A 57,671-nucleotide genomic window follows, 5' to 3' on the forward strand; every position below is an offset into this window, starting at 1 on the left:
CTTCATCATCAGGAAGGCCATCCACTTTAGAAATGAAGTTCACGACATCCATGCGGAAGCCGTCGATGCCCTTATCCAGCCACCATTTCATCATGCTGTAAACATCATCGCGAAGCTTAGGGTTTTCCCAGTTGAGGTCAGGCTGTTTTTTTGAAAAAAGATGAAGGAAGTATTCGCCCGTTTCTTCATCATACTCCCAGGCAGAGCCTCCAAAGTTGGAGCCCCAGTTATTCGGTTCCTTGCCATCTTTCGGCTTCCGCCATATGTAGTAGTCACGGTATGGGTTGTCTTTTGACTTGCGTGATTCAACAAACCACTTATGCTCATCTGAACTGTGGTTCACCACGAGGTCCATAATCAGCTTCATGCCGCGGTCATGCATCTCCTGTAAAAGACGATCCCAGTCGTCCATTGTTCCGAATTCATCCATGATGTCCTTGTAATCGCTGATATCATAGCCGTTATCATCATTGGGGGATTTATAGACAGGGGAAAGCCAGATGACATCGATCCCAAGTTCTTTCAGATAATCCAGTTTGGAGATGATTCCCGGGATGTCCCCGATTCCGTCTCCGTTCGAGTCCATAAAGCTGCGAGGATAGATTTGATAAACGACGCTTTCTTTCCACCATTGTTTTTCCATTTTTCTCATCTCCTGTTCTTCATAGTGATAGTATGTATTGTTTAGTGGTTTTTAGTATCTAGTTACTCTGGCGATTGCTTTGTGAAATTAGACGCCACGACTAAAAATTAGCTGTTTTAAAAGTACTAATAAATTGAAAGATAAAGAACTTAACCATTTTTAATGCAGGTTGATTGAAGCGGAAGAGGGGAGACCTCCTGCGGGATTAGCGGGCAGGTGAGACCCCGCAGGCAAAGCCGAGGAGGCTCACCGCACGCCCCGCGGAGTCGCACCTCTGCAGCGGAAATCAACAACCTCATGAAAAGGTGAGGAATACGACTGTCTCCAATCTCTTTATAAAAACAAAAGAGAAGAGCCGGCGCTGAGGTTGATTCAGCACCGATTCTTCTTCATGAAAATGTCTTACTTTTTTTAGAAAACTTGGAAAGCACTAGCGTTAATACGAATGGCACAATCAGTGAGACCAGCATGCCGATAGCAAAGATAAGCCATTGGTCTGATGGGATTGAGAAGAACGCAGGGATACCGCCGACACCGATAGATGGTGCAAGAACAGATCCGACTGTAATGATCAGACCGGCGATCGCTGAACCGATGATGGCTGCGATGAATGGGTATTTGTAACGAAGGTTAACCCCGAACATCGCCGGCTCTGTGATACCAAGCCAAGCAGATACACCAGAAGATACTGCAAGACCTTTTACTTTTTCGTTATGTTTTTCAACAATGATCATCGCAAAGGCTGCTGCACCTTGAGCTACGTTGGATAGGGCAACCATCGGCCATAGGAATGTTCCGCCGATGGAACCGATCAACTGAAGGTCAACGGCAAGGAAAGTGTGGTGCATACCTGTGATGACAAGTGGTGCATAAAGACCACCGTAGATCAGTCCGCCGATTGCCGGGACTGCATCAAAGATTGCTGTAACGCCGTCCACTAACCATCCACCTAATGTGAAAGTGATAGGACCGATGACAGTGAAAGCCAAGAAACCTGTGACTAGCAATGCGATTGGAGCAACCGTAAGCAACTGGAACGCATCCGGAATTCGTTTGCGAAGCCAGATTTCAATTTTAGCAAGTACCCATGATGCAACTAGAATAGGAAGGACTTGTCCTTGATAACCTACTTTTTCAACCGTCAACCCAAGAAGGTTCCATGTCGGAATTTCTCCTTCTTGCTGTGCTGAACCATAACCCCAAGCATTCAGGAGGTCAGGATGCACGAGCATCAATCCAAGAACCATACCGAACAGCGGACTTCCGCCGAATCGGGTGAGGGCACTCCAACCAATCAATCCAGGAAGGAATACGAAGGCCGTGTTGGCGATCAAGTTAATGATGGAAGCGATGTCCGCCCATTGCGGAAAAGCTTCAACAACACTCTCTTCCATGAAGATGCCGCCTTGAGTAAGGATGTTGTTGATACCCATCAATAGACCTGCTGTTACGATTGCCGGCAGTATTGGGATGAAGATATCCGCAAGTGTTTTAACTGCACGTTGAAGCGGATTCATTTTATCTGCGGCAGCATTCTTTACATCATCCTTGGATGCTTCCTGCACACCAGTTTCTTCAGCAAGAATTTTGTAGACTTTGTCAACCGTTCCTTGTCCGATAACGATTTGGAACTGACCGTTGGTTGAGAAGGAACCTCTGACTAGATCGATTTCCTCCAAACGTTCTTTGTCGACCAGGCCTTCATCATTCAATACAAGGCGAAGCCGGGTCACACAGTGCGTGGCAGTATTGATGTTCTCTTTACCGCCGATCGCTTCAATTATTTCGCGTACAGACTCTCTGTTCACGCTCATGCTTGTACCCTCCCATGCGGGGCTTGTTTCCCCTTATTTTTAAGCTATTATTTTCTAAAAAATGTTGTGTTCGTAAATCTTGTCTTTCTGCAGCGTATGAAAAAAATAATGTCTATTACTATTGTGTGAAAAATGGACTAATCTATCCACTTTTCAAATATTCCCCTGTGGCTGCGGTTTAAAACAAAATAACGCTTACAAATAACCGCTTACATTTCAAAGAAAAATAACAACTCGATGTATATACAAGTTATGAGTTTATTGTATTCCTGTATATACAAGTTGTCAACACTTTCGTGACAGTCACGCCCCGGTTTTTGTCGAATGCATTGTTGCCAATAGTAAAAAAGCCTGTGAAAACCCTTCATTAAAAGGGTTTTCACAGGCATTAGTTTTTAATAATTTCCAATTGTAATCGACATTTTTCGGGGCATGACTGTCACGAAGAAGGTATCCTGAGCATTTAAATTCTCTTCACAGATATCGCGTTCCGCATTTTTTTTAACGCATCTTGTCCTTCTTTATCCCGCTTCAGCATGATGCTGACGTACAGGGCGTCGAAAATGGACAGCTGGGCAATCCGGGAAGAGAGGGCCTCAGATCGATAGTCGGTTTCTTCTGAAACGGTATATAAGGAAATATCGGCTTTTTCGCTCAGCGGCGATTTGGCAAAGTTGGTGATCGCAATGGTTTTCGCTCCGCTCTCTTTTAACACCTTCATAACCTGCAGCATGTCTTTCGTCGAGCCTGAATGAGAGATAAGGACCGCGCAGTCTTTTTCCGTCATTTGCGAAGCGGTCATTAGCTGAATATGGCTGTCGGTCGAAGCGTGGACCCTTAAGCCGGTACGGATGAATTTATGGTACGCGTCCATTGCGACAATACCGGAGCCGCCGCTCCCAAAGAACTCGATGTGATCAGCGGAGAGCATCGTTTTGACTGCTTCCTGAAATTGATTTTCTTTTAATACCATCAACGTATCTTCAATTGTTTTCATATTAGAACGAAATACTTTGGAGGCGATGGTTTGCGGTGTGTCATTTACTTCAATGTTTTCATGGATATCTCTCATTGGTGTCACAATTTCTGCTGCCAGTGCAATTTTCATGGACTGATAGCCTTTGAAGCCGATTCTTTTACAGAAACGGAAAACGGTGGAATCGGCCACACCGAGTGTATCAGCAAGTCCATTAATGGTGGAATGTATAATATCGGTCGGATTGTTCAAGATATAATTGGCAATTTTTTTCTCTGTCTCACTGAATTGGGAGTAATGTGACCGGATGCTCGCCAAACAGTGCTGGTGTTCGTTCTTCATGTCTCCACTCTCCTGAAAGGGTTTTCATGATTACATTATACTAGAAAACAGATAAAGAAAAAATATTTTTCTGAAATCGCTTGCAAAAAGAAAATATTTTTTATAATAGGGGTATCAAGAAAATAATTTTCACAAAAATTTTCAACTGAGGTGTTACAAATGCAAATCGGCATGATTGGGTTAGGAAAGATGGGGTATCAGTTGTCACTGAACCTTTCAGATCATAAACATAATGTTGTTGCTTTTGACTTAAACGAAGAAGCGATGAAAAAAATTTCTGGAGAAGGTGTTGCTACAGCTTCTACGATTGAAGAACTTGTTGGTAAATTAGAAAAACCAAGAACCATCTGGATGATGGTGCCGGCAGGAGATGCGACAGAATCGGTCTTTGGCCAATTGCTTCCTTTCCTTGAAGAAGGAGACCGTGTCATTGACGGCGGAAATGCTCATTACAAAGATTCATTGAGAAGAGACGAGCTTTCTGCTGAAAAAGGAGTATACTTCTTCGACTGCGGAACGAGCGGCGGAGTGGATGGTGCCCGTCATGGTGCATGCACAATGATCGGCGGAAATGCAGAAGTATTTAAAGAAATCGAACCAATCTTCTCTGATATTTCTGTTGAAAATGGTTACCTTTACGCAGGCAAAGCCGGAAGCGGCCACTTCTTGAAAATGGTCCACAACGGCGTCGAGTATGGAATGATGCAGGCAATTGCCGAAGGGTTCGATATTCTGGAAAAAAGCCCATTCGATTATGAGTACGAAAAGGTTGCCCGCGTTTGGAACAACGGTTCAGTTATCCGCTCATGGCTGATGGAACTGACAGAAAACGCGTTCTCTAAAGATGAGAAACTGGAAGGCATCAAAGGTGTTATGCACTCTTCAGGTGAAGGAAAGTGGACGGTTGAAACGGCCCTTGATCTGCAGACGGCAGCTCCAGTTATCGCGCTGTCACTAATGATGCGCTACCGTTCTTTGGAAGATGACACGTTCACAGGCAAAGTGGTTGCCGCTCTACGAAATGAATTTGGCGGACATGCTGTGGAGAAGAGTGAGAAGTAACAAGCTTAATTACAATGGTGCCAGGTACAAAACGAGCTTCTTGTACCTGGCACCATATAAAAAACAAAATAGCAAGCGTTTTCAAACTAGTAATCTATTACTCTTATAACGAAAGGCTGGTATGCACCATGTCAGATTCAATGTTGATTCTCGTTGCGGTAGCTGGTATTTTTCTTCTATTATTCTTGGTGATTAAAACCAAGCTTCATGCTTTTGTAGCTTTATTGCTTGTCAGTTTGATTGTTGGTATCGCGGCGGGAATGCCTCTTAATGAAGTTACCGCCTCCATCCAAAGCGGTATGGGCGGGACCCTCGGATTCGTCGCAGTCGTTGTTGGTTTAGGTGCGATGTTCGGCCGTATGCTTGAAGTGTCCGGCGGTGCTGAGCGTCTGGCGCAGACGATGATCAAGAAGTTTGGACAGGACAAAGCCCAGTGGGGACTGGGTATCACAGGTTTCCTTGTAGCAATCCCGGTATTCTTTGATGTTGGTTTCATCATTTTAGTTCCGATCGTGTACGGTTTGGCTAAGAAAACTGGCAAGTCGCTTCTATACTATGGTATTCCATTGCTTGCGGGTCTTGCAGTTACGCACAGCTTCATCCCGCCGACACCGGGTCCGATCGCGGTTGCAGATTTGATTGGCGCGGATCTTGGCTGGGTTATCCTGTTCGGTTTCCTTGCTGGTATTCCATCCATGATTATCGCGGGACCTCTTTTTGCAAAATATATTTCTAAAAAGATTCATGTAGTTGTACCTGATTACATGAACGCTGAAGAGAAAGAGTATGACAAGGATCTTCCAAGCTTTGCGCTTATCGCATCTCTTATCTTCATTCCATTAGGATTAATTCTTTTGAACACGGTTTCAGGCGTTCTTTTAGAAGAAGGAAATACAATTCGCGAAATCTTGACATTCCTTGGACATCCGTTTGTTGCATTGACAATTGCGACATTGATGACATTCACATTCCTTGGAACAAAACGCGGATACTCCCGCCAGGAAGTAGCAGAGATTGCTACAAAAGCTCTTGAACCTGCGGGAATTATCATTCTTGTAACAGGTGCCGGTGGAGTATTCAAGCAAGTCCTGATAGACTCTGGTGTAGGTGATGTTCTTGGTGAAATGATGGCTGGATCTGCGCTTCCGCCGTTAGTCTTGGCGTTCTTGATTGCGACAGTGGTTCGTGTGGCTCAGGGTTCTGCAACAGTATCAATGGTTACAGCAGCAGGGCTTATGTCTCCGCTGATTGCGACACTTGGACTGGAAGGGCCGATTCTTGGCTTGATGGTTATCGCGATTGCTGCCGGTTCGACCGTCTTCTCCCATGTTAACGATTCAGGCTTCTGGCTTGTGAACCGTTACTTCGGGTTGGATGTAAAAGACACCTTGAAAACATGGACCGTGATGGAGACGCTGATCGGTTTCGTTGGATTCGGAGTGGCGATTATTCTATCATTCTTTGTAGCATAATATAATCTATTAAGGTAAAAGGAAGGGCGAGCGATCGCCTCTTCCTTTTCTGCGTACGGGAGGATTTTTAACATGACAAATTATTATATTGGCGTCGATATAGGGACTACGAGCACAAAAGCGGTGGTTTTTGATGGAAAAGGGAAGGCAGTCAGCCGCTTCGGCGTCGAGTATCCGCTGCACACTCCGGTTCCCGGTACAGCCGAGCAGAATCCGGAAGAGATTTTTCAAGCTGTATTGACGGTCATCAAAGAAAGTATGGTAACAGGCGGTGTCAGCGGAGAGGACATCCGTTTTGTTTCCTTTAGTTCTGCGATGCACAGCTTGATCGTGGTGGACGGGGAAGGGCAGCCTTTGACAAATTCCATCACCTGGGCAGACAACCGCAGTGCCGCCTGGGCGGATACCATTAAAAATGAAATGAGCGGACACGAAATCTATTTACGTACAGGTACGCCGATCCATCCAATGTCACCTCTTGTCAAACTGGCCTGGTTAAAAGACGATCAGCCGGAGCTTTTGGCAGCAGGTAACAAGATGATTGGGATCAAAGAGTTTGTTTTTCACCGCCTGTTCGGCGAGTATGTTGTCGATTACTCAATCGCCTCTGCCATGGGAATGTTCCATCTGGAGAATCTCGATTGGGACAAAGAGGCACTGGAAATCGCGGGAGTTACCCCGAATCAGCTTTCCAAGCCGGTGCCGACGACACATCCGCTCTCAGGGTTGAAGGCAGAATTCGCAAAAATGATGGGGCTCCCTGAAGACGTGCCATTCATAGTCGGAGCAAGTGACGGTGTTTTATCCAATCTTGGAGTCAACGCAATTGAGCCGGGCGTTGTGGCCGTGACCATCGGAACAAGCGGAGCGATCCGTGCTGTCACCGATCGTCCGGTTACCGATCCGAAAGGCCGGATTTTCTGTTATGCGCTAACGGAAAACCATTGGGTGATTGGAGGACCGGTTAATAATGGAGGCATGATCTTCCGCTGGCTTCGTGACGAATTGGCGTGGGCGGAAGTTGAAGTAGCAAAACGCCTTGGCAAAGATCCGTATGAAGTGCTGACGGATATTGCTGATAAAATACCTGCTGGGTCGAACGGACTGCTTTTCCACCCTTATATGGCCGGTGAAAGGGCTCCCCTTTGGAATGCCAATGCCCGTGGATCATTCTTCGGACTTGGCATGCATCACAAGAAGGAGCACATGGTCAGGGCAGTTCTGGAAGGGATCGTCATGAACCTTTACAGCGTGCTTCTTGCTCTGGAAGAACTGATCGGGACGCCGACGAAAATTCAGGCAACGGGTGGATTCGCGCGTTCAACCTTGTGGAGACAGATGCTTGCCGACATTTTCGAAGGAGAAGTCAGCGTGCCGGAAAGCTTCGAAAGCTCCTGCCTTGGTGCAGTCGTGCTCGGAATGTACGGCCAGGGAGAAGTGGATTCGTTGAACGTCGTCGGCGAAATGGTCGGATCCGTCCATTCTCACCAGCCGAACAGCGAAGCATCTGATATCTATCGCGAGCTAATGCCAATTTTCATCCGAATTCCCAGGCTGCTCGAAAGCGAATACGAAGCCATCAGCGAATTTCAGCGAAAACACTCATAAACCATAGGGACTGTCTCTTTAGTGTACCACCGCGCTGAAAGGGATAGTCCCTATTCGTGCTTTAAAGCGTTGAAGCGTTTGCGCGAAAAAGTTTAAGAAATTTCGTAAATCTTATGTAAATTCTGTGAAAGTTGTCGAAATAATTAGTAAGACATTTTCGTATAGGGTCCTCTTGTGAAGGAGGACGTCTATTTCGCACTAATACTAGTTCTATTTTCACAGTCTTAATTACATAAGTGAGGGGTCGGGAGATGAAGAAACTGGGGAGTATATTTAAACGAAAGCCTAAGAGCGGGGGAGAAAAACCCAAGAGAGCAAAAAAAGAAACGAAATCCAGTGTTTGGAAAAACATGAAGATCGGCCAGAAATACATAGGTGCATTAAGTGTAACCATTGTTCTCTTTCTAATTTCATCTATTATTATTTTTATGGAGTTCAATAAGATCCAAAGTAGTATGGAAAAAGTCGATGAGAGCAACGTCCGTTCCGTTCAGCTGACGGAAATGGGAAGTATCTTCAGGGACAAGGCATTGCTGCTTCAGCGATATCCGAATGAGAAAAGCGCTCAGATCGTGGAGGATTTCAACAGCCAGGCTGAAAACTTCAGCGCCCTTGAAAAAGAAATATCTTCCCAAATGAATACGAAACAGGAACAACAGTTATTCAGCTTCATATCCGAAAGCGACAAGGAGCTTAATACCTTATTCCTAAATGAAGTTGTTCCAAGCGTAGACAATAACTCAACGGTATTGCTGGATACCACTTTGAAAAAAGCCGGAATCATCGCTCCAAATTCTGTCAAGAAACTGGATGAGCTGCGGACAATCGTAATGGCTGACAAGGACGCCGCACTGCAGGATGCATATGATGGAATCGGCGGAAGTAAAATCATCATGATTGCAGCCATCATCATCTCGGCGGTATTAGGGATTGCCATTCTTTTAATTATCAACCGCATGATTTCAAGCAGCTTGAACCGTGTCGTTAAGACAGCGAATTTAATCTCCGAAGGAAAGCTGAACGCGGACGAGCTTACTTATTTAGGAAAAGATGAGGTAGGCCAGCTCAGCTTGGCGATCAACAATATGAAAAATAACCTGGCTTCCATGGTCAGGGATATGCGAAAAGTATCCGAAACAGTTACAGAGCAAAGCTCCATCCTGTCTCAGTCTTCTCTTGAGGTAAGGGAAGGAAGCTCACAAATCGCTGTAACGATGCAGGATCTTTCAGCGGGAACAGATCAACAGGCCAACTCTGCTTCTGAACTGAATGAAATGATGATGAGTTTTACAAAAGCCGTTGAAGAATCCAACCGCTTCGGACAGGAAGTCAGCGAATCTTCCAAGGTGGTTCTTTCAAAAGCGGAAGAGGGCTCATTGCTGATGTCCCAATCGGTAGAGCAGATGAAGAAAATCTACACTGTAGTAGAAACTTCTGTTGAAAAAGTAGAGACGCTTAAAACCCGCTCCAACGAGATTTCAAGTCTGGTCAATGTTATCCAGGGCATCGCCGACCAGACGAATCTGCTGGCGCTTAACGCAGCAATCGAAGCGGCGCGTGCCGGAGAAAGCGGAAAAGGGTTCGCGGTTGTAGCCGAGGAAGTAAGGAAGCTTGCCGTCCAAGTTTCAAAATCCCTTGAAGGAATCTCAAAAGTGGTTCACGGCATCCAAAGTGAATCCAATACGATTGCCGCTTCACTGAATGACGGTTACACAGAAGTGAGAAGCGGAACGGAAAGCATCGAAAAAACGAAGGACAGCCTGACAGCCCTTGGCGGCCAGATTTCATCCATGGTCCACAACATCGACCGGATTTCTCACAACCTGGTTGAAATCAACAGCAAAGGCTCAGAAATGAATGAATCCATCGAAAACATAGCGTCCATTTCAGAAGAATCCGCTGCAGGCGTTGAAGAAACATCAGCAACCGTGCAGCAGTCCACAAGCGTCATGGAAGAGGTTGCGCGTAACGCCGAAAGCCTCAATGACCTCGCAGATAAGCTTGATGTACTGATCCGTAAATTTGAAGTTTAATAGTTCTGATAGGAAAATCCGGTGAGGGAAACCTTGCCGGATTTTCTTGATTTTCTTGGTGACAGTCACCACCCGAATATTGTTGGTTTTTGTCGAGAGAGAGGCAAGAGAAGTGGAAATCATACCCATGAGTAAAAAAGGCGGTCATTTAATTTTGAATATTGTATGATAAAAAGAGTTATTTTCTAATTATAAAGAGTTATAGCTTAAAAATGAATTCTAACAGAGCGTTCTGAATATAGGAGCTAAGAATTAGAGGGAGGAAACCCAAATTTCTCCAGTGAGATGTGTACCCTCAAGAGCATTATAACTTCATGAGTTGTAGTTTTTAGCGGGAGATATGTATTCAGAAGCGAGTTGTGGATACATGAGTTATGATTTTGAGCGGTAGATATGTATCCAGGAGAGCGTTGTGGATACATGAGTTGAGGTTTTCCGAGGGAGATATGTACCCAGCCGAGCGTTGTGGATACATGAGTTGTGGTAATGCGAGGAAGATATGTATCCAGCCGAGCGATGTGGATACATGAGTTGAGGTAATGAGCGGTAGATACGTATCCAGCCGAGCATTGTGGATACAAGAGTTGGGTTTATGCGAGGGAGATATGTACCCAGCCGGTAGTTGTGGATACATGAGATGAGGTTTTCCGAGGGAGATATGTACCCAGCCGAGCGATGTGGATACATGAGTTGTGATTTTGAGCGAGAGATATGTATCCAGCAGAGCGATGTGGATACATGAGTTGAGGTTAAGAGCGGGAGATATGTATCCAGCCGAGCGATGTGGATACATGAGTTGAGGTAATGAGCGGTAGATATGTATCCACACGAGTTGAGGTTAAGAGCGAGAGATATGTACCCAGCCGATCGTGGTGGATACATGAGTTGTGGTTTTGAGCGAGAGATATGTATCCAGCAAAGCGATGTGGATACATGAGTTGTAGTTTTTCGAGGAAGATATGTATCCAGCCGAGCGTTGTGGATACATGAAATAGAACTTATATCGAAATACCTGTATCCAGCAGAAGTTTGTGGGTACAAAAGTTAGACTTACGAATTAGACGAGTCACTAATTATTCAATAGAGATAGGATTACTATTGTCATTGAGAGAAAGAAGGAATTCATATGGCAAGACTGTACGCTGCCCTCATCACCTTAAGCTTGATCTGGGGCCTTTCATTTGTGTTTATCAAAGTCATTGTCGACCCTGCAGGTGTCTGGGGAACAACTTTCCTGAGATGCCTGGCGGGTCTGTTAATATTACTGCCGCTTTTTATAAGAAATCGAAGGAAAAAGCAGAAGGTGCCGCTGCCGATCGGAAAGCTGGCCATTGTCGGGCTCATCAACGCAGGGCTTCCCTGGTCGCTGATTGCCTGGAGTGAAACCCAGATCAACAGCAACACGGCGTCTATCCTTAATGCCACCACTCCATTATGGACGGCGCTCATCGGGTTCGCTCTCTTTTCGGTTGTTCTAACAGGCTTCCAATGGATCGGGATAGTAGTTGGATTCGTTGGCATCATGGTGCTGATGGATTTCCAGGTTGCCGGGTTATTCACCTCCAATTTTATCGGAATTGGCACGATGCTTCTGGCTACGATTTGTTATGGCTTTGCCGGACAGTACACCAGACGGGCTTTGCAAGGAGTGAGCATGGTGGCGATTTCCACTTTTCAGCTGCTTGTCGGAATGGCAGCCGGGCTTGTTGGAATGCTGTTCACCAGGGGCATCGAATGGGGAGCGCTCCTAGATATGGAAATTCTCTTATCTATTATCGGATTGGGCTGTTTTGGTTCAGGAGTCGCGGCCCTTCTCTTTTTCTATGTGTTAACAAAAGGAAGTCCGGAATTTGCTTCGACGGTCACCTATTTGATTCCAGCTTCCGCGATGGTATGGGGGTTCGTCCTGCTGGGAGAACCCATTACGTCAAACCTCATCCTTGGATTGATCATCATTTTTGCGGGAGTATTCCTGTCATCACGCAAAGGAAAGAAAAGGGACCGTTCAGCCGGGAAAACCTCTGTACAACAATGATTTCGACCTCTTAATCAAACGTTTGATTAAGAAATCCTTTAGTACTTTACTCCATAAAAAGGGACAGTCCCCTATTGTGCTTTAACGCGCGAAAGGGGACTGTCCCTCACGGGTGTTGATTAACCACAATATGTAAAATAAACGGTTTCATTAGACAGAAAAAACCACTCTCCTTTAGAATGATTGTTACCGCTAACAACACAAAAAGGAGAGTGGTTTCATTGACTAACTTTAACAAACTTTCTGAGATTCTTCAAACTTTTATTACGGATGAGGAAGTAGCCGACCTTTGTGAGAAGTGGGGGTATGAAGACACAGCCAGGAAGTTATCTGCCCACGATTTGATACGATTTTTTGTTATATCCTCTTCGAAAAAATGGGAAAGTTTTCGAGATGCCGAGACCAAATTGCCAAAGGAAAAAAGTCTGCCTTCCGTTGATCACTCCACCCTCGCTAAGAAAGCTCAAAATGTTCCTTATCAGATTCTCCAAGAATTATTCTCCCGATTAGTAAAACGCTTGGGGCGTGGAGCTCGTCGTGCACTCCTTAAACCCTACAAGCTATTCGCGGTTGATTCCACAACGATTACATTCCAACACCCGGATATGAGCTGGGCAGGTTACACCCGTACCCGCCACGCTATTCGTCTCCACACCAAATTTGATGTTGAGGAAGGGCAGCCTACTCAGGTGGTCTCGACAACTGGCCGGGATCACGATGTCATGGTGGCCCCAAGACTTTATAAAGACCTAGAATCTCTATCCATTATTACGGGAGACAGAGGATATGCAAGGACCAGTGACTTTCAGTATTTACATGAACGTAACCAGTTTTTTGTCATACGAGTTGTTAAATTCTTTTCTCTTTCTGAAGAGTTGGAACACAGTGTCCCTCTTGATGCGGGAGGCAAGGTAAAAGTGGATCAAACAGCTTTTATCGGGAAAGGTACAAGGAAAACAAAGAGTCGATTCCGATTGGTAACGTTCACAGACAACGAAGGCAATGAAATAAGAGTAGCGACAAATCTAATGATGATGTCACCAGAAGACATCGCTTATATTTATAAGCTTCGCTGGCAAATCGAGTTGTTCTTCCGCTGGGTAAAAGGAAACCTGGACCTCTCTAACCTTTTTGGAAATTCTCCGAACGCTGTCTATAGCCAGGTTTACGGGACTCTTATCAGCTACTTTTTATTACGCTGGATTTACAATGAAACAAAAGAAGAATGGGAAATCCTGCATTCATACACTTTTATAGAATTCACACGTCGCTATATAGCGCACACCTTACCAATGGAGGTGAGGTGTGCCATTAAATCACTGTTTGGAAAATGGGGGAGTCTGTGTGTATCTACTGGAAAAATATAGCTAATCAACACCCGTGGACTGTCCCTTTTACTGCTTTAAAGCAATAGTACAACCCTCTGTTAAATTACTGTTAAAGCTGAGTTCTCTTTTTGTAAATGAGCTCGCAAGCCTTAAATTATTTTATATAATCAAAAAGTCCTATATAAAAAAGCAGTAATTACAGGAGGAGAAATGAGGAAATTCTGGCGAAACATAAAAATCGGTGATAAATACATCATTACTGTGTCCATTACGACTCTCTTATTTTTAGCTTCAGCCCTTATTATCTTTTTACAATTCAACTCTATGGAAAATAATATCCAGCAAATGGATGAGAAAAGCAATCGGGCAGCGATTATGACGGAAATGGGAAGTCTTTACCGTTCTAAGACCATCCGCTTCCTGGATTATGCCAGAGACCCGGATTCCAGCCTGATTGAAGAGTATGAAGAACGGGAGAAAGAATTCAATCAACTTGAAGAGCAGATATCAGGGGAAATGAAAAGCGCTGAGGAGAAGCAGCTTTTTCATGAAGTGACCAAAAGCGATAAGGAACTGAATGCCCTTTTTTATGAGGAGCTCATTCCCGCAGTGAATTCTGAAAAGACGATTGCCATTAATGCGGTGCTGAAGAAAATAGACATCCAAAGGCAATACTCACTCGAGAAACTGCAGCTTTTAAAAGAGACAGCTGAAGAGAGTAAAGAAAAAGCCATTTCCATGACTTTTGCAAACATTGGAACCAGCAAAAAAATTCTGTTCCTTTCTGTGGCCGTTTCCATTTTTACAGGTATAACGCTCACACTTCTGATCAATCGTTTTGTTTCCAAAAGTTTAAGAAAAGTAGTGGAAGCATCCAATACAATTGCAGAAGGAAACCTTCAGGCCGTTGATCTTAGCTATCAAGGAAGGGATGAGATTGGGCAGCTGGGCATTTCCGTCAATTCTATGAAAAACAGCCTGCGGTCAATGGCGTCTGATATCCGGAGAGTTTCCCACACTGTCACTGAAAAAAGCAATGATTTATCTCATTTTTCTTCTGAAGTAAAGGAAGGCAGCAAACAGGTGGCGGCCACGATGAACGAGCTTTCTGGCGGCGTGGACGGACAGGTGCTGTCAACCAATGATCTGAGTGAAAGAATGCTGATGCTATCTCAAGCAATCGGGGAAACGAATGAATTAGGAAAAAGGGTCAGCAGTGCCTCGGATAGAGTGGCAGAACAATCAACTCAAGGCTATGAACTCATGGCTGAATCCGTTCAGCAAATGAAAACCATCTACCGGGGAGTTCGAGCTTCTGTGGAAAAATTGGATTCTCTTAATATTAAAACAGAACAAATCTCACACTTCGTCAAAGTCATTCAGGGCATATCCGAACAAACCAATCTTCTTGCACTGAATGCAGCCATTGAAGCAGCAAGAGCTGGAGAAAGCGGAAGAGGCTTTGCTGTCGTGGCAGCAGAAGTGAGAAGGCTTGCTGAAGAAGTTTCTCAATCTTTGGTTGAAATCACTCATATTGTAGATGGAATTCAACAAGAAACGAAAGAGATTGTGTCATCTCTTCATCAGGATTATCAACAGGTAAGAAGCGGAACCAAGACGGTTGAAAAAACTCAGGAAAACTTCGCGGATCTTGGCAAATCCATTACCGCGATGGATGAAAATATCAGGGTTATAACGAAAAACCTTATGACCGTCACAGAACAAAATTTTCAAATGAAGGAAGCGATAGAATACATATCCTCCATTTCTGAAGAATCAGCGGCCGGGATTGAAGAAACAGCTGCAACAGTACAACAATCTTCTATAGTCATGGAAGATGTGAACAGAAACGCAGAAGAACTGTCCAAATTGGCGAAAGAACTGGAGGACAGAGTACAAAAATTTAAAATCTAATAGAAGATCGAAGGGATGGGCCTGGGAATTGAAGGCTCTCTTTTTGTATTCTCTTCACCGCTTCACCGTGCGAAAGGGGAATGTCCCTTTTACTGCTTTAGAGCGGTAAAGAGGTTTTTTAAAGATAGTAATGCAATCCATTCCCTTTTCATATAAAATGAATTTTATACATAGGTTGAAGGAAGACAAGTTATCGGCATGGCCGATAAAATAAAAGTTAAGGCAGGTAATTTAATGAAAACTGCAATTGTTACGGATAGTACCGCCTACATCCCCAAAGAATTGCGTGACCGATATAATATTAACATGATCCCGCTGAGTGTGATTCTCGGCGGCGAAACATACCGCGAAGAAATTGATATTTCAGCAAGCGACTTTTATGAAGAAGTCAGGAACGAAGAAAAGCTGCCGACCACTTCACAGCCTTCGCTTGGAAGTTTTGTCGAGCTGTACGAAGACCTGGCGAAAGATTATGATGCCGTCATTTCCATACATCTTTCAAGCGGCATCAGCGGAACGTACCAAGGTGCAATCCAGGCAGGCGATATGGTTGAAGGGATAAAAGTTTATCCGTTCGATTCAGAAATCAGCTGTATGATTCAAGGATTTTACCCGATCTATGCTTCCCAGCTGGCAGCGGAAGGAATGCCCGCGGAAAATATCATAGAAAAGCTGAATGAAATGAAGACCACCGTTCACGCCTATTTCATGGTCGACGACTTGGCACACCTGCAGCGCGGTGGAAGGTTATCTGCTGCACAGGCCATCATCGGCAGCCTGCTGCAAGTCAAACCGCTGCTTCATTTCCAGGACAAAGTCATCGTGCCATTCGAAAAGATCCGCACACGCAAAAAGGCGATGAAAAGAATCGTTGACATGCTTGGAAAAGAAGTCGAAAAAGGCTATCCCTTGCAGGCTGTCATCATCCATGCAAACCGAGAAGAAGAAGCGCACCAATGGAAGGACGAGCTGCAGCAGCAGTACCCTGACGTTGAGTTCTCTATCAGCTACTTCGGCCCCGTCATCGGAACCCACCTTGGAGAAGGGTCAATGGGGATGGGCTGGTCTAGAAGGATGTAACCTAAAAAGAAGCGTTGCGATTATGCAATGCTTCTTTTTAGATTAATCCATTATGTATACCTCATCAGCCTTTACGCCTCTTTACCTCCTCAAAGATAAAAACAATCAAAAAGATAATTAGACTTATTCCTGTAACAAGCAATCCGTAAGTCATAGCCCCAATTCCTGCCCAGCCCCGTGAATAATTTGTTCCAAGAATCAGCATTCCGGACCCAATTCCAAACACCATTATGGGAATTAGATATCCACTATTCCTTTCAATTAATGTTCGTCCTTTTGTGGCTAACCAAATCAATGAAACTGCCAAATATATAATGGTTACGATTGTTTGGCCTGTCACCATGATCCTCTCCTTGCTGCCCGTTATTATCACTTAAACTTCTGTTATATTTTTAGACAATACTCTAATAATATTGTGGATGTAAAAAAAGAAGGATTTCCGCTCCAGGCGTGCGACTCCGCGGGGCGGACGTTGAGCCTCCTCGGCTTTGCCTGCGGGATCTCACCTGTCCCGCTGGTCCCGCAGGAGGTCGCACGCCATCCGCTCCAATCCCCTTACATAAATGGTAACATGGTGAAACCGTAATTAAGAACAATAACTTTTAAAAAAGGTCTATAAATAAGAGTAATTTAGCCATTCAATTTTAGACGATTATAAGAGGATAGTAGTTTCAATATTATCAATAACTTCTGGCTTAACACATAATGTTGTTAGGACTATGTAGAATTGCAGGAATCTCTCTCACAGAAGAGAATAATAAAAGAGAAAGGAGTGATCCCCTTGAGATTTCACTATGATAATGAAGTATTAACACCCGAATCCCTCGCAAAGAACAAACCTTCTCAACGGATATCTAAATTGCCCGAAAATCTACCAAAACCGCCGACTAACCAATCTTTCACATTCAACTCCGAGCTTCAATCCCTCTTAGAAGGAAAAGCCCTACTCCCAGACGAAATTCCCCACAAAATCGAAGAAATCCATAACCACTACAAAAACGGCCACATCTCTTATTCAAAAGGAATCCATCTTGTAAAAACCAGACCACAATGCAATCGCTGCGGCAACCAGGATCAATCCCTATTCGCCAGCTTTCCCTGCTCCCGCTGCAAAGAGGAGTGCACCTACTGCCGGAAATGCATCATGATGGGAAGGGTCTCCCAGTGCACCCCGCTTATCGAGTGGACAGGACCCTCTCAGCACACCACCATCGACTCTCTTCAATGGAAAGGAACCCTTTCACAAGGACAGCAAACCGCATCAGACCAAGTGGTGAAATCCATAGAAACAAACACAGACCTCCTGGTATGGGCGGTATGCGGCGCTGGTAAAACAGAAGTGCTGTTCCACGGCATCCACCATGCATTAAAACAAGGAAAAAGAGTCTGCATCGCCACACCAAGAACCGATGTTATCCTCGAACTCGCACCACGCCTGCAAAAAGTGTTTCCCGGAGCGAATTCCATCGCCCTCTATGGAGGAAGCGAAGACCGGCACAAGTATTCCCAGCTCGTCCTCGCAACCACCCACCAGCTCTACCGGTATAAAGAAGCCTTCGACACCATAATAGTCGATGAAGTCGATGCCTTTCCTTACTCCTTCGATAAAACCCTGCAATTCGCTGTCGGAAAAGCACGAAAACAACCGTCATCCCTCATCTACCTTACCGCCACTCCAAATAAGACTCTCCAAAGAGAATGCCGCCAGGGAAAAAGAAACCACGTCACTATCCCGGCAAGATACCACAGACACCCGCTTCCCGTACCGGCACTAAAATGGGGAGGCAACTGGAAAGCCACACTGAAAAAAGGACACCTCGCAACTCCTATCAAACTCTGGACAGAAAACAGAATCAAAACAAACAAAAAATCGCTCATCTTCCTGCCATCGGTCAAAGCAATGGAAAAAGCACTTCCTCTTTTTCAAAAGATACACCCCGATATCCTGTCAGTACACGCAGAAGACCCCGAGCGAAAAGAAAAAGTACAACAAATGAGAGACGGTGAGATTCCGATTCTGCTGACCACTACCATTCTGGAAAGAGGAGTGACCATCCCGAATATCGATGTCGCCGTCATGGGAGCCGAAGAAGAAATCTTCACAGAAAGCGCACTCGTCCAAATCGCCGGCCGTGTCGGCAGAAGCGCACAGCACCCAACCGGTGACATCACGTTCTTTCACTATGGAAAAACCCATTCCATGATTAAATCAGTACAGCATATAAAAGAAATGAACCGACAAGGAACAAAAAGGGGGCTGTTAGACGGATGAATACCCATTGCCTCGACTGCCACAGCGAAATCGATTACCCCGTATCATGGAATTCGTTTTTGTTCACACCAAAAGAACGCTGGCTCTGCGGAAAATGTGAGTCACAGCTTCAATTCATAACCGGAGAGAGATGCGGCATCTGCTCCCGTCCGCTCTCTCTTTTAGAACCTCAACACATAAAAGAAGGCACCTGCCTGGACTGCCTGAGGTGGGAGCAGGATCCCAAATGGGCAGAGAGCCTAACGAAAAACACCTCGCTTTTCCTCTATAATGAATACCTAAAAGGATACCTGGCAAAATTCAAATACCGCGGCGACTATATCCTGGCAAAAGCATTCTCGGCAAGCATCGGAGAAGCCGCCTCAACAATGAACACCAATTTAATCGTCCCAATCCCGCTAAGCGCCGAACGTCTCCAAGAACGAGGCTTCAACCAGGCAGAAGCACTGGCAAGCGTAGCCGGCCTCCAAACCCAGCACCTGCTCATCCGCGAACACTCCGAAAAACAATCCAAAAAATCCCGGCAGGAACGTATCCACAGCGAAACTGTTTTCGCCCTGTCTCCCGATCAACCCGACATCACCAACCAATCCATCCTCCTCATCGACGACATCTACACCACAGGCGCCACCCTCCGCCACGCTGCACAATGCTTAAAACGGGCCGGGGCAAAGCAAGTGTGCTCCCTGACTCTCGCAAGGGGCTGATAAAGCTAAACAGTCCCGCCGCCCTGCCGATATAAAGAAAAGAGAGCAACTACGAGAGGTGAAAGTGCTATGTCAGAACTATTGAACTGTCCGGAATGCAATGGACTTTATGTGAAAAATATGTTCAAGGATACATGCGATAAATGCTATAGAGAAGAAGAGAAAAAGTTTGAAGAGGTCTATGCGTTCCTAAGAAAGCGTGAAAACCGCGCAGCTTCAATCGAACGTGTAGTAGAAGTCACTGGGGTTAGAGAGAAATTAATTCATAAATGGGTACGAAAGAAACGATTACAGCCGGCTCATTTTCCTAATATGGGTTATCCATGCGATAATTGCGGGAAGATTATACCGAAGGCGAAGCTTTGTGACCACTGTACAAGTAATCTGACACAGGATTTAAAGAAGCTTGCTGCCGAGGATGCATTCCAAGAAAAGAAAAAGGTACAAGAGCACTCTACCTACTATTCAAAATAGGAAGAAACACCCACAGTGTAAACGCTAAACAAATACCGGCTCCGTCCGATATAATGAATAGAAGACTCGAGCGGAAAACAGAAAGCGAGGGATGCCTAATGAAAATAAACAATATAAATAATTCAGGAATCAACCCTTATAAGCGCCAGATGAATAAAGTCGATCAAGCAGCTAAAACAAACCTTCAAAAAGCTGACAAGATTGAAATCTCTTCTGCTGCCAAGGAAATGCAGGGAACATCTAAACTTGTGAAAGAAAGACAAGCGAAGGTGGAGGAACTGAAAATCAGTGTCGAAAACGGCAACTACAAACCAGACCCGCAAAAGATTGCTAAAGGGCTGATCAATTTTTACAAAAATTAATGAAGAGGAGAGAGTGCCATGCAAGCAGAACAGCTTTTAAGCACATTAGAAAAGATATACACCTTACACCGCAGCCTGTATGACCTCTCCTTGGAAAAAACAGACTTCATCAAAAAGGGCGATACGGAAGCCTTAAATGATTTTATAAAAAAGAACAAAATCATATTTCGGCAATCAACACACTGGAGATTCAGCGCCAGAAGCTTGCGGCGGCATTTCTTCTGCAAAAAGGAATCCACACGGAGTCCCCAAGCCTGGCACAGGTCATTGAATACGCTGAAGAAGCTCAACAAAAAGAGTTCAGCGAAAAGAAGAGAGAACTTCTGGACTTGACAGTGAAACTGAAAGAACAAAATGAACTGAACCAAAAGCTTGTCTATCAATCTCTTCAGTTTGTCAACATGAACCTGTCCATGCTGCAGCCGCAGTCCGATCAGACCAACTACAGCCGTCCTGCCGGGAACAAAGGACAGGCTGCCGGAAAACCCATGTTTGATTCCAAAGCATAATGAGAGAAAAAGATTTGAAACGGAGGCCACACCATGCGTTCCACTTTTATGGGGCTTGAGACCGCCAAGCGGGGGATGTACACCCAGCAGGGGGCTCTGCACACTACAGGACATAATATTTCCAACGCCAATACACCGGGATTCACACGCCAGAGAGTAAACTTCGAGCAAACCGAACCTTATCCTTCACCTGCCATCAACCGACCGCAAATCCCGGGTCAGATGGGAACAGGGGTAGAAGCTGGTTCTATTCAGCGTGTCCGCGAAAAGTTCCTGGATGTACAGTACCGCGGAGAAAACAACAAACTGGGATATTGGGATACTAAAATGGAAGCGATGAAGAAGATGGAAGAAGTCATGAACGAACCATCGGATTCCGGCTTGTCCAAAACGATGGATATGTTCTGGCAGTCGCTTCAAGATCTCGCCGTCAACCCAACCAATTCCGGTGCGCGTTCTGTTGTGCGCCAGCGTGGTGTCGCAGTGGCTGAAACCTTCAACTATGTTTCTTCATCTCTATCAAGCATCAGGACAGATTTGAAAAACGAGATAGATGTGACAGAAAACCAAATCAACTCGATGACAAGGCAAATTGATAATCTCAACAAAAGAATCGGAGATGTCGAACCGCACGGCTATCTCCCGAATGATTTATACGATGAACGCGATCGCTTAATTGATGAGCTTTCAAAGATTGTCGATATCCAGGTTACATACAAATCCAGCGGCGGCGGATCTCTTGATATTGCAGATGGACAGGCGACTGTAAAACTGATGAGTGAAAACGGCTCCTCATCTGCTGTCCTCGTCGGAGCGGGCGGTGCCAATACCCTTAAACTGGAAGCGGAAGGCCCGAATGGAACTATCAGTAAAGTGAAGGTAGGCACAATGGAAGTCAGTCCGGAAAAATTCACTTCTCAAGGGAAACTGAAAGGTCTAATGGAAATGTACGGTTATCAGGATTCCTCACAAGGTGAGACAAAAGGCGTCTATACAGATATGCTTTCCGAACTGGACAATCTTGCTTACACTTTCGCAAAAGAATTTAACGAAATTCATGCTGACGGAATGGGAATCAACGAAATTGAAGAGGAAGAAAACGTGAAGAATGTTTTCTTTGTAGATCCGAAGCAAGGCACGAACGGTGAGCCTCTAGCAAATGAAGAAGACCCTCTGACAAACCATCTCGGTGCAAGGGAAGGCTTTGCCAGCAGAATCGGAATCTCAAAAGTCGTCCAGAATGACCTTGACCATATTGCTTCTGCGGACGGAACAGACCCTGCTAACGCAACTGCCGGTGACTCTTCTGTTGTGTTAAAACTTGCAGATGTAATCAACACCGCCTTTGAATATAAAACAGGAAGCGGCGAGAAAGCAGACTTCCGCAACTACTACGAAGGTGTCATCGGTGAAATGGCCGTTACTTCACAGGAAGCAGTCCGCCTCACCCAAAACAGCGACACTCTCAGGCAGGCAGTAGAAGAAAGAAGAATGTCTGTCAGCGGCGTTTCGCTGGATGAAGAAATGACCAACATGATCAAGTTCCAGCATGCTTACAACGCCTCGGCAAGGATGATCACAATGCAGGACGAAATGCTCGACAAAATCATCAACGGTATGGGAACCGTAGGAAGATAAGGATGGTGAACTAACATGCGTGTCACACAAAGTATGCTGACCTCTAACTCTATGAGAAATATGAGCTCATCCTATAACAGGATGGGCAAGCTGCAGGACCAGCTCGCAACAGGAAAAAAAATCACAAATCCGTCTGACGACCCGGTCGTTGCGATGAAAGGGATGTTTTACCGCTCCAACCTCACAGGGATTGAGCAGTACAAACGAAACCTATCCGAGCTGTACCTCTGGATGGAAAACTCGGAAGCCGGCATCGATCAAGCGAATCAAGGCTTGCAGCGTGTCCGGGAATTGACGATTCAAGGTAAAAATGACTCACTGAGCCCAGAAGACCGAAAAGCGGTTGCCAAAGAGATCGAGCAAATCAAGCAAGACCTTGTGAGTACAGCTGATACTCAAGTTGCAGGACGTTACATCTTCCACGGAACGGATGTCAGCAGGTCACCAATTGCTGACAAAGGAACTGGAGGCGAAACCGCTCCTCAGGTAGCAACCAATCTTGCCGACGGTGCTATCGATAGCTACCATATTGAAGTCTCACGCGGTGTATCTCTAAAAGCAAACGTGAACCCGAACAATGTGTTCAGCCAGGACATGTTTGATACAGTACACAATATTCAAAAGGCTTTGGAGAGCGGTGACACTTCAACCCTAGATGAGGAACTTGGAAATCTGGATGGGGTTATGGACAATCTTTCTGCTGAACGTTCTGAACTGGGGGCGCGATACAACCGACTGGAAATGGTGGATGACCGCCTGATGCAGCAGGAAATCACCGCAAGCCGAGTCTTGTCCGACAATGAAGACGCAGACATCGAGCGGGTAATCACTGATCTGAAAACCCAGGAAAGTGTCCACAGAGCAGCACTTGGAGTCGGTGCAAGAATTATCCAGCCTACATTAATGGATTTCTTAAGATAAATCACGCTGAGGGACTGACCCTTTAAGGTGTACTGTCACCTTGGGATCAGTCCTTTTTATTTTGGAGGTGAAGTTATGAACTTTCCGCAAATCCGCTTGCAGTCCTCACCCGCAAGCATTACTATCCAAACTACCCCAGGCAGAATGGAAATTCAACAGCCTCCGGCAGAGCTTGATATCCAGCAGCCAAAAGCTATAATGGACATAGAAACGACACCCGGCAGATTAACGATCGACCAAACAGAAGCATGGGCAGACATGAATATCAAAAGTGTGTTTCGAATGGCAGCAGAAAATGCTCAGGAAGGCCAGCAGACTGCACTGGAAGCAACAGGATCAGCCGCCCAGGATGGCGACGAACTGATGATGATTGAAAACGGCGGTGGAGCGATTGCCTCCCAAGCCAAACGAAACGGAGAACCGCCGATATATGAGTTTAATATTGGCTGGATACCCAGACATGGAAGCGTCAAGATTCAATACGACCCAGCTTCCGTAAAAATTAATGCCCATCCTCAAGAAGTTATTAATAATACAAGAATTCAAAAACCAGTTATTGAATTTGAGCGTTCCCAGGTAGAGGTCAACTTGAAACAGCATCAAACATTGGATATAGATTTTGACGGATTAAAATTTGTCGGCATCAATTACGAACAAGAAATCTAATAGAAGGATTGTGAGATATGAAGATTTTAACGAAGTATCATGGCGATATAAACATAAGCCAAGAAGATATATGGAATTTTGAAGGAGGAATTCCTGGCTTTCTGGAAGAAAAACAATTCGTGCTCCTGCCTCTGCCACAAATAGATGGTTTTTCAGTTTTACAATCTATTAAAACTGGAGAACTTGGCTTTGTTGTCAGTGACCCTTTTCAATTTTTCACAGACTATGACTTTACAATAAGTAACTCCACCCTGGAACTTCTTAATTTGAAGGAAGAAAAGAATGTGAAGGTCCTGTCCATCTTAACTGTAAAAGATCCTATAACAGAAACAACGGCAAACCTGCAGGCTCCATTGATTTTAAATACAGAAAATTATAAAGGAAAGCAAGTCATCCTTAATGAAACAGATTACAAAACAAAGCATTTCATCTTCACAACAAAACAACCGGTGAAGGGGTGAGACGATGCTTGTACTGACAAGGAAAACTGGAGAAGCCATTAAAATAGGTGATGACATCGAAATTACTGTACTTAATATGAAGGGCGATCAAATCAAGCTAGGCATTGAAGCTCCCAAACATATCGACATCCACCGAAAAGAAATCTACCTTTCTATCCAGGAGGAAAACGCAGAAGCATCACTAGGTGTCGACAACCTACTTTCACTTCTTTCAAAAAAACAATAAAAATATTTTCAAAAACTATTAAAACCAGACTCCTCCTGACGATATAAACAATGTAAAGAGAAAGAAAGGGCGGCCGACCTTTTACTCTCTAAAACAAAGTAGTTCACAAGGATGTGGACTCTATATTCAAGGAGGAAATTATACAATGAGAATTAATCATAATATTGCGGCGTTGAACACATATCGTCAGTTGAACGGTGCTAATGAAGGCGCATCAAAATCAATGGAAAAATTGTCTTCGGGACTACGAATCAATCGTGCAGGAGACGATGCAGCAGGTCTTGCGATATCTGAAAAAATGCGAGGTCAGATTCGTGGTTTAGATCAAGCATCTCGAAATGCTCAAGATGGTATTTCTTTTATTCAAACAGCTGAAGGTGCTTTAAATGAAACTCACGATATTTTACAACGTATGCGTGAGTTAGCAGTCCAATCTTCAAACGATACTAACACCGATGCAGATCGTGATGAACTTCAAAAGGAAGTTGACCAGCTAGCTGGAGAAATCACGCGTATTTCTAATAACACAGAATTTAATACAAAATCACTTTTAAATGGTGCTGTGAGTGATAATGGTGAAAAATCTGCAGTGTTTCAAATCGGTGCAAATAATGGTCAAAACCTATCTTTAGAAATTAAAGCTATGGATGCAAAATCTTTAGGTGTTACGCGAGATACAACCGAAGCAACAGCAACGGTGAAAAGTGGTGCAGATATTGGCAGTGTGACAATTGGGGATACGGTAGGATCGAAAGTAATAGATTCAGCTAATATTACTTTTGATTATGCGTCCACAACTGATCAAGCTGCAAAGATAACCGCTACTGGCTCGTTTACCTCTGCAGACTTAGCTGCTCTTTCCGATGGTGATAACGAAATTGTTATTTCAGTAGATGGTACTGATTATACTCTAAATGAAACTGCTTTAAAAGCATGGGATAATGCTTCTGGACATGATGCTATTGGAGATACTGTTGCGTTTTTAGGAAATGCAGTAGATGGTTCGGGAAATAAACTTAGCACAGTAGCTACTATCTCAGATAATGGATCAGGGAAACTTACCATTGAAGACAAAACAATTGATGGTGGTACAGTAAGTATTGCGATTAACGGTGCAAGTGCGTCAACAGTAGAAGGAGTATTTGGTTTTGATAGTACTGAAACTTCTACAGGGACTACGGCTGGAAAGGCAATTACTGTATCTGATGGATCAGCTTCCAAAACATTCTCGATTACTGATGAAACTGCTACAACATTTTCTACAGGTAGTGATTCAGACTGGGGTGGTTTGTCAATAAGTATGACAAGTGGGGCGGATTTATCTGATTTAGATCAATCAGGAGATGGACTCACTATGTCAGTAACAACTAATACTTCTACCTCAGCTACCTTTAATAGTGGTTCAAAGACAGCAGATGCAAGTGTTGCTGGAGGTATAGATATTTCTTCTCAATCTGCAGCTGATTCCGCTATTACTGAGATAAATGAAGCTATTGAAACTGTATCAGCAGAACGATCAAAATTAGGTGCTTACCAAAACCGCCTAGAGCACACAATCAACAACTTAGGAACATCTTCTGAAAACCTAACTGCTGCGGAATCACGTATCCGTGACGTAGATTATGCTCTAGCTGCCTAAACAGCAACGAGCACAGTCGTCCTGGCTGGTAACGGTCAGAGATCATTATCGGGTGAATTGCTGGAAACCCCTGAAGCTTTTCTTGCCACAACGCAACTGGAAACAGTAGACGTGAGGGCTTGAAAAAAGAAAAGATTGGGCAATCAGCAGCCAAGCTCCTGTCTCGAAAGAGTGGAGAAGGTTCAACGACTAGGATAGACCATCTAAGGCGAAAGCTATGGTGATGAAATCCGTAGGTAAAACAATGTACATCAGCATTGTGAATCCGAAGTGCCCGGCCCCTACCAATCTGGAGGGTGAAGATATAGTCTGGTCATTTATGAAAGTAAATGTTCGCACGATGGCGAAAGAAATGATGAACCAAACAAAAGAAAGTATCCTTGCTCAAGCTTCTCAAGCTATGCTTGCAAAAGCGAACCAAAACCCACAAGGTGTACTTCAACTTCTTCGTTAATTACTATGAAGTTTCTGGAGACTCTAGTTTCACTAGGGTCTCTTTTTCTATTAATGAAGCTCCAAAATAAAGCATAGGCTGGCAAGTATACTGAAGTTTAACCCAGTTTCCTTCTTAAGCCTATCCAATAATAAATGGTTCTGACTAATGCGAAATTGATAGGGGTTTGTCTATTTACTATATTCAAAGAAAAGAGCACTATTTTATTGATGCATTTCCTTTAACTTTGTTAACGACCTTAAAGCTTTATAAAATTGGAAGGCAGGAGAAATCGATATCTCCTGTGGTGAGTAAATAGTTTATCTCTTTGCACCTACCGATAGAGGCAGTTCGCAAGATTTTTTTTTCTTATCATGGAGCTGTATGAATCAGAAAAATAATACTGGAAACACCGTGGGAATTCTCCAGCCTCTACTGAAACTTTACCATCAAAGAAATCCAGAAGCGCTAATTTTCTTTCCGAAAATTTGTTTTATGAATTTTAAAGACCGCCTCCATAAGGCTTGCTTTTTTGTTATAATTCAAGACAGTTTGGTTAGTGTATAAACTCTATCATGTAAGATATCATGGTTCATCTTAATGGATCACTCTATATTAATGAGTCCCATGGATTATTGATGCCCATATTAGAGTTATGTATATTGCCGGAAGTCTAAATATTAGGAAGTGAAAAAATGTCATCCCAAGAAAAAGATCAATTAGGCCAGTTCATACCCTTGCATTACCATTATCAAATGCTGTCTGATCGTGATAGAGTCCAGGCATTTAAGATGGCAATTGAACGAATTGTAAAACCTGAACATAGAGTTGTTGAGTTCGGAAGCGGCACAGGGGTATTATCTTTTTTCGCAGCAAAACAAGGTGCGAAGGTTCAATCTATTGAATTCAACCCAGCCCTAGTAGAAAGAAGTAGAGCTTTGATTAAACAAAACGGGATGGGAGATCGTGTAGAGGTGATCGAGGCTGATGCTTCCCAATGGGTTCCGTCAGAGCCAGTCGATGTCGTTGTTTGTGAAATGTTACATAGTGCTCTTTTGCGTGAAAAACAGGTCGAGGTAATTGAAGCCTTTCGAAAAAATCACAAAGAAAAATTTGGCGAAATTCCTATCATGATTCCTTCAGCAACCTTGCTTGGTGTCCAGCCAGTATTGCAGGAATATTCCTTCGAAGGTTATTATGCACCGGTGCCGCTCTTTCAATCTCCATATATTATTTCACCGGAGACCCAGGATGTACATAACCCTGAGGTGTATCACATTATTGATTATGATCATGCCGAAGTGGAAGCCTATTCTTGTCATACATCTTTTTCCTTTCAACAAGAGGCTGAGTTTAATGCTTTCCGGTTCATTACAAAGAACCTGCTGGCAAGTGATCCGCATGGGAAGGATATGGTTGATTGGCATAATCAATATCTGATTCTTCCTGCTGAAAGGAACATATCGGTTAATGCAGGACAAATAATTTCAATCTCCTTTTCGTACACCCCTGGTGATTCAATTGAAGCATTATCTCAATCTCTTAAGGTTTCTGTTCAATAAGAGACCTTTAAGCAGTCCTGCTCAATCTCACGAGCATTCTTGCAAAACAAATCCAATTGATGTTTGTACTTTAGCTTCCTCGTAATGTTTAATGAACTTCAAGAGACTCCAATTCAATGGGGTCTCTTTGTTGTTCACGAAAAGCTGCACTAAACGCTCTCTTCAACTAAACAATTCTGTTTCTCAAGCCGATATAACCCATATAACCCATAGGAGGATCAGAACATGATCGAAAAAGTGACAGGTGGAACATCGGCTTTTCAATCAATATCTACTCATCAAAGCAAGGAAGTAAAGGAATTAGAAGCTATAGAAAGAGTGCAGGATGAACGGCAAGATTCTACTACACAAGAGCCTGTCACAAAAGAAAAGGTAGAAGAAGTCGTAAGTGGAGTGAATGAATTCCTGAATGCCTCTGACACTTCAATTCAATTCCAATTTCACGAAAAATTAAAAGAATACTATGTAACAATTGTCGATAATAACTCAAAAGAAATCGTCCGTGAAATTCCCGCAAAGAAGATGCTGGATATGTATGCGGCGATGACTGAATTTATAGGATTAATGGTAGACAAAAAGATTTAGAGATGAGGTGGCACTGTGAGTGACATGAGAATAGGCGGTTTGGCGACGGGAATGGATACGGACCAAATCGTAAAAGATTTGATGAAGGCGGAGAAATTGCCTTTGGATAAAATGGAACAAAAGAAAACCTATATGGAATGGCAGCGTGATGATTACCGGGAGATCAATAAAGAGTTGTTTGATTTCAGTAACTCGATTTTTGATGGAGTTATGAAGCAGAGTACGTTTACTCAGAAGACAGTAAATATCTCTAACCCTGATGCGGTATCCATAAGGAACATCAATTCTACTTCTGATTTTTCAGGAACCTTAAATGTCGAAAGCCTGGCGACCGCTGCCAGGATGATTAGCAGTCAGGGCCTCAAGGATAAGGACGGAGCTGACCTCGATACCACTAAGACGTTAAGTGAGCTGTTCGGTACGGCAGACGGAGAAGAAATGATCATTAGCGCGATCGGTGCAGACGGCCAAATGAAGGAACATAAGGTTGAGTTAGAAGCAGATATGACTTTTAACAGCCTCGTCAGCAAGATCAATAGAGAAACTGGTGTATCGGTATTTTATGATTCCCATTCTAAGCAAATGTCTCTTACAGCCAAGAATACCGGAAACATTGAAGGGGGAGCGGAGATTTCGCTCTCAGGCAGCCTGGTGGCAGATTACTTTAACATGGATGCGGACAGTGATGCGGCAGTGACTTCAAACAGGGGTTCTGCAGGTACTAACGCAGTTTTTGAGTACAATGGGCTTTCAACAGAGCGGACATCTAATACCTTTACAATCAATGGATTTGAACTAACATTAAAAGACGCGACAACTTCACCTGTGACCTTCAGTTCAGCAACAGACACAGATAAAGTCCTTGAAAAAATAGTGAAATTCGTCGACGACTATAATAAACTCATTGAAAAAGTAAACGGTGAACTTGGAGAGAAGAAATTCCGTGACTTCCAGCCGTTGACTGCTGAACAAAAAGAAGCGATGGAAGAGAAGGAAATAGAGCTTTGGGAAGAGAAGGCGCGTAGCGGCACCCTTCGTAATGACTCTGTGCTTTCTTCTGCTATGAATAAAATGAGGACAGACTTGTATACTCCGATTTCAGGGGGAACATCAGAGACGAATCAACTCGCTCAAATCGGTATAAAAACATCAAGCAATTATCTTGATCGTGGTAAACTGATCATCGATGAAAACAAGCTGAAAGAAGCTATTTCCAAAGATCCAAATGCGATTTATGAGCTTTTTGCCAAGAACGGAGAAACTGACGGCGAAAAAGGAATTGCCCGCCGCTTAAGAGACACGATTGGTTCCACAATGGACAGCATCGAGCAGAAAGCAGGAAAGCTGACCAGCACAAACTCAACTTTTACATTGGGAAGAAATCTGGACAGCATCGATAACCAGATGACCCGCTTCCAAGATCGTCTGGGACAAATAGAAGACCGCTACTGGCGCCAATTCACAGCCATGGAAAAAGCGATTCAGCAGGCGAATTCACAATCATCTTACCTAATGCAGCAATTCAGTATGTAAAAACAATTGTGATAATGTAAGACTTTTCACTGATACAACAATCACCCAGATTTTATGGCTCAGAGAGCTGGTGGAATCAGAAAGAATGCTCAATTAGTCAACAGCCTAATCTCTCTATAGTGATTATAAGGCCATTTCTAATAGATTGTTGTTATTATAAATATTCTTACAGGTGTTGATTGTAGCGGAAGACGTACGATCTCCTGCGGGACTAGCGGGCAGGTGAGACCCCGCAGGCTCACCGCACGCCCCGCGGAGTCGTGCGTCTGGAGCGGAGATCAACTACTTTTTACTTATTTCAATAAGCGACAAGCTAAACCAATTAAAGGAGTGTCATTATGGCTATCAACAATCCTTATAAAGCCTATCAAAATAATTCGGTTACAACGGCTTCACCAGGTGAATTGACCCTGATGCTTTATAACGGAAGCTTAAAGTTCATTCACATCGCCAAGAAAGCCATCCAAGAGAAAAATGTCGAAATTAAAAACACCAACATCCAAAAGGCACAAGCTATTGTCCAGGAATTGATGGTGACGTTGAATATGGATATCCCCATGTCGAAAAATATCTTATCCCTTTATGACTACATCAACCGCCGCCTGATGGAAGCAAACATCAAGAGTGACGTCGCTATTCTTGATGAAGCGGAAGGAATGCTGACGGAACTGCGTGATACATGGAAGCAGGTCATCCAAATCAATCGCCAGCAGCAGCACGGCGGCCAGCGTGACCAGGCGTAATGAGTAAGGTCCAAGAGTGCTATACCATTACAGAAAAGCTGGCAGCGCTGATAAAAAGCCCATATGAAACAAAACGCGATGAGGTTATAGCGGAAATCGAAGCTTTACTGGACCAACGCCAATCAGCTATGGCCGACATGACAAGGCCATATTCAGATGAAGAAAAAGAGCTGGGCAAACAAATCCTGGCTTGGAATTCAGAAATTGAAAGAGGCCTTGCTAATTTGCGCAGCGATATCAAGCGGAACATGAATAGTGTGGCTAAGAAGAAAACCTCTGCCAAGAAGTACACGAATCCATATGAATCCATGCAGTTCGACGGAATGTTTTACGATAAAAAGAAATGAGTGATTTTTTGACTAACAAGGTGATACTTGACGAAACAAAGCATACGTTCATTGGAGAGTACTGTGAGATGCTTTCCACTATCGAAGAAGCATTTCATTATGTAATCGCAAGCTTTGAGGATTATGAAAAAACAGAAGGGGACACTGTCCTGACTGATATTTTTCAGGCATTTGCTCAGATAGCGGAGAGTAACGATATTTTAAAGAGTCTATTCGAGGAACAGCCTTCTGTCATAACGGCAATCAATAAATATGAAGAAGTAACGGATCAAGCAATGAAACTTGATGGCAGCTTCGCTGATCAGAATTTGAAAGAATCGGTCATTAAGGAAAATCTATATCCAGCTTTTGCTACTTGGCACGGAGAAGTAAGGAGAGAACTCAATTCATATACGAACAGTTAAAAACGCAAAGTGTGTTAAAGAAGCCGGCATCCAATGGATACCGGCTTCTTTCCAGTGTGGCAGGCAATGCAGTTAGTCACGCAAGACACAAGTAAATAGTTGGAGTGATTAGAGACTGCAGGACAGGCAATCAGAGCATGAGTTTGAATTAATATTGAAAACTTCTTCTGATGAATTGCTGAGCAGCATCAATTAACTACACATAAAGAACTGCTAACCTTTTTGTAAGCTTTATTTAGATTGTCCAAGCACTCTTCCCGAAAGGTATCACTGCATATGAAATTATGCGCAATATCCTCTTTTATTGTGGTATAGGTCAATTCTATCTTCTGGCCAATAGATAAATGACTTAACTCTTGATTAACTAAATAATCATTTAACTCTCTTTCAAAATATTCAACAGAACCAAATAAAACCGTCATGGTAACCAATCTTCCTTTCTATAAGAAATTTGTACGATACCTTGGGATTTTCCAACACTATTAATTAGCCAGCTTGCCAGATTCCCCTTTTTCAGACAATAAAAAACCCACCAAAAAGATGGTGGATAAATAGAAAGAAATGGTTAATAGTAACGGACCATCACATTTATTTATCACAAAACTTTTTGGCAGCCCGGCTGTCATGGTTTCTGTAACTTTAGACCCGTGGCTTTGCGTCCTCACTTTTCAATGAGTTTGCCTTTTTCAATTTTGTCAATAGACTTATCAAACTATTTTAATAATATAATACAGGGAGAATATATTCAATAATATTCTTTGAATTATCCCTATGAAATGCTAAATTTCGATAAAAATCTACTGAATCCTGGATTTTTCGAGAGGTTACTTCAGCAACTAACCGTGCTTTTCTTACAGGGTGACAGTCACCACCCGAAATATGTCGAGGAATGTTAAATAGAGAAAGGCCCTTCTCCCCCTTAAATGGATTGGAGAGACAGGCCTTCCTGCAGTTATATTTTAGTTTTTCCTTTCCTCAAAAACGAAAACAAATCCTTCTCAATCAAACTGGTATCCTTGGGACCATCATCTCTTTTGAAAGCCAGCGAAAGAGTATTAAAGGTCCTGGTCAGGGCTTCTCTTTCAGCTTCCGACACTTTGAATTCCACTCCGTATCGGAAAAACTCCTCATCAATCTCCTCTTTCCAGACGATTTTTCCTGTATGGACGATTTCTTCTCCCAGTACTTTCATCGAGAAATGCAGCAGGATGTCCCGGTTTGAGGGGAACTGGATATGAGAGATGAAGGACAATCCTCCAGGGCCTATGTCGGTAACCGGAATGCCGGTTTTACCAGTGGTGACTTCTTTATTGTTAATGCTTGCAATGGTGGCAAATGCAAGAAGCGGAACGGGCGGCTGCATTCTGAAATAGCGGCGGCGTTCTTGGCTGAAGTTTTTGCTCCCTTCAGAGAGGGGCTTGATGGTTTTGCCTTTCAATAGACGTTCAAAATCGTCAGCAGGTACCGGTTTGCTATAAATGTATCCCTGTATTAAGTGGCATTTGATTTGTTTAAGAAACTTCAGTTGTTCTTTTGTTTCGATTCCTTCAATTACTGCTGTCATATTTAAATCTGCTGAAAGACTGGCCAGGTTTTTAATGATCGCTCGATTTTTTGAGTCATTTCCTAATTCTTTTGTATAGGACCGGTCAATTTTAATTCCGTCGACAGTTAAATCCTTCAAATACGTAAATGAAGTATATCCTGTTCCGAAATCATCTATCAGGATTTTGATGCCGCATTCTCTCAGTCCGTCTATTGTTTGTTTCACCACTTCAGCTTGTTGAAGAAAGACCGCTTCTGTTATTTCCAGCTGTATCATCTTTGCGGGTACAGCGTATTTTTCTAGAACGGAGAGCAGGCTGCTTTTTAAGTCTTTGACCAGAAAGTGCAGGGGAGAGAGGTTGATTGAAACAGGGACAAGGGGAATCCCTCGCCTTCTCCATTCCTGAATGGTCTTACAGGCTTTTTCCAAAACCCATTCGCCGACATCGATGATAAAGCCGTTCTCCTCTGCGTAAGGGATGAATTCATTTGGAGAAACAAGCCCCCATTCCGAATGGTCCCAGCGAAGAAGCGCTTCTGCTCCGACTATTTGATTTAGTCGGGAATCTACCTGAGGTTGAAAATGAAGTTGAAGTTCTTCATTTTTAAGGGCATGCCGGAAGTCTTTTTCCAAGGTGAGACGTTTATAGGCATCTATGCTGTTTTCAGGAGAGTAAATATGGAAAGAGTTCTTGCTTATTTTTTTCGCTCTGTTCATGGCAGCGATGCTGTTTTGAAAAAGCTCCGTTTTTCCATTTGAATCAGACGGATGGATGCTGACTCCAACCGAGATGGTCAGCAGAAGTTCGAATTCCCTGATTTCATATGGTTCTTTAAGACAATCGACAACTTCTTTACACAGGCTTTTAATTTCTTGCAAACTGCCATACTCTTTGAATAACAACACAAAGTCATCATTACTGAATCGTGATATGAATATTCCTCTTTCTTGAAACCTTTTAAGTCTGCGTGCCGCCTCCTCGAGGATTTCATCTCCTATTACAGGACCGAGTGTTTCGTTCATGTATTTAAACCGGTTAAGATCAACGTAAAACATGGCAAAATCCGTTTTTCCTTAATAAGAGTTGTCATTTCTATTTCAAGCGTCTTCCTGTTAGGGAGGGCTGTGAGTGAATCGTGGTGCAAGAGATGCTCCACTCGGTCTCCCAGCTCTTTGTCGTTGGTGATATCAGTGATGATACCATGGTACCGGACGATTCTATTGTGTTCATCATTGATTGGAATGATCTTATCGTTTACCCATTTTACTTTTCCTGAGGGAGTGATGATACGGTAACGATGGCAGATGGTTTCTCCATCCTTTAAAGGCTTCCGGTCCTCGTCAAACTTTTTCAGGTCATCTATGTAGACTAAATCTCTCCATTGAATTTTTCCTTTTAAAAAATTCCCGGCTTCCATTTCAGTAATGTATTTAATCCCTTGGGTGCAGAAGGTTATAGATTTGTTGATAGAGTCATAGGACCAGATGGCTGCCTCGAGAGCTTCGGAAACCTGTTCCATTTCCTGTTCTTTCGTTTCAAGAGCCGACTGAAGGGCAGCTTTTTCTGATACCTCATGTATGATGGCATAGACCCCTATGATTTTCCTGTTTTCTTTGATTGGAATATAGGTATTCTCTAGATTTAGGAGATTACCATTTTTATGATAAGCTCTGCAGGAAAAGTTCTGGACTTTTCCGTTCACAGCAGCCTTGAAGTATTTCCATATCACTTCTTTTGATTCTTCAGGAGTGAAATCTGTTACAACTAAGTCAATAGCAGGAAGCTCATGCCCGGTAATTGAAGTGGCAGCCCTATTGATATTCAAAAATCGCCCTTTCGTATCAAAGTGGATAATTATGTTTGGGGAATGTTCAAAGAGTAATTTAAAGTTGTTTTGTTCCTGAAGGGAAGAATCCCTTAATTCCGAAGCAGAGTGTTGAGACTTTCGAAACAGATTAAACAATGCTGACAAATGAATACCACTCCTTCTGGAAAAACATGATGTAAATATAGTATAAAAGTACTAATAATGAACGACAATAGCAATTGTGACAAAATATTCTAAAATTTTGTGGTAATTGTTTCTTGTTTTGACGAATAACGTCGCTTGGTGACTGTCACGCCCCGGAATTTGTCGAAAGGGGAGGAATGAGTTTGAATCCGAGTTTGGATGAATGTCTAATTCGGGGCGTGACAGTCACCACCCGAATTATGTCGAGGAGGTTTATTTGTGAATTTATTCACAAATAATTCATTAATAATATGCTTACAAAAAGCATATCTATGAGAAAATAATAATAGAAATATATTTCTCAAAACCCCGCCATGACAGTCTTCTACAAGATTTTTGTAAAATCGTCATAATTTTTAGAAAGATTAAGAAGGAATATTGAAGGGAATAGAGAAATATATAAACATAGCTTTATCTAAAAGGAGGAGTTTACATGTTGAACTACAACATTCGAGGCGAGAACATTGAGGTAACTCCAGCGATTCGCGAACACGTGGAGAAAAAGATTGGAAAGCTGAATCGTTATTTCAATGAAACTCCTAATGCCGACGTACACGTTAACTTGAAGGTTTATCCTGATAAGAGAACAAAAGTTGAAGTGACGATTCCGATGCCGCACCTAGTTCTGCGGGCAGAAGAACCACATGAAGATATGTACGCAGCAATTGACCTGATCGTAGACAAGTTAGAGCGTCAGATTCGTAAACATAAAACAAAAGTGAACCGCAAGATGCGTGAAAAAGGAAGCCCGAAAGAATTCTTCGCAGCACAGGAGGGCTTGACTACAAGCCAGCTCAATGAAAAAGCGCAGGAAGAAGAAACGGATATTCCTAATGAAGTCGTAAGAACAAAGCAATTTAACCTGAAGCCTATGGACAGCGAAGAAGCGATTCTGCAAATGGACCTTCTCGGCCACAGCTTCTTCATCTTCACGGACGCTGAAACAAATGCGACGAACATTGTTTACAAACGCAGAGACGGTAAATACGGCTTAATTGAAACAACATAATGGTGAAATCAGCATCCTGCAGGTTATCTGCAGGATGTTTTTACATAAATAAGCTCGGATGAAGTATCTGGTGCTGTGTAATTTTACATAATGGGCCATGAAGAGAAAGTGTGGTGCTGAGTATGAAGCAATTTCTGCTAAAATAAGTTACTAACCTAGTTAAATGCAGATAGTTTTGTGTCAAAGAAGGTTGCTTCTTAATAAAAGGTTGTATTCGTATAGATTGTTGCTTTCGAAAAAATCCCAAGAGCCGGATTGTTCCCCTGAATACTTATGTTTATCTCTCTTAACGGGGCGAGTAGCTCTTTTCTTTCATGCTTACCAGGATATATAGGTGAATTCTGGTGATGTTTTCGAAATTCATATAAAATAGCAACAAAGTTTACGAAAAGAGTCTAATAAAAAGGTTGGACTTATATACAGTCCCGGTTGATTGGAGCGGAAGGTGAACGACCTCCTGCGGGACTAGCGGGACAGATGAGACCCCGCAGGCGCAGCCGAGGAGGCTCAACGCCCGCCCCGCGGAGTCGTACACCTGAAGCGGAAATCTAACAATACCTTATATGAAAGAAAAAAGGAATTATCCTTCGTGTGTCGAAATTACTCTAATAGAATATTTATCAGGGAGGAACCCAGCATGACATTCAGTATCGTCGGATTTGATCCAAAAGAGAAAGAGTGGGGAATCGCTGTTCAATCGAAATTCATCGGAGTCGGCGCAGTGGTGCCTTTCGCTCGGGCCGGAGCGGGAGCCGTTGCCACACAATCCTATGCCAACACCGCTTACGGTCCACACGCTTTGCAGCTGATGGAAGAAGGGAAGACAGCAGAAGAGGCATTGGAAATCATCATGCAGGATGATCCGGAACGGCACCTGCGCCAGGTCGGGTTGATTGATGCACTGGGAAATGCGGCAACTTTTACCGGAGAAGGCTGCTATGATTGGGCAGGCGGCATGACTGGGGAGAATTTTGCTGCTCAAGGAAATATTCTTGTTGACCAGCGGACGGTTGAAGCCATGGCGGAAACCTTCACTGCAGCAGAAGGAACCTTGGCCGAACGCTTGCTGAAAGCACTCGATGCCGGCCAGGAAGCAGGCGGGGACTCGCGCGGTAAGCAGTCGGCTGCCATCTATGTTGTAAAAGAAGCAGGTGGCTACGGGGGATTTAATGACCGCCTGATAGATCTCCGTGTCGATGACCATCCCGATCCCATCAAAGAACTGATCAGGATATTCAACCTTCATCAGCTTTACTTTGCAGCTTCAAAACCGGAAAGGGTTGTACCGGTGGACGGCTCTGTGCAAGAAGAACTGCAAGCCGAATTGGAGCGCCACGGTTATATGAAGGAAGACAAGACCGTGAGCCAGGCTTTAAGAGACTACCTTCATACCGAGAACTTCGAAATGCGGGAGCACGAAGGAAGCATAGACCTCGATGTCCTGGAGTTTATGAAGAAGCAGGGGAGATAGTAGAAGGTATGCCACTTGATTGTAAAAATAGTGAGAGAATAGCAAGAGGACGAAATCGCATATGATTTCGTCCTTTTGTATTAGTTAATATAGAAAGGCTGACTAGACTATATGCACTGAAAAGACCTAATTTTCTGGATCACTAGACGTCTACCAGTATCTCTCCCGCATATTCACAAAACCCGAAGCATCCCCATAAAATTTTCAGCATAAATTTCCGGAGTGAAGTGCTGTTTGATATACTCCTGCGCATTCTGCCTGATCTGGGCTTTCAGCGGCGCATTGTGGAAGAAGTCGACGGCTTCCTGGGCTGCTCGCGTGATGTCGCCCTGCCGATAGATTTTGCCTGTTACGTTATGGAAGATGAAGCTTTTGATGCCGTCCGAGTCTGTGGTCAGTACGGGGCAGAGGCAGGACATCGCTTCCACATGGGCATAACCGAATCCTTCATATTTTGAGGTGGAGCAGAGCATCCCGCCTGAGTTTCCGATTCTGGAGTAATAGGTCGGCATTTGGTTGTGCGGTATATTGGAGTAGATGGTGATATATTTATTCAGGTTGAGTGAGCGTGCCATTCTTTTGAAGGCCATAACATCCTTTGGAGGGTTGAGATTGTTATCGGTGAAAATCCAGATTCGCAAGTTGGAATAGCTGGAGATGAGTTTTTCCGCCAGAAGCAGGAACTCTCTCCAGTTTTTGTTTTCTTCCAATCTGCCTACCCATCCTAGCAGCATGTAAGGCTCGGTGGTAAGTCCCTCTGTTACATACGTGAAATTTTTCGTGTCGATGCAATTATGGAATGAGAATTTTTTCTTGAAAGGATAATACTTTTCAAGAAGTGTATTCAGGTGAGGTGTTTTGGGATAAAGGATGGCGTCCGCGTGCTTGTTGATAATAGGCTGGGCATATTTGAGGATGATGTCCGCTTCCTTAAGCTGGCCCATTCCCTGAACCTCGAATATAACCTTTCCTGTGAAACCCAGGTTCCGTACCCTTTCAAGGAAAGTATAATCCGAGCCCACGATGATGGCATTGAATTTCTCGGAGGCTAATATAGTGCGTATCTTACTGTCTTCATTGGTGATCCAGGTTTTTTCCTTGATATTCTGCATCCCTGCTCCCTGGGAAAAAACAAGAACTGAAACTGTACTCCTTTAGGTGCCAATGCTGCGGTCCGCTGTCTGGCCAAGGTTTCGACACCTCCGCTCGGGACATAATAGACAAATAGAATTTTCATTGTATCAGACTCCTTCGTATCATTTCTCTGATGAGACTACCAGTTATAATCCTTTTCATAGCCAAGCCGGATTAACAAATCGCCGGCAACTTCCTTAAATACCCTCTTATGCTCCGGGGTGAAATCATTTCTCCAGTCTCCGATGCTCCCTTTTCTGAAAGTAGCCGATGTTCCAGGGTTCACATTAGTGAGCATTTTTTCCACAATCTCTTCTTTGGTGAGGTTCAGCTCTTGCAGGCCATCCCAAAGGTGGTCAACAATTCTCAGCAGGGTATTGTGTTTGGTTTTTTCATCTCCCGCCAGGTCTTCAAACTTCACCCAGCACACATGTTCATAATCCAGCCATTTCATGACGTCAATCGAGTAGCCGCGGATATTCTGGACGATGAGCGGGCCCCCGTAAAGGGGATCATCCACTTTTGCCCCTTTAATCATGGTCATGAGCCGGTCTTCGTGTGAATGAAGTCCTTTTTCAAGGTAAGGGTTATAGGGATGGTTGTATTGATTCCGCATGACGAAGTGGACGAGTGAGACGACATTGTCGCGCAGGTCCCTTGTGACGAGAATTATTTTGATATTGTTCTTTCTTATATATTCTTCTTCAGCCGAGGGGCTGTAAGGAAGATGTGCCGGCGCGAAAATTCCTTCCTTTATAAGCGAAAGCTTCTCTTCCGGATGTATCCAGCTTGCAGCTATGGTCATCCCGGGTATCCCTTGGACAAGCTGCATCATTAAATGCGTCCCGCTTTTTGGGATGGAATTGACTAAAATCTTGCAAGGGTTATTCAAAACGATCTCCGCCTTTCTTAGAATTCAGGACAATCCAGCTTCCCGATTGGGAATGTGAACGGTCCAGCTATCTTCTTTTATTCCTATTTGATTTTGCGTACTTCAGAAATGATATAAACCTATCAATATAGTATGTCCGGCTGGATTTTTTGGTATAGGCAGCAGCATCCATTCTTAGTTGCGCCGCTAACCGGGCATGCATATGGCTGAGGTGATAGAAGATTCTGGAGTAAATTAGGAGATCTAACTAGTACACTTTTTCTTTGCGAGAATAGGTTATTTATAGGAAGCAAAGGAGGGACAACATGAAAGTACTGACCATTTTGGGTACAAGGCCTGAGATCATCAGGCTGAGCCTCATAATGAAGAAACTGGATAAGCTTGCTGACTCTCATATCATTGTTCATACCGGACAGAATTTCACCCATTCATTAAACGACATTTTCTTTGAGGAATTGGGGTTGAGGGCACCTGACTATATTCTTTCTTCTTCACAGCGGTCGCTGGGCGAGCAAATGTCAATCCTGTTTCGCGAGCTTGAAACCATTCTGCTGAAGGAAAAGCCGGATAAAGTGCTGGTGCTTGGCGATACCAACAGCGGGTTGAGCGCCATATTGGCGGAGAGGCTGATGATTCCTGTCATCCATATGGAAGCGGGAAATCGCTGTTTTGATCTCAATGTGCCGGAAGAAAAGAACAGGAAAGTCATCGATGCGGTATCCTCTTTTAACCTGCCGTATACCTATTACAGCAAGCAGAATTTACTAAGAGAAGGTGTTTCACCAAGCAGGATCATGGTATGCGGAAACCCGATTTATGAAGTGTTGACGTATTACCGGGAAAAAATTGATAACAGCAGGGTCCTTGAAACCTTGCAGCTGAAGGAACAAGACTACTTTCTGGTGACGATCCACCGGGCTGAGAATGTCGATAATCCAATCCATTTAAAAAGTATTGCTTCCGCATTGAACAAATTGGCAGAACTCTATCAGAAGCGGATTATCTTCAGTACGCATCCAAGGACGAAATCGAAGCTTGAAGGAGACCCTTCAATAAAAATGCATCCATTGGTGGAGAGCATGGAGCCGTTTGGTTTTTTGATTTTGTAAAACTTGAACAGAATGCCCTATGTGTGTTGACGGACAGCGGCACCGTTCAGGAAGAGTGCTGTCTTTTTCATGTGCCTGCAGTGACTGTCAGAAAGACAACGGAAAGGCCGGAAACGGTTGACTGCGGCAGCAATCTCGTGTCGGGACTGGAGGAAGCAGCCATCCTGATGGGAGTTAAAACGATGTTGAATGAGCCGAGAAACTGGGAGTGCCCAGAGGAGTATTTGAAACTGAATGTTTCGGCGACTGTGCTGAAAATAATTTTGGGAGGGAATGAAATTGTTTACTGATAAAACGATTCTTGTAACAGGGGGAACAGGTTCGTGGGGATTTGAACTGGTCCGGCAATTGCTGGAAAAGAACCCGCGGGAAATCAGAATTTTTTCAAGAAATGAATCCAGCCAGGTGAGCATGCAGCAGAAATTTGATCACAATCCCAAGCTGAAGTTCATTATCGGTGATATCCGCGATAAGGAAGCGCTGGTGGAGGCTTGCCGAAAGGTCAACTTTGTTTTTCACTTGGCGGCTTTGAAACATGTTCCCGTCTGCGAGTACCAGCCGCTTGAAGCGCTGAAAACTAATGTGACGGGCACTCAGAATGTCATTGATGCCAGTATGGCGAACAAGGTGGAAAAAGTAGTGTATATCTCAACGGATAAAGCGGCAAATCCGTCCAATTTCTATGGCTTCACGAAAGCATTGGGAGAAAAGCTGATCATCAACGCCAATGCGCTGACAAATGACACAACGTTCGTCTGCGTACGGGGCGGCAATGTTCTGGGAACGAACGGAAGCGTCATCCATGTCTTCAGGCATCAAATTGAAAAACACTCTAAAGTTGGAATTACGGATAAACAAATGACGCGTTTCTTCCTGACAATAGAAGATGCCATCAAGCTGCTTTTCAAAGCGACCTATGAAAGCTATGGCGGCGAAATCTTCGTCATGAAAATGCCTACCTGCAAAATCCTTGATCTGGCTCATGTCTTGATCGATGAATATGAGGGCAAGGAAATAGAAATTGAAGAGCTGGGCATCAGACCGGGTGAAAAGCTGCATGAGATCCTTTTAACGGATTTTGAAAGCGATAATACAATCATTTATGATGATGAATATTTCGTCATCCTGCCGACAATCGAGATAGACGGACTGAATGAGTATTATCAGGCATATCCGAAGGTGGATCTTGAGACCTATTGTTCAAGTGATAACACGATCAACAGGGATGAGATCAAGGAAATGCTGAAAAATGGAGGCTTCCTGTAATGAACGTCCTTGTGCTCGGCGGCCATGGCATGGCGGGACATATAATTGTAGATTACTTGAAGAGGCAGGAGGGGTACCGAGTATATTCTACAACAAGAACCGGTGAAGATGATTCCATCCAACTGGATGTGCTTGATCTCTCCTCGGTTTCAAAAGTGTTGAAAGAAACCCGCCCCGAGGTCGTAATCAATGCAGTCGGTCTGCTGAATGAAACAGCGGATAAGAATCTAAAGGATGCCTTGATTGTCAACAGTCTGCTTCCTCACCATATTACTGATACCTTGGAGGAAATGGGCATGGGCGGAAAGCTGATCCACATCAGCACGGACTGTGTTTTTTCCGGAAAATCAGGGGAGTATGATGAGAGTTCGGTCAAGGATGGGACGAGTGTCTATGCCAAGACGAAATCTCTCGGAGAAGTGACCGAGGAGCCCCACCTTACCATCAGAACCTCCATCATCGGGCCGGAATTAAAGGAAGACGGGTGTGGTTTATTTCTATGGTTCATGAAGCAGGCTGGTGAAATCAAAGGGTTTGACCGGGTATACTGGAACGGCGTGACGACCCTTCAACTGGCAAAAGCAATCGACCATTGCCTCCAGGAAGGGGTAACGGGACTGTACCATCTTTGTCAGGAAGATAAAGTTTCCAAGTACCAGCTGCTGACGATGATTAAGGTGGTTTTTGATAAAACGGATGTCACGATCATGAAGGATACTGAATACAGCAGCGACAAAAGTCTGGTCAAAACAAGAAAGGACATTGAGTACCGTGTCCCGGGATATCCCGTCATGCTGCAGGAAATGAGAGACTGGATGGAGAGCAGATGACAGCGCGCCTGTTGATTACGGGTGCTTCGGGTTTTACCGGAACGGAAGCCTGCCGTTATTTTGCCAGTAAAGGATATTCCGTTACAGGGATGGCCCGGAAATCAATGGGGCCTGCAGGGGGAGTCCAGTATGAGGTGTGCGACCTGCTTTGCAAGGAGGAAATGGATAGATTCATAGAAGCGCAGAAACCGGATTATATCCTGCATCTAGCGGGAGATAATCATGCCGGGGAGTCCTGGAACCGTCCTCTTGCAGCAATGGAAACGAATGTGAATGGAACCCTGAACCTGCTGGAGGCGGTAAGGAGGCATTCGCCTTCTGCCAGAAGCCTCGTTGCCGGTTCGATGATCGACTATGATCCTTGTAAAATGGAAAGTCCGAATCATCCCTATGGAGTGACAAAATATCTGCAGACCCTTACCGCGAAATGCTGGGGAAGCTTGTACAACATGGATGTCGTCATTGCCCGGCCTTCCAATTTGATCGGTCCGGGCGAATCCTCTGGAATTTGCGCGCTGTTAGCCTCGAAGCTGGCGGAGATGGAGCGTGGATCAGGGAAAGGGAAACTGGAGATTCATAACTTGAAGTCTCAGCGTGATTTCCTTGATATCAGGGATGTCGTGAAAGCATACGAAACTCTCCTGTTAAAAGGTGAGTCGCTGCAGGAGTATTCGATTGGATCCGGAGTGAGCAGAACTCTCGGTGAGGTTGCCGAAACCCTTGTAAAGCTGACGGACGCTGATGTGGAAGTGAGCTATTCCCTGGATGAGGAAGAGGCTCCATTTCGTGTCGATGGTTCAAAAATTAGATATCTCGGCTGGATACCGGGCATTCCTTTTCAGCAATCTATGGAAGATGTTTTGGCGTACTATCGCAGCCGTTCTTGAGGGTAAAGAAAGAAGCTTATGAAGACTGCCAGGTGAGACAGCATCGTCTCGCGGGGAGGATTCATAAGCTTACATAGTTATGTTTATTAAAAGAATCTTTAAAGGCATATTATGAGTTGGAGAGGGTCTCAAGGAGTGTCCAAGAGACCCGTGGATTCATTTTTTGAGTTACAGAGGTTCTCAAGGAGTGTTCAAGAGACCAGTGAATCCAGTTTTTGATTTGAAGAGGGTCTCTAGGAGTGTCCAAGAGACCCATGAAATCATTTTATGAGTAGAAGAGGGTCTCAAGGAGCGTTTAAGAGACCCGAGAAATCTTTTTTGAGTTACAGAAGGTCTCAAGGAGAGTTCAAGAGACCCGAGAATCCATTTTTTGAGTAGAAGAGGGTCTCAAGGAGCGTTTAAGAGACCCGAGAAATCTTTTTTGAGTTACAGAAGGTCTCAAGGAGAGTTCAAGAGACCCGAGAATTCATTATTTTGAGTTACTAAAGGTCTCAAGGAGCGTTCAAGAGACCCATGAAATCATTTTTTGAGTAGAAGAAGGTCTCAAGGAGTGTCCAAGAAACCCGTGAATTTATTTTTGAGTTACAGAGGTTCTCAAGGAGCGTTCAAGAGACCAGTGAATCCAGTTTTTGATTTGAAGAGGGTCTCAAGGAGTGTCCAAGAGACCCATGAAATCATTTTATGAGTAGAAGAGGGTCTCAAGGAGCGTTTAAGAGACCCGAGAAATATTTTTTGAGTTGGAGAGGGTCTCAAGGAGAGTTCAAGAGACCCGAGAATACATTTTTTAGCTATAGAGGGTCTCAAGGAGCGTTTTAGAGACCCGTGAATCCATAATTTGAGTTATAAAAGGTCTCAAGGAGTGTCCAAGAGACCCGAGAATCCCTTTTTTGAGTTACAGAGGGTTTCAAGGAGTGTCCAAGAGACCCGAGAATCCCTTTTTTTGAATTATAGGAGGTCTCAAGGAGCGTTCAAGAGAGACCCAGGAAATCATTTTATGAGTAGAAGAGGGTCTCAAGGAGTGTTCAAGAGACCCATGAAGTCATGTTTTGGATTGAAGCGGGTCTCAAGGAAGGATCAAGAGACCCGCGGAGGCCATGTCTTAAGTTGAAATGATCTCCAAGAACCTCTTTCGTTCTAATCGCCGCTAAAAGATAAGCAGAATAAATATGATCAAAAATAACATTCCAGACTCTTAAAAATTTATCGCGAATTTTTTGAAGTACTCATCATCCGAAACGGCCCTCTTACTCAGATACTCATTCCTCTTCGTCTTTGCTCCATCTTCAAGGACTTTTCCTTCCACTTTTTTAACGGAACTGGTGCGGCTTATCATCTGCCTCAGCTTAGCAATTCTCTCCTCGCTGAAATGAAGGTAGGCCATCCGCAGCTGATTATAATTGATGTCATCAAAGTGAACTTTGTAAGGATGTGAGGTCCTGAATAAATGGAGTATCTTCACATTCGGTTCGCAGTGGCAGCGGTAGCCGAACAGCCATAGTTTAATGGAAATCTCCACATCTTCATGGCCCCAGCTGGAAAAGCCGGTTTCGAATCCTCCGACGTCTGTGAATACTTTTTTCGGAATGATGAAGCATCCGCCGGGGATGATGGCTGTTTCAAATAAGGTCTTTCTGCGGTTGTTCCACTTGACTTTAAGGTTTTGGGAGAGAGACTGCCCATAGCCGACAATATGAGGGTCGTTCATGGATCCGATGGCCGGACAGACGACATCGGAGTTTCCTGCCAGCAGGTGGAATAACAGCCGGTCAATCCAGAAGTTCTCAAACGTCAAATGAGCATCGCAAAACAGCAGGTAGTCATGGGTGGCTTCTTCTGCACCAAGATTCCGCGCATTGGACGGGCCGATACCCTGTGTATTGATCAATCTGATTTTTCCTTTATGAGGATAAGTATTGAGGAAATCACAGCACTTGTCCTCTGATGCGTCATTAATAATGATCGTTTCAAATTCAATATTCGTTTTTACATTGAATAGTGAATCGCAGGTGTTTTTTACATTTATCCCTTCATTCTTCACGGGGAAGATAATGGATACCTTTGGTGGAGTATTCGGCATCAAGATCCTTCCTTTCCAAACTATTCTCCTAACAGTGTATGAATTCCGCCTTGGTTTGTGACGTGATACAGGGGTGGTTTCAGGCAGGGACCGTACAGAGGGAAGACTGAGGGGCCGCTTCAACGCATTAAAGCACTAAGAGGGACTGTCCCTCTTAGTGCTTTAAATGGTTAAAGATATTTTCTTTGGCGCAGGTATGCGAGGATTTTTTCGGCTGACTGTTCGACGGTTTCTGTTTCGGTATCGATGACCAGGTCTGGGGAAGATGGTGCTTCATAGGGAGCGTCGATTCCGGTAAATCCCTTGATTTCTCCTGCTCTCGCCTTCTTATACAGGCCTTTGGGGTCACGTTTCTCGCATTCTTCCAAACTGGCTTTCATATAAACTTCTATGAACTCTCCTTCTTCTACGATGGACCGCACCCATTCCCGGTCCGTCTGATAAGGAGAGATGAAGGCTGTCAACACGATGGTGCCGGCATCGACAAAGAGCTTGGCTGTTTCGCCGACGCGGCGGATGTTCTCGTTCCTGTCTTCCTCGGAGAATCCCAGATTGCTGTTCAGGCCATGCCGGAGGTTATCTCCGTCAAGCCTGTAGACCTGTCTGCCGGACTCGAACAAACGCTTTTCCAGCTCAACGGATAAAGTGGATTTGCCTGAACCTGATAATCCGGTGAACCAGATGATCATGCTTCTGTGGCCATTCCGTTTCTGCCTGTGATCCTTTTTGATTTCTCCATTGTGCCAAACGGTGTTTTCCGATTTCATATCATTTCTTCCTCCTCTCTCTAGTAGATTTCATTGGGCGGGTTGATCAAATAGCAGTTTCGCCGATAAAGGGGAGTTATCGCCGATAAAACTGCCCCTGCCCACACTCCGTCCCCAATTTTAAAACCAAACAAAGTACACGGCACTCACCGCGACAGCCATCACAATCAAATTTAGCGGAATGCCGATTTTTAAAAAATCTTTAAACGAATAACCGCCGGGTCCATACACAATCAGGTTTGTCTGATAGCCGATTGGTGTCGCAAAGCTCGCAGATGCGGCAATCGAGACTATCATCGCAAGCGGAAGAAGCGGAATCTCCTGGATCAGGGACAGCTTATAGGCGATGGGAAACATAATGACCGCGGCCGCGTTGTTGGTGATGAACTCTGTCAGCAGGTTGGTGAAAAGATAGAGAGCCAGGATCATCGTGAAAAGCCCAAGAGGGGCAAAGGTGTTCAGGATGAAATGGGCGATGAACTCAGCGAGCCCCGAATTGGCCAGGGCGGCTCCAATCCCGAAGGAACTGGCAATCAGGACCAGTACATTCCATTGGATAAAGCTTTTGATTTCATTGATAGAAATAATTTTTAATAAGCAAAGCAGAAGGACCGCCGTACCATACGCTTCGATGATCGAGAGGATATCAGCTATTACCAGCAGGGCCATGAAACCTAATAGAAAGAGGGACGTCCAGCCCTTTTTCCGGATGCTTGGGTCAAAAAGAGAATCGTCGAGTTGAGAGAGAAAGTAGAAATCGATCCTGGATGTTTCTTTCTTGAACTCTTTTCCCACGGCCAGCAGAAGGATATCGCCTGGTTTCAAGACGATGTCCCCGATTTTTGACTGAAGATGTTTGCCGTGACGGTGCACCGCCAGGATAGCCGCATGATAGTTGCTGCGGAAATCGGTCTCTTTGACTTTCCGGAACAGGAGAGAAGAACGAGGAGTCACCGCTGCCTCGATCACTTTCATGTACTGAAATTGTCCTGCTTCCTCGTGAGCAGCGATCTTCAGCCCCTTGGTTTTCTGCAGGGAGGAAATTCTCGTGATGTCCCCGGAAAACAGCAGGATATCATCCTCTTTTATCACCATGGAACTTGGGACAGGAGTGAACTGCTCTGACCCGCGGAACAGACTGGCGAGAAATACGCCTTCCAGCTTTCGCAGTTTTGCCTGTTTAAGGGTTTTTCCGATATAAGGATAGTCGCTGCCGACTTTGAATTCACACAAGTACTCTCTCATCGCACCTTCTTCATCATGAGGCTTCATTGCTTTTTCCGGTAGCAGTTTTCCTCCCAAGAAAATTAAAAAGGCGATTCCTATGATTGTGGCGGGCAGTCCGACTGCTGCTAATTGAAAAAAGAAAACCCGTCTTCTCCCTGCTCCACCATCATGCCATGCACGACCAGGTTGGTGGAGGTTCCCATGATGGTCATCATTCCCCCTAGGATAGTGGCATAGGAAATGGGGATGAGGAGTTTGGAAGGCGAAACATTATGCTCGCGGCACCAGTTCCGGATGATCGGCGTGAGCATGACGACGATCGGCGTATTATTAAGGAACGCTGAACAAATTGAAAGGGGAGCCAAGAGCTTTAGAAGAAAAATTTTATTGGGTCTGCTGCCGCTTATCACCTTTTTGAAAATGGTTTCCATCACACCGCTTTTATCAATGGATCCGGCTAATATAAATAGTAAGGCAATGGTGATCAATCCTTCATTAGAAAACCCCTGCAATGCTTCCTGCGGGGAAATGATCCCTGTCAGTAAAAAGAGGAGCATGAAGGAAGATACGACGAGTTCAGGACGGACGATATCTCTGATCAGCAAGGTGACCATCCCGAGCAAGCAGAGAAGGACAAAGCCGGCAGCCAAGCCCATTATGTGCCACCGGAGGGAAAGTAACTGCTGCTCATCCGTCCTTCATCCCTTTTATCAGGACATAAACGACTTCTTTTCTGGAAAACTCTTCAGGCGGGATTTCTCCTTTCCGCAGCATTTCCCGTACTTTCGTTCCGCTCAAATGGATATGGTCTTCCCTCTGATGGGGACAGGTCTTTGAGGTGGCCATACTTTTGCAGCTCCGGCAATAAAAAGCATGTTCGAATTTCAAGATTTCAATTCCGATTTCTTTTGGTGAGAAGCAGCTGAAGATCTCCTGCGCCTCATATGTTCCGTAATAGTCTCCGACACCTGCGTGGTCCCTGCCGACAATGAAGTGGGTGCAGCCATAGTTTTTTCTCACCAGTGCATGGAAAACAGCTTCTCTTGGTCCTGCATATCTCATGGCTGCCGGGAAGACGGAGAGGTGTACCCTTTCTTTCGGGTAATAGTGCTTCAAAATCGCCTCATAACTTTCCATCCTTATATCAGCGGGGATATCGTCCTTTTTGGTTTCACCTACAAGAGGGTGGATCAGCAGGCCGGCCACCATTTCCATGGCCGTCTTTTGAAGATATTCATGGGCCCGGTGTATGGGATTCCTGGTCTGGAAAGCGACAACTTTGTCCCAGCCCTTTTCTTTAAAAAGCTCCCTTAACTGTGACGGAGTTCCATAAGACTCTGGAAAATCGACTGGCGGCTGGTGAAGTAGAGTGATTTTTCCAGCAAGATAGATTGGCGGCTGTTCAAAAAGAGAACGGACTCCGGGGTGATTTCGATCGCTGGTCTTATAGATGGCGAGGGCTTCGGCTTCCTTGTCGTACTCGAATTTTTCTTCCAAATCAAGGACTGCATAAGGGGTGCCGTCTTTGCCTTTCAATACAATTTTGTCCCCAGTATTAAGGGTGGAACTTATTTTTCTGGAGACAGGAAGGGTGATAGGGAGCGTCCAAACCGTGCCATCAGTAAGTCTCATAGTGTTGAGAATAGAGTAATAGTCGTCTCTGTTAACGAAGCCTTCAAGTGGACTGAGAGCACCGGTGGCGATCAGTTCCAGGTCAGACAAAACCCTGCTGGAAACCTGTATTTCCGGGAGGGTCCCGATCATGCCCAGCAGCCTTTGTTTCTCTGCAGGATCTGCTATTCTATTGATCAATGTTCCTCCGTGAGGTTCAATCATCTTCATTCCTCCTTTGCTTTTTTATAGCAGTATATGATTTAGCGGGGAACTTGTCCGGGCGGCCATCCAAATTGGGAGAGGTGTTAATCATCGGAATGCCGGCATATCGGGAAAATCTTCCCCATATAATGGATACTGTGAAGACATCTTTGTGTGCTTGTTGTGCCCGCATGGGTTTGTTGTTTCGACATCAGTGCAGAATCGGTTTTCTTCTGGCAGCATGGAATTGGTATTTGAAGGAATCAGTGTAGTCAATGGAGTGGTCTGACGGCATGGATTTGTGTTTGGAACGAATCAATGTAGTCAGCGGCGCGGTCTGACAGCATGGATTTGATTTTTGAAGGAATCGATGTAGTCAGGGGGCTCTTCTGACAGCATGGATTTGTTTTTGGAAGGAATCGATGTAGTCAGCGGCGCGGTTTGGCAGCATGGATTTGTTATTTGGAAGAATCGGTGCAGTAAGAGAGCTCTTCTGGCAGCATGGATTTGTTCTTTAAAGGAATCGGTGCAGCCCGCAGCAGCGTTAACTTTGAACACACAGACTTCAAAGGGGTGAGAAGATGAAAGTGAACCTTGCATATAATGGCATGCCGGTCGGCGTCATTCCATTTACGTCTCTTCCTGCGGTCATGATTTATTTGGAGGAAAACGGATATCGGACCAAGTGGGACAGCGGCAGCCGGTCATTGGAAGTCGAACAGTTCCTTTTTGATAAAAAAGTTCTTTTGCAAATAAAAACGGATGATGGTACTGTGGCGGCGGATCTGGGCAGGCAGCTGAAAGTGTTCCTTAAGTATATGGGAGTGAAAACCGAGACAGTGAATGAAGAAGATGCCAGTGACACGCTCCGAGGCAACCTGCTGATTCGTCTTGTACTATCGACCGCACAGGAGGGAGAAAATAACACGGTTTCCATCTCCACGACTTCCGGAGTGGACAGGAGAATCCTGAAGGAGAAGATCATCCCCCTTTTTCAGCAGCATGATTATAAATGCAAGCATCTTCATGATGCCTTGAAAACGTCGATTCCAACCGTCAATTTCAAAATGGAGTTTGCGGATTATGACCAGGAGGATCTCTCCTTAAAAATGGCGATGGCGGCCTACCACCTCTTGAGCAAAGACCTTCAGAAAATGAATCTTTTCGATTTGCTTTGGGACCTGCAGAGCGGACCTGCTAAAAAATCTGTGCGTGAACGGGATAATCTCAAGAGAGAGGAGAGAAGGGAGGCTGGTGTCCCTGTTGCAGAGCCTGAAGAGGAAAAAGCTGAGAGTGAGAAGACAGCCCAGTGTGACATGTTCTTTGATTATTCCGTCAGTGCAGGACGAAAGACAGAGAAGTACACGGTCTTCTCTTCCATTCATTTGCGGAATATTGGGGAGAGGGCATTGCATAACCCGGTGCTCTGCTTAAAAGTGGAGCCTGTGGATAGTGTGGATATCGGCGGACAGATTCTTCCTCCGGGCATGAGTGAGCTGTTTGCCGTCCAAGGTGATTCGGGGGCTCAAGGGTGGGAGTATGTCGGGGAAGAGTGGCTGGAAAAGGCATACACAACCGGAGAGTACTGGATCAAACCTATCCAAAATTTAACGATTCCGGCCTCTGAAAGCATCTTGCTGGAAGGGGTGCAATTCTCCTTCCAGCCTCCTGAGCAGGCAGGGAAAATATCCATTGCCGGGTTCGTTTATTTCCAGGACCAGAACCTGCAGTTCAAATCGTTGAATACGATTGTGTTTTCTTTTTAAAAGCTTTTTAAATGTAAAATATTCGGCTCCAGCCCTGGTCATACCTTCACATTTAGTTAGAAGCAAGTCAAAATAGAGAAAAAAGATCTCCGGAGTTTAAGGGCACTTAAAATATATTGAATTTTAGTATCAAATTTTCTTTGCATCCATTGAATGTGCTGCTCTTTTTATCCCATTAGTTTTAGAGTCTTTAAAAGATTTTTGGAACATTTGCCTGTCAGGCCTGTGAAGGTACTTTCTCAACTGGACGATGTGACCAGCGATACCGATCAGCCAGTTTCAGCACTTTGTCTAGTGATATAGAGGGAAAAATTCCCCTTATTTACTAGATAGCCTTGAAATTAGCTAAAATAGAGGGAGAAATTCCCCTTATTTGACTCAAAATAATAGAAAATAGCCTCTTTTTCTTTATATAAGGGGAAAAATTCCCCTTATTAACCAGCAAGTTGGTGTCCAATCTGCAAATAAGGGGAAAATCTCCCCTTATTTTCTCACTAGTTGCTCCATTTCAAGCTAGATCACAAACGCTGCCTTACCTTACCAAGCTTCAGGACCGCCCGAGGATCGGCCGAGGGGCGCCGGCTCTTTTATAAATAGAGGGAAAAATTCCCCTTAATTACTAAATAGCCTTGAAATTAGCTAAAATAGCGGGAGAAATTCCCCTTATTTGACTTAGAACATTAGAAAATAGGTGCTATTTCTTCTTATAAGGGGAAAAACTCCCTCTATTTACTCCAGTATGAGCTTAGAAATTGCAATTAGCGGGAAAAATTCCCCTTATTTTTACCGCTGGATACTTAATTTAGAAAATGACATGCCGCTTTGGTTATAAAGCCTACTCCACCTTACACCCGCCGCGCAGAGTCGTGCACATGGAACGAAAAATCAACACTTCTTCATAAAACCTGTAGTAAAAAGGCAGAATCGCTCTTTGTAGTGAGCGATTCTGCCTTTTATGTTTTTAAGGGGCTTTTTCAGCGGCCTCCGGAGTTCCCGGTACCGTTTTTTCGCATGTTCTCACAATCCTGCTAGATAATCTTCTTAATAATTGAGTGGGAAAACTCCTTTTGTTTCTTGATCCATTCTCTAATCATGTTCAAGTTGGAGGAGAGGAGGTCATTTTGCTTTTTCAACTCCTCCATTCCTTCATCAAAATGGTCGAGCCTGTTTTCGTGGTTTTGCAGCCCGTATAAGAAGGAGCGTTTCGTATCATTGACTTTTTCTTGCAGGGCTATATTTTTTGCTCAACCTCCTGCAGTCTCTCGTGGTAAGTTTTCATGATGTGCTCGATATCCTGCAGCTGGTTTTCAATCCAGCCCTCTTTTTCTTTAAATTCTTCTTTGTAAGCTTCAAAAGTTTCCTTCAGTGACTGCATCTTCATCTTTTCGGTGTCTATGAGCTGCTGCTTAGCCTCTTGCAGCTGTTTAAGAAGCTGATCCCTTTCTGCTGCAAGACTTTCGGAGGCCGCTGTGCCGGAGATGACTCTTTCGTACAGTTCTTTTTTTGTGTTCTCTGAGGAAGCAAGTGCTGTAGTGAGATCTTGGATATGCTCCTTGCCGTTCTTGACTTCTCCATTCAGGGTTTCAATCAGCTGTTGTGCCTCTTGGTTTTTTGTTCCAGCTGTTTCCCTGCTTCTTTCAGTTCATGGTTTGACTTGTTCAGGAGATCCAGTTCTTTCCTCAGAAATTCGGCTTCCGAGATGAATTTTTGCTTCTCGGTTTGTGACTGTTGAAGCTCTAGCTCTGTGCTTTCCAGTATTTCTTCGGCCGTTTCAATTAAGGATGTTTTTTCAGAGAGAATTTCTATTTGTTCATTCAGCTTGGTCTCAAGCTCGTGCTTTTCTGAAATTAGTACTTTTTCCTTCCTGCCAAACTCATCCAGCTTTTTCAGTGCCGCAGAAAGAGATTCCTGCAGCTCCTTCAAGTTTTCCTCATACTCCTTGTTGATTTGGGCAAGGGAGGAGGCTTCATCTCTATGAAGTGCGATTGCCTGGTTTGCGGACTCCAGGCTGATTTTCAAACCTTCGATGTCCTGTGTGAACCTGACAGCATCTTGCAGCAGTTCTTTCTCTTTTGAGCGAAGGCCATCTGCTTCGGAGTTGGCTAGGGAGAGCTGCTTCTCTAGAGCTTGAATTCTATGCTCTGCCAGTTTTTTTCTTTAATCAGCGCAGTCTCGTTTTCTTTGAAGCGGTTCAGCTTCCCATCCGCCTCTGAAAGCTTTTGTTCCAGAGTCAGGACATTCTCCTTGTACTGTTTGTTTTCGATGAAGAGGTAGGTGCGGGACATCTTTTTGAGTTGTTTCTCATATTCCTGCAGCCTGGATTTATAGAAAATGGTTTCTTGATTCGACAGATGATATAGCGGTTTTTCCGAACTTTCCACAACTTGTCAACTCGCTTTCTGGTCGTATTCCTTATGATAAAATATGTGCTCATTTTCATTGCCGTTACAAATGCCCGCGCCCAAATACCGGGAATCCAAAAACTTAAAAGGATATCCTCCCGGCAAGGGAAGATATCCTTTTCTTAATTTCCGTTCATTAAATTCGTTTGTTCCGGGAACCTCGAGCCATGACTTGCGGTCAACTGGCTGTTCCCGCTTAGTCTGTTAAGAAAGGTTGGATTTCGTATACGATAAGAATTCCCAGTATCCTTATCGTTTCTTGATTTTTATTTTGCGCTTCTTATATTTCCGTTCGGCATATTCATTTGAACCAGAATTGTGCTCTATTTAACAATTCATTTTTATAATTAATTTAAGTGAAATATCATTTTTTTTTGAGAAAGGCGCCTCTGCCTTTCGATACTAGTATATGCACACGTTATATGGAGTGAACTGATAGATGTCTATTCTTCGGCCCATTTTATACTTTTTTCCGGCGAAATTGGAAGGTTAGCGAATTGAATGAGGAAGAAAAGTAGATTTCCGGGCTGCGAGCGTCATACATCATTGGTAAAATACAGTCCCCTTTAAATAGCATCATATTCTAGTTGGGAAGGATTTAAAAGGTTCTTCTTACTATATATAAGTGGCCTCAGATCAGTCTGCTGCATTCATCCGCGCCGTTTGCTGGCCAATATCAAGGGGGTCATGCTCTCTTAACGGTCCGTAAGCTGTACTGCGGGCCAATAACTTGCGGAATCGACTTTTTCGATGGCCCGTAACCTCAAATTGCGGGCCAATAACATAAGGCATTCGCTTCTTCAATGGCCCGTAAACCCAAATTGCGGCCCATTAACACGTGGAATCCATCCCCTCACCTCATTATCCCAACTTAACTGCCCCGCTGATCGGTTGCTTCTATATGTAGTAAATAACACAAACTCCCAGAAATGAGAGAATTCAAACCAAGCAAGCTTCTTGCAGCATGCCTGAAACATTCACAACAACTAAATTAAAGATCGGGATATTTTTGGTATGGGACAAGTCCAATGAACCAAATCCCCTGATGAATACAAGGAATTTTATGGAAAGGACCTTTTCTAAAAGGTAGTAGGTTGTGGTAGTAATCTACCTGGATTCCTTTACATAGGGGGATTGAAGCGGAAGACGTACGATCTCCTGCGGGACTAGCGGACGTCTAGTTCCAGCGCCTAGCCCCTCGGGGTCAAATAACCTCAAGAGAACAAAAGGAAAGAGCACCTTTTTTTCTCTTGAGAACATTTGCCTGTCGGGGCTGACCAAGGCGCTTCCACTTTTGATGGCAGGTGAGACCCCACAGGCGAAGCCGAGGAGGCTCACCGCCCGCCCCGCGGAGTCGTACGACTGGAGCGGAAATCCATTACTATTCAACAGCCGCAATCTCTGTGGAATAAATTTTAGTGAAATTCATCAGTCGCTAAAATACATCAAAGCTTCACTAAAAAGCCTATTAAAAAATCCCGAAACGAAACACTGAAAATCTATTGAAATCTAAGAAAACTAATATAGAAAAGAACCCCAAACCCCCTCTGGATAAGATCCGGTATAGTTGCTCTACAGCCTGGATGAATGTCCAATTAAAGATTTTTTTACAAAAATAGGTTATTTATCTATACCGATTCCTGCTTTGTAAATAGGATAAAGTGTACCGAAAATATTCATTTGAAAGAAAGGAAGGATTTCATGAAGAAACGTCAACCGATCAGGGGTTCCCAGACTCCTACTCCTACACCTTCTGCAATTCCATTGGATCCAAATGACTTGGCTCCGGAATGTATCAGGGTGGATAAAGTTTATGATTGGGTATTCTTTGCCAACCGATATACGAACAAGAACTTCATTCCTGATGAAGAAGCGCGCGAGGCTGTAAGTGAAGCGCTGGCTGCAGGACAGCGTATCGAGGTTCAGTGTGAAACAGGCGATCCCGCTGATGTAGCATGTACTGCAACAATCCAGGAGAACGGAAACCCAGGCCGTGTCTTGATTGTTTGGACAGTTCCGGTAGAGGTGACCATCCTTATAGACGGAGAAGAAATTACCACTTTCACAGTGAGAACACAATTCACAGACGAAATCATGCTGTGTGTACCTCAGGGAATTACCAACGCTAACATCAACTGCCGCGCTACTCAAGTCATTTGCCAAACGGGCGGTGTATTGATGGGACCTGATCCATTCGGACCGATGATCCCATTGACAGTCGTACTTTGTAAGGATGTTCAAGTAGAGTTCCCAGTTAAGCTGGAAGTTTTGGCTAAGTTCTGCTTCCCGCGTCCGAACAATATTCCAGTACCAGCAGACACAATCAATTGTGACTTGAGTCTATTGGAATTCCCTAGACAATGTCCTGGTCTGTTCCCTGTTGACAACTGTGAGTGCCAGGCAACCGCAGTCACTCGTAACGAACCGACGGCAGCTGTATTCGGTTCAGGTATTGACGCCTTGACTGTAGCGGGTCTATCGACTCTCCGCGCAGAAATCTGTCAAGAATGTTCACTTGGTGACAGCACATTCACATACTCATTCACTGACACCGATGCAGGTCCAACGCCAACACCTACAACAACTGGACTGCAAGGAGATCTAAGCTTTACATTCAATCCATCCTCCATCGACAATGTCACATGCGGAACTGATTCTCTAACAGCCACTGGTGAAGGGGTAAGATACTTCGACGGTGTTCCTGAGCAGGTATTCTACGAGCTTCAAATCTTCACAGGATTGCTTGGACCGATTGCTGAAGGCTTCCGCCTGATCTTGAGAAATACAGCTAATGTAGTAGTATTTGACAGCGGTGTAGTAGAAGCGCTGGTTGAATTCGATGAGTGCGATACTTTCGCGGATTTGCTTAACAATTTGGATGACTAAATCAGTTAGATGGGAGGAGAGTTCATTCTCCTCCTTATTTTATGCAAATGGGCAAATGAAGTAACCAAGAATGAGGAGAGTGCTTGATATGTTATGGAAATTATTTTACGGCAAGAGCAAGGAGGAGTACTTCCAAGAAGTTATGGACCGGTTAACCGGCATGGACAGTCATTATTCTGATCTTAGTTCCGGAATGGAAGATGTGAGAGGGCTGCTTGAAGATTCCAGGATGAATGGGGGTCTGCAGGAGGAAAAAATAGATCGCCTGCTCACTATAATGGAAGATTGGATGAATACTTATGAGGAAAAGGTGAATCAGCTGGGAGTGGCTGATGAGCAGGAATTGAAGAGGGAACTGGAGAGAGAAAGAGAACGGTCTGCCCAGGCAGAACAGAAAGAAAAAGAGTATGAGAAGAGAATAACGAGTCTGCAGGTTCAGGCAGAAAAGAAAGAAAAAGAGCATGGTCAGAGAATAGCCAGTCTGCAGGATCAGGCAGAAGAGTATAAGCGAAAGCAAGAAGAATCGGAGCAAAGTGTCTGGGCCATGCAAAAGGAAGTCCAGTCATTAAAAAACAGCTGAATAACATGCAAACTAAGCAGTTGAATTCCATTTCCAAAAAGAGAAACGCTCAAGCCGGAAGGAAAGTGAGCGGCGGCGGAACACCGGGACTTTCCAAAGAGGAACAGTCCATGATTCAAGACCACTATGACTTTGTTCCGGTCAGCAAAAACTCGAAAACAACCATTTTTAACCCTATGCGATACAGCAAGTAAAGGGGGTGAACC

50 protein-coding genes, 7 pseudogenes and 1 riboswitch (1 of these 58 running past the window's edge) are annotated in these 57,671 nt (G+C 44.2%); of the genes and pseudogenes, 40 read left to right on the forward strand and 17 right to left on the reverse strand.

Annotated elements, in window-relative coordinates; genetic code table 11:
- The 3 genes from B9Z54_RS23270 to B9Z54_RS23280 form a co-directional block, all read right to left on the reverse strand.
- On the reverse strand, positions 1–643 hold the 5' portion of the coding sequence (locus B9Z54_RS23270; RefSeq protein ID WP_113930714.1) for a glycoside hydrolase family 13 protein. 1,031 nt of this gene lie to the left of the window's left edge; the window shows 643 of its 1,674 coding nt (coding positions 1–643); its start codon is at positions 641–643; its stop codon lies off the left edge, out of view.
- A 389-nt stretch (positions 644–1,032) separates the two neighbouring features.
- On the reverse strand, positions 1,033–2,457 hold the full coding sequence (gene treP, locus B9Z54_RS23275) for a PTS system trehalose-specific EIIBC component (protein WP_113930715.1): 1,425 nt from the start codon (positions 2,455–2,457) through the stop codon (positions 1,033–1,035).
- Positions 2,458–2,920: 463 nt separating this feature from the next.
- Positions 2,921–3,775, reverse strand: coding sequence for a MurR/RpiR family transcriptional regulator (locus B9Z54_RS23280; protein ID WP_113930716.1), 855 nt, complete (start codon positions 3,773–3,775; stop codon positions 2,921–2,923).
- 159 nt (positions 3,776–3,934) lie between these two features.
- Here B9Z54_RS23280 and gnd point away from each other — a divergent pair, with 159 nt between their 5' ends.
- The 10 genes and pseudogenes from gnd (at position 3,935) to B9Z54_RS23320 (ending at position 16,307) form a co-directional block, all read left to right on the forward strand.
- Complete coding sequence (gene gnd, locus B9Z54_RS23285; protein ID WP_113930717.1) at positions 3,935–4,837, forward strand: phosphogluconate dehydrogenase (NAD(+)-dependent, decarboxylating); 903 nt, start codon at positions 3,935–3,937, stop codon at positions 4,835–4,837.
- Between the two features lie 128 nt (positions 4,838–4,965).
- The gene (locus B9Z54_RS23290) at positions 4,966–6,309 is read left to right on the forward strand and encodes a GntP family permease (RefSeq protein ID WP_113930718.1); all 1,344 of its coding nucleotides are present in this window, start codon (positions 4,966–4,968) and stop codon (positions 6,307–6,309) included.
- A gap of 72 nt (positions 6,310–6,381) precedes the next feature.
- Entirely contained in the window at positions 6,382–7,917 is a 1,536-nt protein-coding gene (gene gntK / locus B9Z54_RS23295; protein ID WP_113930719.1) for a gluconokinase, read from the forward strand.
- 956 nt (positions 7,918–8,873) lie between these two features.
- Positions 8,874–9,005: pseudogene (locus tag B9Z54_RS26800) on the forward strand (HAMP domain-containing protein); the annotation flags it as partial.
- A 126-nt stretch (positions 9,006–9,131) separates the two neighbouring features.
- The gene (locus B9Z54_RS26805) at positions 9,132–9,950 is read left to right on the forward strand and encodes a methyl-accepting chemotaxis protein (protein WP_481747822.1); all 819 of its coding nucleotides are present in this window, start codon (positions 9,132–9,134) and stop codon (positions 9,948–9,950) included.
- Positions 9,951–11,076: 1,126 nt separating this feature from the next.
- Positions 11,077–11,985, forward strand: coding sequence for a DMT family transporter (locus B9Z54_RS23305; RefSeq protein ID WP_113930721.1), 909 nt, complete (start codon positions 11,077–11,079; stop codon positions 11,983–11,985).
- Positions 11,986–12,197: 212 nt separating this feature from the next.
- The gene (locus tag B9Z54_RS23310; RefSeq protein WP_240190073.1) at positions 12,198–13,352 is read left to right on the forward strand and encodes an IS4 family transposase; all 1,155 of its coding nucleotides are present in this window, start codon (positions 12,198–12,200) and stop codon (positions 13,350–13,352) included.
- Positions 13,353–14,051: 699 nt separating this feature from the next.
- Positions 14,052–14,285, forward strand: a pseudogene (locus tag B9Z54_RS26810) (HAMP domain-containing protein); the annotation flags it as partial.
- 123 nt (positions 14,286–14,408) lie between these two features.
- Entirely contained in the window at positions 14,409–15,227 is an 819-nt protein-coding gene (locus B9Z54_RS26815) for a methyl-accepting chemotaxis protein (protein ID WP_481747823.1), read from the forward strand.
- A 234-nt stretch (positions 15,228–15,461) separates the two neighbouring features.
- A complete protein-coding gene (locus B9Z54_RS23320; protein WP_113930839.1) occupies positions 15,462–16,307 on the forward strand; it encodes a DegV family protein in 846 nt (281 codons plus the stop codon).
- A 64-nt stretch (positions 16,308–16,371) separates the two neighbouring features.
- Here B9Z54_RS23320 and B9Z54_RS23325 read toward each other — a convergent pair whose 3' ends face one another.
- Positions 16,372–16,647 carry a hypothetical protein gene (locus tag B9Z54_RS23325; protein WP_162785340.1) on the reverse strand — a complete coding sequence of 92 codons (276 nt, stop codon included), beginning with the start codon at positions 16,645–16,647 and terminating at the stop codon, positions 16,372–16,374.
- Positions 16,648–17,088: 441 nt separating this feature from the next.
- Here B9Z54_RS23325 and B9Z54_RS23330 point away from each other — a divergent pair, with 441 nt between their 5' ends.
- From B9Z54_RS23330 to B9Z54_RS23420, 19 genes and pseudogenes are all read left to right on the forward strand, one after another.
- A complete protein-coding gene (locus B9Z54_RS23330) occupies positions 17,089–18,579 on the forward strand; it encodes an ATP-dependent helicase ComFA (RefSeq protein WP_113930725.1) in 1,491 nt (496 codons plus the stop codon).
- Positions 18,576–19,286, forward strand: coding sequence for a ComF family protein (locus B9Z54_RS23335; RefSeq protein WP_113930726.1), 711 nt, complete (start codon positions 18,576–18,578; stop codon positions 19,284–19,286). Before B9Z54_RS23330 ends, B9Z54_RS23335 begins: the two co-directional genes overlap by 4 nt.
- 69 nt (positions 19,287–19,355) lie before the next feature.
- Positions 19,356–19,760 (forward strand): TIGR03826 family flagellar region protein, encoded by a 405-nt coding sequence (locus B9Z54_RS23340; protein WP_113930727.1) that lies wholly within the window; start codon positions 19,356–19,358, stop codon positions 19,758–19,760.
- Positions 19,761–19,858: 98 nt separating this feature from the next.
- A complete protein-coding gene (flgM, locus tag B9Z54_RS23345) occupies positions 19,859–20,122 on the forward strand; it encodes a flagellar biosynthesis anti-sigma factor FlgM (protein WP_113930728.1) in 264 nt (87 codons plus the stop codon).
- A 158-nt stretch (positions 20,123–20,280) separates the two neighbouring features.
- Positions 20,281–20,631: pseudogene (locus B9Z54_RS23350) on the forward strand (flagellar protein FlgN); the annotation flags it as partial.
- A 33-nt stretch (positions 20,632–20,664) separates the two neighbouring features.
- Positions 20,665–22,269, forward strand: a complete 1,605-nt coding sequence (gene flgK, locus B9Z54_RS23355) for a flagellar hook-associated protein FlgK (protein WP_113930730.1) — start codon at positions 20,665–20,667, stop codon at positions 22,267–22,269.
- 15 nt (positions 22,270–22,284) lie between these two features.
- Positions 22,285–23,190: a flagellar hook-associated protein FlgL gene (gene flgL, locus B9Z54_RS23360; RefSeq protein WP_113930731.1), complete on the forward strand. Its 906-nt coding sequence runs from the start codon at positions 22,285–22,287 to the stop codon at positions 23,188–23,190.
- Between the two features lie 75 nt (positions 23,191–23,265).
- On the forward strand, positions 23,266–23,856 hold the full coding sequence (locus B9Z54_RS23365) for a DUF6470 family protein (protein WP_113930732.1): 591 nt from the start codon (positions 23,266–23,268) through the stop codon (positions 23,854–23,856).
- A 17-nt stretch (positions 23,857–23,873) separates the two neighbouring features.
- Positions 23,874–24,317, forward strand: a complete 444-nt coding sequence (fliW, locus tag B9Z54_RS23370; RefSeq protein ID WP_113930733.1) for a flagellar assembly protein FliW — start codon at positions 23,874–23,876, stop codon at positions 24,315–24,317.
- Between the two features lie 4 nt (positions 24,318–24,321).
- Positions 24,322–24,543, forward strand: coding sequence for a carbon storage regulator CsrA (gene csrA, locus B9Z54_RS23375; RefSeq protein ID WP_113930734.1), 222 nt, complete (start codon positions 24,322–24,324; stop codon positions 24,541–24,543).
- Between the two features lie 145 nt (positions 24,544–24,688).
- Positions 24,689–25,045: pseudogene (locus B9Z54_RS26820) on the forward strand (flagellin N-terminal helical domain-containing protein); the annotation flags it as partial.
- Between the two features lie 981 nt (positions 25,046–26,026).
- Positions 26,027–26,170, forward strand: a pseudogene (locus B9Z54_RS26825) (flagellin); the annotation flags it as partial.
- A 235-nt stretch (positions 26,171–26,405) separates the two neighbouring features.
- Complete coding sequence (locus B9Z54_RS26830) at positions 26,406–26,636, forward strand: flagellin (RefSeq protein WP_275887842.1); 231 nt, start codon at positions 26,406–26,408, stop codon at positions 26,634–26,636.
- Between the two features lie 674 nt (positions 26,637–27,310).
- The gene (locus tag B9Z54_RS23390) at positions 27,311–28,177 is read left to right on the forward strand and encodes a methyltransferase domain-containing protein (protein WP_113930736.1); all 867 of its coding nucleotides are present in this window, start codon (positions 27,311–27,313) and stop codon (positions 28,175–28,177) included.
- A 225-nt stretch (positions 28,178–28,402) separates the two neighbouring features.
- Positions 28,403–28,762 carry a flagellar protein FlaG gene (gene flaG / locus B9Z54_RS23395; protein WP_113930737.1) on the forward strand — a complete coding sequence of 120 codons (360 nt, stop codon included), beginning with the start codon at positions 28,403–28,405 and terminating at the stop codon, positions 28,760–28,762.
- A 24-nt stretch (positions 28,763–28,786) separates the two neighbouring features.
- Entirely contained in the window at positions 28,787–30,295 is a 1,509-nt protein-coding gene (locus tag B9Z54_RS23400) for a flagellar hook-associated protein 2 (protein ID WP_113930738.1), read from the forward strand.
- Positions 30,296–30,633: 338 nt separating this feature from the next.
- Positions 30,634–31,038: a flagellar export chaperone FliS gene (gene fliS / locus B9Z54_RS23410; protein WP_113930740.1), complete on the forward strand. Its 405-nt coding sequence runs from the start codon at positions 30,634–30,636 to the stop codon at positions 31,036–31,038.
- On the forward strand, positions 31,038–31,385 hold the full coding sequence (fliT, locus tag B9Z54_RS23415; protein ID WP_113930741.1) for a flagellar protein FliT: 348 nt from the start codon (positions 31,038–31,040) through the stop codon (positions 31,383–31,385). The genes fliS and fliT overlap by 1 nt, the downstream gene beginning before the upstream one ends.
- Positions 31,382–31,789: a DUF8042 domain-containing protein gene (locus B9Z54_RS23420; protein ID WP_162785341.1), complete on the forward strand. Its 408-nt coding sequence runs from the start codon at positions 31,382–31,384 to the stop codon at positions 31,787–31,789. The genes fliT and B9Z54_RS23420 overlap by 4 nt, the downstream gene beginning before the upstream one ends.
- Before the next feature lie 188 nt (positions 31,790–31,977).
- Here the strand turns inward: B9Z54_RS23420 and B9Z54_RS23425 are convergent, their stop codons facing one another.
- The 3 genes from B9Z54_RS23425 to B9Z54_RS23435 form a co-directional block, all read right to left on the reverse strand.
- Complete coding sequence (locus B9Z54_RS23425) at positions 31,978–32,211, reverse strand: hypothetical protein (RefSeq protein WP_113930743.1); 234 nt, start codon at positions 32,209–32,211, stop codon at positions 31,978–31,980.
- Positions 32,212–32,395: 184 nt separating this feature from the next.
- A riboswitch (cyclic di-GMP riboswitch) is annotated at positions 32,396–32,481 on the reverse strand.
- Positions 32,482–32,741: 260 nt separating this feature from the next.
- Entirely contained in the window at positions 32,742–34,391 is a 1,650-nt protein-coding gene (locus B9Z54_RS23430; protein WP_113930744.1) for an EAL domain-containing protein, read from the reverse strand.
- Positions 34,355–35,308 carry a PAS domain S-box protein gene (locus tag B9Z54_RS23435; RefSeq protein ID WP_113930745.1) on the reverse strand — a complete coding sequence of 318 codons (954 nt, stop codon included), beginning with the start codon at positions 35,306–35,308 and terminating at the stop codon, positions 34,355–34,357. Before B9Z54_RS23435 ends, B9Z54_RS23430 begins: the two co-directional genes overlap by 37 nt.
- 472 nt (positions 35,309–35,780) lie before the next feature.
- On the opposite strand from B9Z54_RS23435, the gene hpf reads away from it, so the two are divergent.
- Positions 35,781–36,356, forward strand: a complete 576-nt coding sequence (gene hpf, locus B9Z54_RS23440; RefSeq protein WP_113930746.1) for a ribosome hibernation-promoting factor, HPF/YfiA family — start codon at positions 35,781–35,783, stop codon at positions 36,354–36,356.
- 637 nt (positions 36,357–36,993) lie between these two features.
- A complete protein-coding gene (locus B9Z54_RS23445; protein WP_113930747.1) occupies positions 36,994–37,827 on the forward strand; it encodes a DUF1028 domain-containing protein in 834 nt (277 codons plus the stop codon).
- 173 nt (positions 37,828–38,000) lie between these two features.
- Here B9Z54_RS23445 and B9Z54_RS23450 read toward each other — a convergent pair whose 3' ends face one another.
- Together B9Z54_RS23450 and B9Z54_RS23455 are read right to left on the reverse strand one after the other, a co-directional pair.
- The gene (locus B9Z54_RS23450; protein ID WP_113930748.1) at positions 38,001–38,939 is read right to left on the reverse strand and encodes a glycosyltransferase family 4 protein; all 939 of its coding nucleotides are present in this window, start codon (positions 38,937–38,939) and stop codon (positions 38,001–38,003) included.
- Between the two features lie 161 nt (positions 38,940–39,100).
- Entirely contained in the window at positions 39,101–39,853 is a 753-nt protein-coding gene (locus B9Z54_RS23455) for a sulfotransferase domain-containing protein (protein WP_162785342.1), read from the reverse strand.
- Positions 39,854–40,158: 305 nt separating this feature from the next.
- Here B9Z54_RS23455 and wecB point away from each other — a divergent pair.
- From wecB to B9Z54_RS23475, 4 genes and pseudogenes are all read left to right on the forward strand, one after another.
- A pseudogene (gene wecB, locus B9Z54_RS23460) lies at positions 40,159–41,252 on the forward strand (non-hydrolyzing UDP-N-acetylglucosamine 2-epimerase).
- Positions 41,242–42,228 carry a polysaccharide biosynthesis protein gene (locus B9Z54_RS23465; RefSeq protein ID WP_113930750.1) on the forward strand — a complete coding sequence of 329 codons (987 nt, stop codon included), beginning with the start codon at positions 41,242–41,244 and terminating at the stop codon, positions 42,226–42,228. Before wecB ends, B9Z54_RS23465 begins: the two are co-directional and overlap by 11 nt.
- A complete protein-coding gene (locus B9Z54_RS23470; protein ID WP_113930751.1) occupies positions 42,228–43,058 on the forward strand; it encodes a dTDP-4-dehydrorhamnose reductase family protein in 831 nt (276 codons plus the stop codon). The genes B9Z54_RS23465 and B9Z54_RS23470 overlap by 1 nt, the downstream gene beginning before the upstream one ends.
- Positions 43,055–43,945 carry an NAD-dependent epimerase/dehydratase family protein gene (locus B9Z54_RS23475; protein ID WP_113930752.1) on the forward strand — a complete coding sequence of 297 codons (891 nt, stop codon included), beginning with the start codon at positions 43,055–43,057 and terminating at the stop codon, positions 43,943–43,945. Before B9Z54_RS23470 ends, B9Z54_RS23475 begins: the two co-directional genes overlap by 4 nt.
- Positions 43,946–45,137: 1,192 nt before the next feature.
- Here B9Z54_RS23475 and B9Z54_RS23480 read toward each other — a convergent pair.
- The 4 genes and pseudogenes from B9Z54_RS23480 to sat form a co-directional block, all read right to left on the reverse strand.
- On the reverse strand, positions 45,138–46,022 hold the full coding sequence (locus B9Z54_RS23480) for a glycosyltransferase family 2 protein (RefSeq protein ID WP_113930753.1): 885 nt from the start codon (positions 46,020–46,022) through the stop codon (positions 45,138–45,140).
- 170 nt (positions 46,023–46,192) lie between these two features.
- The gene (cysC, locus tag B9Z54_RS23485) at positions 46,193–46,789 is read right to left on the reverse strand and encodes an adenylyl-sulfate kinase (protein WP_113930754.1); all 597 of its coding nucleotides are present in this window, start codon (positions 46,787–46,789) and stop codon (positions 46,193–46,195) included.
- Between the two features lie 120 nt (positions 46,790–46,909).
- Positions 46,910–48,672 (reverse strand): annotated as a pseudogene (locus B9Z54_RS23490) (SLC13 family permease).
- Between the two features lie 31 nt (positions 48,673–48,703).
- A complete protein-coding gene (sat, locus tag B9Z54_RS23500; RefSeq protein ID WP_113930757.1) occupies positions 48,704–49,858 on the reverse strand; it encodes a sulfate adenylyltransferase in 1,155 nt (384 codons plus the stop codon).
- Positions 49,859–50,228: 370 nt separating this feature from the next.
- On the opposite strand from sat, the gene B9Z54_RS23505 reads away from it, so the two are divergent.
- Together B9Z54_RS23505 and B9Z54_RS23510 are read left to right on the forward strand one after the other, a co-directional pair.
- Complete coding sequence (locus B9Z54_RS23505; protein ID WP_113930758.1) at positions 50,229–50,408, forward strand: hypothetical protein; 180 nt, start codon at positions 50,229–50,231, stop codon at positions 50,406–50,408.
- A 4-nt stretch (positions 50,409–50,412) separates the two neighbouring features.
- Positions 50,413–51,597: a hypothetical protein gene (locus B9Z54_RS23510; protein WP_113930759.1), complete on the forward strand. Its 1,185-nt coding sequence runs from the start codon at positions 50,413–50,415 to the stop codon at positions 51,595–51,597.
- 1,231 nt (positions 51,598–52,828) lie between these two features.
- On the opposite strand, the gene B9Z54_RS25095 is transcribed toward B9Z54_RS23510, so the two are convergent.
- The 4 genes from B9Z54_RS25095 to B9Z54_RS25100 form a co-directional block, all read right to left on the reverse strand.
- Positions 52,829–52,978, reverse strand: a complete 150-nt coding sequence (locus B9Z54_RS25095) for a hypothetical protein (protein WP_162785344.1) — start codon at positions 52,976–52,978, stop codon at positions 52,829–52,831.
- A 206-nt stretch (positions 52,979–53,184) separates the two neighbouring features.
- Positions 53,185–53,616, reverse strand: a complete 432-nt coding sequence (locus B9Z54_RS23515) for a hypothetical protein (RefSeq protein ID WP_113930760.1) — start codon at positions 53,614–53,616, stop codon at positions 53,185–53,187.
- A 101-nt stretch (positions 53,617–53,717) separates the two neighbouring features.
- Positions 53,718–53,978, reverse strand: a complete 261-nt coding sequence (locus B9Z54_RS23520) for a hypothetical protein (RefSeq protein WP_113930761.1) — start codon at positions 53,976–53,978, stop codon at positions 53,718–53,720.
- Positions 53,979–54,635: 657 nt separating this feature from the next.
- A complete protein-coding gene (locus tag B9Z54_RS25100) occupies positions 54,636–54,803 on the reverse strand; it encodes a hypothetical protein (protein WP_162785345.1) in 168 nt (55 codons plus the stop codon).
- An 897-nt stretch (positions 54,804–55,700) separates the two neighbouring features.
- Between B9Z54_RS25100 and B9Z54_RS23525 the strand changes: the two genes are divergently transcribed.
- The 3 genes from B9Z54_RS23525 (at position 55,701) to B9Z54_RS23535 (ending at position 57,659) form a co-directional block, all read left to right on the forward strand.
- Positions 55,701–56,885, forward strand: coding sequence for a BMQ_0737 family morphogenetic spore coat protein (locus B9Z54_RS23525; RefSeq protein ID WP_113930762.1), 1,185 nt, complete (start codon positions 55,701–55,703; stop codon positions 56,883–56,885).
- 88 nt (positions 56,886–56,973) lie between these two features.
- Entirely contained in the window at positions 56,974–57,465 is a 492-nt protein-coding gene (locus B9Z54_RS23530; protein ID WP_113930763.1) for a hypothetical protein, read from the forward strand.
- Positions 57,466–57,470: 5 nt separating this feature from the next.
- Complete coding sequence (locus B9Z54_RS23535) at positions 57,471–57,659, forward strand: hypothetical protein (protein WP_113930764.1); 189 nt, start codon at positions 57,471–57,473, stop codon at positions 57,657–57,659.
- Positions 57,660–57,671 lie beyond the last annotated feature (12 nt).

Source organism: Bacillus sp. P14.5, from assembly GCF_003316765.1.
Classification (GTDB): Bacteria; Bacillota; Bacilli; order Bacillales; family Bacillaceae_B; genus Rossellomorea.

Excerpts from the sequence above, each read along its gene's own strand:
- treP (WP_113930715.1), bottom strand. The coding sequence starts at position 2,457 with ATGAGCGTGAACAGAGAGTCTGTACGCGAAATAATTGAAGCGATCGGC.
- B9Z54_RS23280 (WP_113930716.1), bottom strand. The coding sequence starts at position 3,775 with ATGAAGAACGAACACCAGCACTGTTTGGCGAGCATCCGGTCACATTAC.
- gnd (WP_113930717.1), top strand. The coding sequence starts at position 3,935 with ATGCAAATCGGCATGATTGGGTTAGGAAAGATGGGGTATCAGTTGTCA.
- B9Z54_RS23290 (WP_113930718.1), top strand. The coding sequence starts at position 4,966 with ATGTCAGATTCAATGTTGATTCTCGTTGCGGTAGCTGGTATTTTTCTT.
- gntK (WP_113930719.1), top strand. The coding sequence starts at position 6,382 with ATGACAAATTATTATATTGGCGTCGATATAGGGACTACGAGCACAAAA.
- B9Z54_RS26805 (WP_481747822.1), top strand. The coding sequence starts at position 9,132 with ATGCAGGATCTTTCAGCGGGAACAGATCAACAGGCCAACTCTGCTTCT.
- B9Z54_RS23305 (WP_113930721.1), top strand. The coding sequence starts at position 11,077 with ATGGCAAGACTGTACGCTGCCCTCATCACCTTAAGCTTGATCTGGGGC.
- B9Z54_RS26815 (WP_481747823.1), top strand. The coding sequence starts at position 14,409 with ATGAACGAGCTTTCTGGCGGCGTGGACGGACAGGTGCTGTCAACCAAT.
- B9Z54_RS23320 (WP_113930839.1), top strand. The coding sequence starts at position 15,462 with ATGAAAACTGCAATTGTTACGGATAGTACCGCCTACATCCCCAAAGAA.
- B9Z54_RS23335 (WP_113930726.1), top strand. The coding sequence starts at position 18,576 with ATGAATACCCATTGCCTCGACTGCCACAGCGAAATCGATTACCCCGTA.
- B9Z54_RS23340 (WP_113930727.1), top strand. The coding sequence starts at position 19,356 with ATGTCAGAACTATTGAACTGTCCGGAATGCAATGGACTTTATGTGAAA.
- flgM (WP_113930728.1), top strand. The coding sequence starts at position 19,859 with ATGAAAATAAACAATATAAATAATTCAGGAATCAACCCTTATAAGCGC.
- flgK (WP_113930730.1), top strand. The coding sequence starts at position 20,665 with ATGCGTTCCACTTTTATGGGGCTTGAGACCGCCAAGCGGGGGATGTAC.
- flgL (WP_113930731.1), top strand. The coding sequence starts at position 22,285 with ATGCGTGTCACACAAAGTATGCTGACCTCTAACTCTATGAGAAATATG.
- B9Z54_RS23365 (WP_113930732.1), top strand. The coding sequence starts at position 23,266 with ATGAACTTTCCGCAAATCCGCTTGCAGTCCTCACCCGCAAGCATTACT.
- fliW (WP_113930733.1), top strand. The coding sequence starts at position 23,874 with ATGAAGATTTTAACGAAGTATCATGGCGATATAAACATAAGCCAAGAA.
- csrA (WP_113930734.1), top strand. The coding sequence starts at position 24,322 with ATGCTTGTACTGACAAGGAAAACTGGAGAAGCCATTAAAATAGGTGAT.
- B9Z54_RS26830 (WP_275887842.1), top strand. The coding sequence starts at position 26,406 with ATGAAATCCGTAGGTAAAACAATGTACATCAGCATTGTGAATCCGAAG.
- B9Z54_RS23390 (WP_113930736.1), top strand. The coding sequence starts at position 27,311 with ATGTCATCCCAAGAAAAAGATCAATTAGGCCAGTTCATACCCTTGCAT.
- flaG (WP_113930737.1), top strand. The coding sequence starts at position 28,403 with ATGATCGAAAAAGTGACAGGTGGAACATCGGCTTTTCAATCAATATCT.
- B9Z54_RS23400 (WP_113930738.1), top strand. The coding sequence starts at position 28,787 with ATGAGAATAGGCGGTTTGGCGACGGGAATGGATACGGACCAAATCGTA.
- fliS (WP_113930740.1), top strand. The coding sequence starts at position 30,634 with ATGGCTATCAACAATCCTTATAAAGCCTATCAAAATAATTCGGTTACA.
- fliT (WP_113930741.1), top strand. The coding sequence starts at position 31,038 with ATGAGTAAGGTCCAAGAGTGCTATACCATTACAGAAAAGCTGGCAGCG.
- B9Z54_RS23420 (WP_162785341.1), top strand. The coding sequence starts at position 31,382 with ATGAGTGATTTTTTGACTAACAAGGTGATACTTGACGAAACAAAGCAT.
- B9Z54_RS23425 (WP_113930743.1), bottom strand. The coding sequence starts at position 32,211 with ATGACGGTTTTATTTGGTTCTGTTGAATATTTTGAAAGAGAGTTAAAT.
- B9Z54_RS23430 (WP_113930744.1), bottom strand. The coding sequence starts at position 34,391 with ATGTTTTACGTTGATCTTAACCGGTTTAAATACATGAACGAAACACTC.
- hpf (WP_113930746.1), top strand. The coding sequence starts at position 35,781 with ATGTTGAACTACAACATTCGAGGCGAGAACATTGAGGTAACTCCAGCG.
- B9Z54_RS23445 (WP_113930747.1), top strand. The coding sequence starts at position 36,994 with ATGACATTCAGTATCGTCGGATTTGATCCAAAAGAGAAAGAGTGGGGA.
- B9Z54_RS23450 (WP_113930748.1), bottom strand. The coding sequence starts at position 38,939 with ATGCAGAATATCAAGGAAAAAACCTGGATCACCAATGAAGACAGTAAG.
- B9Z54_RS23470 (WP_113930751.1), top strand. The coding sequence starts at position 42,228 with ATGAACGTCCTTGTGCTCGGCGGCCATGGCATGGCGGGACATATAATT.
- B9Z54_RS23475 (WP_113930752.1), top strand. The coding sequence starts at position 43,055 with ATGACAGCGCGCCTGTTGATTACGGGTGCTTCGGGTTTTACCGGAACG.
- B9Z54_RS23480 (WP_113930753.1), bottom strand. The coding sequence starts at position 46,022 with ATGCCGAATACTCCACCAAAGGTATCCATTATCTTCCCCGTGAAGAAT.
- cysC (WP_113930754.1), bottom strand. The coding sequence starts at position 46,789 with ATGAAATCGGAAAACACCGTTTGGCACAATGGAGAAATCAAAAAGGAT.
- sat (WP_113930757.1), bottom strand. The coding sequence starts at position 49,858 with ATGAAGATGATTGAACCTCACGGAGGAACATTGATCAATAGAATAGCA.
- B9Z54_RS23505 (WP_113930758.1), top strand. The coding sequence starts at position 50,229 with ATGGATTTGTTTTTGGAAGGAATCGATGTAGTCAGCGGCGCGGTTTGG.
- B9Z54_RS23510 (WP_113930759.1), top strand. The coding sequence starts at position 50,413 with ATGAAAGTGAACCTTGCATATAATGGCATGCCGGTCGGCGTCATTCCA.
- B9Z54_RS25095 (WP_162785344.1), bottom strand. The coding sequence starts at position 52,978 with ATGAAGATGCAGTCACTGAAGGAAACTTTTGAAGCTTACAAAGAAGAA.
- B9Z54_RS23525 (WP_113930762.1), top strand. The coding sequence starts at position 55,701 with ATGAAGAAACGTCAACCGATCAGGGGTTCCCAGACTCCTACTCCTACA.
- B9Z54_RS23530 (WP_113930763.1), top strand. The coding sequence starts at position 56,974 with ATGTTATGGAAATTATTTTACGGCAAGAGCAAGGAGGAGTACTTCCAA.
- B9Z54_RS23535 (WP_113930764.1), top strand. The coding sequence starts at position 57,471 with ATGCAAACTAAGCAGTTGAATTCCATTTCCAAAAAGAGAAACGCTCAA.